The sequence below is a fragment of the Arcicella rigui genome (genome assembly GCF_034929435.1).
In the GTDB taxonomy this organism is placed as follows: domain Bacteria; phylum Bacteroidota; class Bacteroidia; order Cytophagales; family Spirosomataceae; genus Arcicella; species Arcicella rigui.
On the sequence record NZ_JAYFUM010000021.1, the window covers coordinates 1 to 57671 of the forward strand.

Annotated in this window: 50 protein-coding genes (1 of these 50 running past the window's edge); 22 read left to right on the forward strand and 28 right to left on the reverse strand. The window is 36.4% G+C overall.

Annotated features, from left to right (window positions below):
• Positions 1-84: 84 nt before the first annotated feature.
• The 3 genes from VB248_RS16680 to VB248_RS16690 all read right to left on the reverse strand — a co-directional run bounded on the left by VB248_RS16680 (position 85) and on the right by VB248_RS16690 (position 1834).
• Positions 85-576 carry a hypothetical protein gene (locus VB248_RS16680; RefSeq protein WP_323297944.1) on the reverse strand — a complete coding sequence of 164 codons (492 nt, stop codon included), beginning with the start codon at positions 574-576 and terminating at the stop codon, positions 85-87.
• 65 nt (positions 577-641) lie between these two features.
• The gene (locus tag VB248_RS16685; protein WP_323297945.1) at positions 642-1541 is read right to left on the reverse strand and encodes an AbaSI family restriction endonuclease; all 900 of its coding nucleotides are present in this window, start codon (positions 1539-1541) and stop codon (positions 642-644) included.
• An 80-nt stretch (positions 1542-1621) separates the two neighbouring features.
• Positions 1622-1834 carry a hypothetical protein gene (locus VB248_RS16690; protein ID WP_323297946.1) on the reverse strand — a complete coding sequence of 71 codons (213 nt, stop codon included), beginning with the start codon at positions 1832-1834 and terminating at the stop codon, positions 1622-1624.
• A gap of 45 nt (positions 1835-1879) precedes the next feature.
• Between VB248_RS16690 and VB248_RS16695 the strand changes: the two genes are divergently transcribed.
• Complete coding sequence (locus tag VB248_RS16695; RefSeq protein ID WP_323297947.1) at positions 1880-2446, forward strand: hypothetical protein; 567 nt, start codon at positions 1880-1882, stop codon at positions 2444-2446.
• Between the two features lie 132 nt (positions 2447-2578).
• Here the strand turns inward: VB248_RS16695 and VB248_RS16700 are convergent, their stop codons facing one another.
• Together VB248_RS16700 and nudK are read right to left on the reverse strand one after the other, a co-directional pair.
• The gene (locus VB248_RS16700) at positions 2579-2953 is read right to left on the reverse strand and encodes a DUF4406 domain-containing protein (RefSeq protein WP_323297948.1); all 375 of its coding nucleotides are present in this window, start codon (positions 2951-2953) and stop codon (positions 2579-2581) included.
• Positions 2953-3531, reverse strand: a complete 579-nt coding sequence (nudK, locus tag VB248_RS16705) for a GDP-mannose pyrophosphatase NudK (RefSeq protein ID WP_323297949.1) — start codon at positions 3529-3531, stop codon at positions 2953-2955. The genes VB248_RS16700 and nudK overlap by 1 nt, the downstream gene beginning before the upstream one ends.
• Positions 3532-3587: 56 nt before the next feature.
• Between nudK and VB248_RS16710 the strand changes: the two genes are divergently transcribed.
• From VB248_RS16710 to VB248_RS16735, 6 genes are all read left to right on the forward strand, one after another.
• On the forward strand, positions 3588-4334 hold the full coding sequence (locus tag VB248_RS16710) for a DeoR/GlpR family DNA-binding transcription regulator (protein WP_323297950.1): 747 nt from the start codon (positions 3588-3590) through the stop codon (positions 4332-4334).
• 403 nt (positions 4335-4737) lie between these two features.
• A complete protein-coding gene (locus VB248_RS16715) occupies positions 4738-5346 on the forward strand; it encodes an IMPACT family protein (protein WP_323297951.1) in 609 nt (202 codons plus the stop codon).
• 129 nt (positions 5347-5475) lie between these two features.
• Complete coding sequence (locus VB248_RS16720; RefSeq protein ID WP_323297952.1) at positions 5476-6354, forward strand: DUF1684 domain-containing protein; 879 nt, start codon at positions 5476-5478, stop codon at positions 6352-6354.
• Between the two features lie 15 nt (positions 6355-6369).
• The gene (locus VB248_RS16725) at positions 6370-6807 is read left to right on the forward strand and encodes a DUF4395 domain-containing protein (RefSeq protein ID WP_323297953.1); all 438 of its coding nucleotides are present in this window, start codon (positions 6370-6372) and stop codon (positions 6805-6807) included.
• Positions 6808-6955: 148 nt separating this feature from the next.
• Positions 6956-7300 (forward strand): RNA recognition motif domain-containing protein, encoded by a 345-nt coding sequence (locus VB248_RS16730; RefSeq protein WP_323297954.1) that lies wholly within the window; start codon positions 6956-6958, stop codon positions 7298-7300.
• Positions 7301-7573: 273 nt separating this feature from the next.
• The gene (locus VB248_RS16735; RefSeq protein ID WP_323297955.1) at positions 7574-8587 is read left to right on the forward strand and encodes a dipeptide epimerase; all 1014 of its coding nucleotides are present in this window, start codon (positions 7574-7576) and stop codon (positions 8585-8587) included.
• A 75-nt stretch (positions 8588-8662) separates the two neighbouring features.
• On the opposite strand, the gene VB248_RS16740 is transcribed toward VB248_RS16735, so the two are convergent.
• From VB248_RS16740 to queA, 11 genes are all read right to left on the reverse strand, one after another.
• Positions 8663-9313, reverse strand: coding sequence for an SCO family protein (locus VB248_RS16740; RefSeq protein ID WP_323297956.1), 651 nt, complete (start codon positions 9311-9313; stop codon positions 8663-8665).
• On the reverse strand, positions 9282-9863 hold the full coding sequence (locus tag VB248_RS16745) for a toxin-antitoxin system YwqK family antitoxin (protein ID WP_323297957.1): 582 nt from the start codon (positions 9861-9863) through the stop codon (positions 9282-9284). The genes VB248_RS16740 and VB248_RS16745 overlap by 32 nt, the downstream gene beginning before the upstream one ends.
• A complete protein-coding gene (locus tag VB248_RS16750; RefSeq protein ID WP_323297958.1) occupies positions 9864-10643 on the reverse strand; it encodes a YHYH protein in 780 nt (259 codons plus the stop codon).
• Positions 10644-10743: 100 nt separating this feature from the next.
• A complete protein-coding gene (locus tag VB248_RS16755; RefSeq protein ID WP_323297959.1) occupies positions 10744-11412 on the reverse strand; it encodes a hypothetical protein in 669 nt (222 codons plus the stop codon).
• Positions 11402-12376, reverse strand: a complete 975-nt coding sequence (locus VB248_RS16760) for a YHYH protein (protein ID WP_323297960.1) — start codon at positions 12374-12376, stop codon at positions 11402-11404. Before VB248_RS16760 ends, VB248_RS16755 begins: the two co-directional genes overlap by 11 nt.
• Before the next feature lie 247 nt (positions 12377-12623).
• On the reverse strand, positions 12624-14249 hold the full coding sequence (locus VB248_RS16765; protein WP_323297961.1) for an NADP-dependent glyceraldehyde-3-phosphate dehydrogenase: 1626 nt from the start codon (positions 14247-14249) through the stop codon (positions 12624-12626).
• A 423-nt stretch (positions 14250-14672) separates the two neighbouring features.
• Positions 14673-15860: an MFS transporter gene (locus tag VB248_RS16770; protein ID WP_323297962.1), complete on the reverse strand. Its 1188-nt coding sequence runs from the start codon at positions 15858-15860 to the stop codon at positions 14673-14675.
• Positions 15861-15976: 116 nt separating this feature from the next.
• Positions 15977-18340, reverse strand: coding sequence for an efflux RND transporter permease subunit (locus VB248_RS16775; protein WP_323297963.1), 2364 nt, complete (start codon positions 18338-18340; stop codon positions 15977-15979).
• A 1-nt stretch (position 18341) separates the two neighbouring features.
• Positions 18342-19328: a methylmalonyl Co-A mutase-associated GTPase MeaB gene (gene meaB / locus VB248_RS16780; protein WP_323297964.1), complete on the reverse strand. Its 987-nt coding sequence runs from the start codon at positions 19326-19328 to the stop codon at positions 18342-18344.
• A complete protein-coding gene (locus VB248_RS16785) occupies positions 19321-19980 on the reverse strand; it encodes a 2-C-methyl-D-erythritol 4-phosphate cytidylyltransferase (RefSeq protein ID WP_323297965.1) in 660 nt (219 codons plus the stop codon). The genes meaB and VB248_RS16785 overlap by 8 nt, the downstream gene beginning before the upstream one ends.
• 311 nt (positions 19981-20291) lie before the next feature.
• Complete coding sequence (gene queA, locus VB248_RS16790; RefSeq protein WP_323297966.1) at positions 20292-21344, reverse strand: tRNA preQ1(34) S-adenosylmethionine ribosyltransferase-isomerase QueA; 1053 nt, start codon at positions 21342-21344, stop codon at positions 20292-20294.
• 541 nt (positions 21345-21885) lie between these two features.
• Between queA and VB248_RS16795 the strand changes: the two genes are divergently transcribed.
• The gene (locus VB248_RS16795; RefSeq protein WP_323297967.1) at positions 21886-23193 is read left to right on the forward strand and encodes a cryptochrome/photolyase family protein; all 1308 of its coding nucleotides are present in this window, start codon (positions 21886-21888) and stop codon (positions 23191-23193) included.
• A 174-nt stretch (positions 23194-23367) separates the two neighbouring features.
• On the opposite strand, the gene cdaA is transcribed toward VB248_RS16795, so the two are convergent.
• From cdaA to VB248_RS16810, 3 genes are all read right to left on the reverse strand, one after another.
• Entirely contained in the window at positions 23368-24153 is a 786-nt protein-coding gene (gene cdaA, locus VB248_RS16800) for a diadenylate cyclase CdaA (protein WP_323297968.1), read from the reverse strand.
• A gap of 136 nt (positions 24154-24289) precedes the next feature.
• Positions 24290-24955 carry a peptidoglycan DD-metalloendopeptidase family protein gene (locus tag VB248_RS16805; RefSeq protein ID WP_323297969.1) on the reverse strand — a complete coding sequence of 222 codons (666 nt, stop codon included), beginning with the start codon at positions 24953-24955 and terminating at the stop codon, positions 24290-24292.
• Between the two features lie 193 nt (positions 24956-25148).
• A complete protein-coding gene (locus tag VB248_RS16810) occupies positions 25149-26522 on the reverse strand; it encodes a nicotinate phosphoribosyltransferase (protein WP_323297970.1) in 1374 nt (457 codons plus the stop codon).
• Positions 26523-26771: 249 nt separating this feature from the next.
• Here VB248_RS16810 and VB248_RS16815 point away from each other — a divergent pair, with 249 nt between their 5' ends.
• The 6 genes from VB248_RS16815 to VB248_RS16840 all read left to right on the forward strand — a co-directional run bounded on the left by VB248_RS16815 (position 26772) and on the right by VB248_RS16840 (position 31683).
• Entirely contained in the window at positions 26772-27539 is a 768-nt protein-coding gene (locus VB248_RS16815; protein ID WP_323297971.1) for a PASTA domain-containing protein, read from the forward strand.
• 19 nt (positions 27540-27558) lie between these two features.
• A complete protein-coding gene (locus tag VB248_RS16820; protein WP_323297972.1) occupies positions 27559-29526 on the forward strand; it encodes a T9SS type A sorting domain-containing protein in 1968 nt (655 codons plus the stop codon).
• Between the two features lie 27 nt (positions 29527-29553).
• Positions 29554-29850, forward strand: coding sequence for a rhodanese-like domain-containing protein (locus VB248_RS16825; RefSeq protein ID WP_323297973.1), 297 nt, complete (start codon positions 29554-29556; stop codon positions 29848-29850).
• A 59-nt stretch (positions 29851-29909) separates the two neighbouring features.
• A complete protein-coding gene (locus tag VB248_RS16830) occupies positions 29910-30203 on the forward strand; it encodes a rhodanese-like domain-containing protein (RefSeq protein WP_323297974.1) in 294 nt (97 codons plus the stop codon).
• Positions 30204-30380: 177 nt separating this feature from the next.
• Positions 30381-31208 carry a prolipoprotein diacylglyceryl transferase gene (gene lgt / locus VB248_RS16835; RefSeq protein WP_323297975.1) on the forward strand — a complete coding sequence of 276 codons (828 nt, stop codon included), beginning with the start codon at positions 30381-30383 and terminating at the stop codon, positions 31206-31208.
• Positions 31209-31293: 85 nt separating this feature from the next.
• Positions 31294-31683, forward strand: coding sequence for a hypothetical protein (locus tag VB248_RS16840; protein WP_323297976.1), 390 nt, complete (start codon positions 31294-31296; stop codon positions 31681-31683).
• 85 nt (positions 31684-31768) lie between these two features.
• On the opposite strand, the gene VB248_RS16845 is transcribed toward VB248_RS16840, so the two are convergent.
• The gene (locus VB248_RS16845; protein ID WP_323297977.1) at positions 31769-32977 is read right to left on the reverse strand and encodes a C40 family peptidase; all 1209 of its coding nucleotides are present in this window, start codon (positions 32975-32977) and stop codon (positions 31769-31771) included.
• A gap of 179 nt (positions 32978-33156) precedes the next feature.
• The gene (locus VB248_RS16850; protein WP_323297978.1) at positions 33157-34422 is read right to left on the reverse strand and encodes a serine hydrolase; all 1266 of its coding nucleotides are present in this window, start codon (positions 34420-34422) and stop codon (positions 33157-33159) included.
• 270 nt (positions 34423-34692) lie between these two features.
• On the opposite strand from VB248_RS16850, the gene VB248_RS16855 reads away from it, so the two are divergent.
• Entirely contained in the window at positions 34693-36072 is a 1380-nt protein-coding gene (locus VB248_RS16855; RefSeq protein WP_323297979.1) for a Gfo/Idh/MocA family protein, read from the forward strand.
• Positions 36073-36482: 410 nt separating this feature from the next.
• Here the strand turns inward: VB248_RS16855 and VB248_RS16860 are convergent, their stop codons facing one another.
• The 3 genes from VB248_RS16860 to rpoN form a co-directional block, all read right to left on the reverse strand.
• On the reverse strand, positions 36483-37262 hold the full coding sequence (locus VB248_RS16860; RefSeq protein ID WP_323297980.1) for an enoyl-CoA hydratase/isomerase family protein: 780 nt from the start codon (positions 37260-37262) through the stop codon (positions 36483-36485).
• A 62-nt stretch (positions 37263-37324) separates the two neighbouring features.
• The gene (locus VB248_RS16865; RefSeq protein WP_323297981.1) at positions 37325-37975 is read right to left on the reverse strand and encodes a hypothetical protein; all 651 of its coding nucleotides are present in this window, start codon (positions 37973-37975) and stop codon (positions 37325-37327) included.
• A gap of 104 nt (positions 37976-38079) precedes the next feature.
• Entirely contained in the window at positions 38080-39537 is a 1458-nt protein-coding gene (rpoN, locus tag VB248_RS16870; protein ID WP_323297982.1) for an RNA polymerase factor sigma-54, read from the reverse strand.
• Positions 39538-39988: 451 nt separating this feature from the next.
• Between rpoN and asnS the strand changes: the two genes are divergently transcribed.
• Positions 39989-41419: an asparagine--tRNA ligase gene (asnS, locus tag VB248_RS16875; RefSeq protein ID WP_323297983.1), complete on the forward strand. Its 1431-nt coding sequence runs from the start codon at positions 39989-39991 to the stop codon at positions 41417-41419.
• A 127-nt stretch (positions 41420-41546) separates the two neighbouring features.
• Here the strand turns inward: asnS and VB248_RS16880 are convergent, their stop codons facing one another.
• From VB248_RS16880 to VB248_RS16895, 4 genes are all read right to left on the reverse strand, one after another.
• On the reverse strand, positions 41547-43262 hold the full coding sequence (locus VB248_RS16880) for a CRTAC1 family protein (RefSeq protein WP_323297984.1): 1716 nt from the start codon (positions 43260-43262) through the stop codon (positions 41547-41549).
• A 27-nt stretch (positions 43263-43289) separates the two neighbouring features.
• A complete protein-coding gene (locus tag VB248_RS16885; RefSeq protein WP_323297985.1) occupies positions 43290-44633 on the reverse strand; it encodes a vanadium-dependent haloperoxidase in 1344 nt (447 codons plus the stop codon).
• Between the two features lie 181 nt (positions 44634-44814).
• Positions 44815-46698, reverse strand: coding sequence for a RagB/SusD family nutrient uptake outer membrane protein (locus VB248_RS16890; protein WP_323297986.1), 1884 nt, complete (start codon positions 46696-46698; stop codon positions 44815-44817).
• 14 nt (positions 46699-46712) lie between these two features.
• The gene (locus VB248_RS16895) at positions 46713-49904 is read right to left on the reverse strand and encodes a SusC/RagA family TonB-linked outer membrane protein (protein WP_323297987.1); all 3192 of its coding nucleotides are present in this window, start codon (positions 49902-49904) and stop codon (positions 46713-46715) included.
• Positions 49905-50631: 727 nt separating this feature from the next.
• Between VB248_RS16895 and VB248_RS16900 the strand changes: the two genes are divergently transcribed.
• From VB248_RS16900 to VB248_RS16925, 6 genes are all read left to right on the forward strand, one after another.
• Positions 50632-53943 carry a VCBS repeat-containing protein gene (locus VB248_RS16900; RefSeq protein WP_323297988.1) on the forward strand — a complete coding sequence of 1104 codons (3312 nt, stop codon included), beginning with the start codon at positions 50632-50634 and terminating at the stop codon, positions 53941-53943.
• Between the two features lie 159 nt (positions 53944-54102).
• A complete protein-coding gene (locus VB248_RS16905) occupies positions 54103-54564 on the forward strand; it encodes a nuclear transport factor 2 family protein (protein WP_323297989.1) in 462 nt (153 codons plus the stop codon).
• Positions 54565-54646: 82 nt separating this feature from the next.
• The gene (locus VB248_RS16910) at positions 54647-56017 is read left to right on the forward strand and encodes an ATP-binding protein (protein ID WP_323297990.1); all 1371 of its coding nucleotides are present in this window, start codon (positions 54647-54649) and stop codon (positions 56015-56017) included.
• Between the two features lies 1 nt (position 56018).
• The gene (locus VB248_RS16915) at positions 56019-56663 is read left to right on the forward strand and encodes a hypothetical protein (protein WP_323297991.1); all 645 of its coding nucleotides are present in this window, start codon (positions 56019-56021) and stop codon (positions 56661-56663) included.
• A 71-nt stretch (positions 56664-56734) separates the two neighbouring features.
• Positions 56735-57346: a hypothetical protein gene (locus VB248_RS16920; RefSeq protein WP_323297992.1), complete on the forward strand. Its 612-nt coding sequence runs from the start codon at positions 56735-56737 to the stop codon at positions 57344-57346.
• 50 nt (positions 57347-57396) lie between these two features.
• Positions 57397-57671, forward strand: partial view of a winged helix-turn-helix domain-containing protein gene (locus VB248_RS16925; RefSeq protein WP_323297993.1) — the 5' portion only. Its footprint extends 25 nt past the window's final position; 275 of the gene's 300 nt are visible here — the first part of the coding sequence; the start codon lies at positions 57397-57399; its stop codon lies beyond the right edge, outside the window.

Consider the following 57671-nt stretch of genomic DNA (forward strand, 5'->3'; position numbering starts at 1 on the left):
ATTATATCTTTGCTGAGTACGTAGTACATAAAAAGGTTGCTTTGGTATGGTTCGCAAAACAAATATCAGCAACCTTTTTTATTTTTAAGCAATACTGTCAAAAAAGTCAAGATGACTTCCATAATAACTTACTAAAATACCATGTTTAGCATGTAAAATTAAAACTTCATCTACATTGTATTTTGTTTTTAAACTTCTATAGTCTAATTCTGAGTACTTTTTGTCTGCATCTTCTTTATCAAACTTTTCTAAAGACGTTACATTTTCTTCAATAATTTCAAATTGTTTATTTTTCGAATTTAAAATAGCTACTATTTCTTCTTTAACCTTCAATTTAAAATCTAATTTAGGTTCAACCGTTTTAAGTGGCTCTTTGTATTTGTGTCCAGGCGTTAAAGCCATGTCTAAAAGACCTTGTGAACCTGCTTTTGATATCCCTATTTCATCAACTTGTAAGATTACACCAACTTTTTTTGAGCTGTAAAATTGTTGATTTAAGGGCATTGTTGAAACACAACTGTTTAGTGTTAATAAAGCAACAAAAAAGATAAATAGACTTAATTTTAATGATTTCATTTGTTCTAATTTTTAATTATATTAAACATTTACTTGACACTTGCACTACTTGGGGAGACTGCATTTTATTTTTTGTTCCAAGTTTTTAAACTTGGAACAGCGAGGGTATCAGATAATATTACATTATTATAAGTTTTAACTCTTGTGCTAACACGTTTTAATACTCTTTTATTCCTTTCCTTAATTGCATCTGAAACGACTTCATATTCGCCTTTAAAACGATACATGGTGTCGCCTAACGAACTTTTTACTCTCGCAAAAACAATATGTTTTGTACCAGAGATTTTAAGCTCTGGATACGTACTTTCCTTACTTTTATCTAAGCAAACTTCTGTGATTATATTTTCGTCATTAGAAATTGAATTGTCCCACCCTTCGTTTTTATATAGTTTGGGAAACCAAATATACTTCCCATCTTCTCTCGGATGTTTCACTACTCCTTTCCAAATTGCATTTGGCTTATAACTATGACCAAAGCAATTTGCCGCATCAACCATTGTTTTAAAAGATACATCGTCTTTCAAATCAATATAACCACGTGAAATATATGTTAAAGGATTTTGCTCTGCTTCAAAATCCCAAGGCTTAAAATCTGATTTCATTTTTTTAGCGACTTTAAGTTTATTCACAATGTTGTCAACGATTGAGTTGATTACTTCAAGGCTTTTTGTTACATCAACTCTCAATACTTCATGCCCTGTTACATTTATAATATCAGCTTCACGAATTTTATCAGACAGAACTTGTTTTTTGTGGTGTCCCTCGTCAATTTCAATATGTATGTTTAATTGAGGAAAATACATATCTGTCAATGCTCTACCTTCGGGTCTTACCACATATTGCTGAGTTATTAATTTTATGTCTGTGTCATTAAGTAAATGCCAAATTCTTGTTATTACATAATGTTCAAATATTTTATTCTCCGCTTTTGAAAGTTGTCTGCAAATAAATTCAAGTTTGTCCATTATTTTAGTCTTATTTAAAAAAACCTATCCTCGCCTTGCTGTTCTAAGTTTAAAAACTTGAAACGCTCTATAAAAAACAGTCACCAACTGCCCAATAATTTCAAACCCCAATCTACCAATTCAAAAAACCAATCAAAAACATTCCATCCACTAATTACAAAAAACTTATTATACGGTAAGTTTTCTGGGTATAATACAATTTGTTTAAAACGACTCTTAGCAAAGTGAACATAAGCGGTTGACAATCGAAAACTTCTCATGGTAATTAAAACAAGAGGTGATGTCTTAATCATAAAAAGAATATCTTTATAAATTCTTTTAAAAACCTTTTTTAACACATGAAAAATTTTCCATACTCATTACGCATCATCAAAGTATGCTTTATTGCCTTTATTTCACTTTTGGCTTGTAAAGAAACGACTAAAATAAATACCAAAAAGTTTGATAGTAAGGATACCAAAGTACAAATGGATATTCCTTCTATTTGGGATTTTCAATCAAATATTGGCTCAAAAGATAGCTCTACCCAATATCATGAGCAATACAAAAGAATAGATAATGGGGGCTTTATTGATATAGAAACCAAATTTAATCAATCTGATAGCTCTGAAACAGCAACGCCTGCACCGAGTGCTAAAATAATGGTAGGGCTTATTCAATCCATGAAAAAAGAAGCTAATTTGTACAAAAACCTTAGCATTTTAGAAGAACGTAAAGATTCTGTTAGTAGCATTGTCATCTGTAAGTATATCTGGGGCAAAAAGAATGAACTAACCTACTCCTTGTTGGCGGTATCTCAAAACAAAGAAATCACTAAAATTATCAAAGTCGAAACATGGGATCAATTGAAAGAGGAAAAACAATTAAACATTTTGACTACAATAAAAAATAGTCTTAAAATGTAGAAGAAAGGATTACTTAGTAGATGTCTGCTTTCTTTTTAGGGTTTTAACTAATCAATACATCTTCGCTGTTCAGAGTTTAATTACTCAGAGCAGCGAGATAATTGTTAGTATATCCTGTTGTTGTTACGATTCTTATTCAATTATAGCTATTTCGGTTTTATCATAAAATATCTTTTTCCCCATCGCTTTGCCTGTTGCTACCATTTCATCTGCTCCTGCTGATGCTCCGCCTATTCGTAATACGGCATCGCAATGGTTGATTAGTTTGATGGCAATAGGATGAAAAATTTCATTAAAGATACTGTCTCCCACTTGTTTAGAACCCGCTGCTTCAATTAAAGGCAAGGCAAACCATTCTCCTAATACAGGTATATGCCCCATTTTGTACAGGGCTAAAGCGGTATCGGTCATGGCTTTTACATTGGCTTCTATTAAAATTGGATTATCATTCGTTCCTGAACGATAAGGGCCAGCCACTAATATCATCATTGCTTGTTGATTTTCCATTAGAGTATGTTTTTAAGTCTTAAATACTGCAAAAGCATAATTGTTTTAGCGTCTCTTATTTCGCCTGTTTCTATCATGTCGAGGGCTTTTTCAAAAGGTAATTCTAATACTTCAATGTTTTCGTGTTCGCCTTCTACTCCGCCGCCTTCGCTTACTTGTTGGCTTTTGTCGTACTCGGCTACAAAGAAATACAATATTTCTGTCACCGAACCGGGCGACATATACGCTTCATAAATTTTCTTTACTTCGGTAATTCTAAAGCCTGTTTCTTCTTCGGTTTCTCTTTTGATACAATCTTCTGGGTTGTCCTCATCTAACAAACCTGCACAAGCTTCAATCATCATGCCTGTCGGATTTCCGTTATGATAGGTCGGCATTCTAAATTGCTCGGTCAGTATCACGGTTTTGTTGGCAACATTATACAATAAAATTACCGCACCATTGCCACGGTCGTAGGCTTCACGTGATTGGGTAATCCAAGAACCATCTTTTTGTTGGATGTCGAAAGTGATTTTTCGTAAAGTGTACCAATTGTTAGAAAGTACTTCGGTTTTGTTAATTTTGATGCTTGGCGTCATTTTATGATTATATTTGATAATTATTGATTATTTTTGAACAAATTAATCATGTTTTTATGAGTTTTCAAAATAGAAAGCAGATAATTCTAAAAATTTTAGAAGAAAAGGGAGAAGCCGAAGTAAAAGATTTTGCCCAAGCTTTAGATATTTCAGAGATTACCATCCGCAGAGATTTGCAACAAATGGCGACGGATGGCTTGTTGTTTCGCACTCATGGCGGAGCGATGAAATTGTCTTTGGCACAAATGCCTTTTACTTTTGCTAATAAAACGGCAATCAATGCCAAAGAGAAAGATAAGATTTGTCAGTTGGCGGCACAGCAGATACAAGAGGGCGATATTATTTTGATGGACTGTGGCAGTACGGTATTTAGGATGTGCCAGTTTATCAAAAACAAACGGATAAAAGTAATTACGAATTCTTTGCCCGTGGTCTATGAATTGATGAACAGCCAAGTTTCTATCAACCTAATTGGGGGAGAAATTGACCAAGAACGCCAAGCAGTACACGGCAGAATTGCGGAGGAACATATCGCTCGATACAAAGTTGATAAGGCTTTTTTGGGTGTAGATGGCATTTCGCCCGAAAATGGACTAAGTGCTTTTGGCGAAGACGAAGCCAGTATTACGTTGGCAATGGCAAATGCTTCGGCAAAAAAATATTTCCTTTGCGATGCCTCAAAATTAGGGAAGGACAAGTACTTAACTTTCGCACCGATTACTTTGGTAGATGTGTTGGTGACGAATGCTTTGGAGGAAGATGTGGCAGTTTATCGGGAGAAGGGGATTGAGGTTTTGATTTGAAGATTAAAACCTCATCCCCCAGCCCCTTCTCCTGTTGAGAAGGGGAGCAGTTGGCGTGGACTTGGTTCTGATTATCAAATACTTAAAGGCTTATTGATAAGTCGCAGATTCTAATAGAAGTGGAGCAGGTCTTGGGATATTCAAAATATTTTTTCCTTACAATAAATACTTTACTGTAAGAATATAAGCTATTGAAAAATAAATTCGTCGTAGCCTCACCTTCTCAACAGGAGCTACGGTTTATACATAAGTTTGTAAGTGTCTGATAACTAATGACATGTTCTCTCCAACGGCTCCCCTTCTCAACAGGAGAAGGGGCTGGGGGATGAGGTTTTAATTTTCAAATCAAGAGTAAGCCATTTTCAAATTTCCAAATCTTCAAATTTTTAAATTAAAAATTAAGTTGGAAGATACATACAAAACCATAAAAACACCCTCAGAAGGGCTATTTAAAGACCGAGGGAGTAAATTTTTTGCTTTTGCTTATCCGATAGAACAAGAATCGGAAGTGAAGGCTTTGATAGAACCGCTTCGTAAAGAACATTTCAAGGCGGTACATTTTTGTTATGCTTTTCGTTTGGGTTTGGATAGAACTAATTTCAGAGTAAACGACGACGGCGAGCCTTCTGGTTCGGCTGGTCGCCCGATATTGAATGTGCTTTTATCGAAAGACATTACTAATATTTTGGTGGTAGTCGTGCGTTATTGGGGCGGTACTTTATTGGGCGTTCCCGGTTTAATCAATGCTTATAAATCCGCTACGGAAGAAGCCTTGACGGTGGCTGAGGTAATCGAAAAAACGGTAAATGAAGTCTATCAAGTACAGTTTGAATACGTTCAGATGAATGATGTGATGAAAGTAGTGAAGGATTTTGATTTGAAGATTAAGAATCAACAATTTGATAATCAATGTACTATTGAAATAGATTTTCGTAAATCGCTGGCGAATCAGATTTTGGGGAAATTAGAAAAAATAGAAGGTATTTCGGTAGAATATTTGCGAACGGTTTAGTGTATATTTTAAAAAAATCACTTTGAATTTCTGATGAAAAATTGCGTTTAATCATTTTTAGATTTACTTTTGAAAAATAAACTATATAAAAGATAGACTTTATAGGAATTAATTTCAGCAACAAAAAATATGAAACATACAAGCCTTATTTTATCAATTGTGGTATCGGTATTTGCCTTTGCTTTCAAAGCAGATGATAATTACGAAACAGAAATCAAAAACTGGCATTTGAAAAGGGCCGAAAATCTAAAAAAAGAAGACGGCTGGTTGAATTTGGCAGGCTTAATCTGGCTTCAAGAAGGCGAAAATACAATTGGTGGCGACGCTTCCAACAGCATTATTTTCCCAAGTAATCATAGCGATGCCAAATTAGGAAAAGTGATTTTAAAAAATGGAAAAGTAAGTTTTGTCTCTGCCGAAAAAGCTACGGTTTTCTTGGGTCAAGAACCCGTAAAAGAGGCTGAACTATTTCCCTACACCGACAAACCTGTGGTATTGAAACATCAATCTTTGCGTTGGTTTATCATCCAAAGAGGCGACAAGTTTGCTATTCGTTTGCGTGATTTAGAAAGTCCTTACTTGAAAGAATTTAAAGGAATTGAAACTTTTCCGATTGATAAAAATTGGCGTATCAAAGCCAAATTCGTTCCGACCGTTGGCAAAAAAATAAAAATTACAGACATCACGGGTCGTACTTATGAACAAGAATCGCCCGGCAAATTGGTTTTCAGTATCAACAACAAAGAGTACAGTTTAGAAGCTACCAGTGCTGGCAAAGATTTGAGTTTGGTCTTCGGCGACCTCACTAACAAACATGAAAGTTATGGCGGTGGCAGATTTTTAGAAGTACCCGCACCTGATGCAGAAGGCATTACTTATATAGATTTTAACAAAGCCTACAATCCACCTTGTGCTTTTACGCCTTATGCTACTTGCCCATTGCCAACACCAGAAAACAAACTGAGTGTGGCGATTCCAGCAGGCGAAAAACGCTATGGTAACCATTAATTTTTAGAAAAAATCATGAGTTTTGAATTAGAATGTCCCATTGATTTTAAGAAAGTCAACGAGAATAAAGTACGCCTAACGGCTCTTTGGGTGCTGTTGGTGGTAGTACTTTTTGTTTATACCCGTTGGAATGTACTCATTGCTTTATTGGTTGTTGATTTTACTTACAGAGCCTTTGAATTTGATGCATACAGTTTGTTGAATAAATTGAGTGATGTCGTTATTTTTTTAGTAAAAATTCCTGCAAAACCCATTGACCAAGCTCCTAAACTTTTTGCGGCAAAAATTGGCTTATTGTTTACTATTGCCATTCTGGCAAGTACTTATACAAGCTACCAAACCACAACAATTGTACTGAGTGGCATTTTGATATTCTTTGCTTTTCTGGAATCCTTTTTAGGTTTTTGTGCAGGATGCTATGTTTATACTTTTTTTCAAAAAATACTGAAGTAAGCAAAAGTATTTATCCGTAAACACTCATAATCAGCCATTTACACTTGAAATATTATTTCTTTTTACTTAAAGGATTGATGAGAAAGGCAAATTTTGTTTAGACTTGTGGGATATTGTTTACCTTTGTACTGAAATAAAATAATAAACAATGGATATTTACGTAGGAAGTATTCCTTTCAAGTGGAAGGAATCAAGACTTAGAGAGATTTTTGAACAATATGGCGAAGTAGCTTCTGCCAAAATTATTATAGATAAAATTACCCGTCAGAACAAAGGTTTTGCTTTTGTGCAAATGCCAAACGATGCCGAAGCTAAATTGGCAATTGAGTCTTTGAACGGTGCTGAAATAGACGAGAGAAAAATTGTCGTAAACGAATCTATGCCCAATAATGCTGGCAGTTTGGATAAAAACAAGAAGAAAAAACCTTTTGTAAAACCTGAAAATAAAGAATGGAAACCATTCAGAGGGAATAATAAAGGAAGAAGAGACTAAAGAATTAGGAGTTGTGAATTATGAGTGTTGATTTTGGATTTCAGATTTATTAAATAATTCTTTGTGATGTATTTTTCTTAATAAATTCATTTTATCCGATTTCCGAAATCAGAAACCCTAAATTTTCAATCCACTTTAATACTATTTTACAATAGGGAAAAGCTAAATTAAATGCTTTTCCCTATTTTTTTGAAAAGGCATTTTCTACGCAGAACCTTCAATAAATCTACTATTTTTTATTAACTTGATGATTCAATTAATCTGTAATCATCAATGCAACTAATCCTTCACTCTTTTAAATTACAATTACGTCATACTTTTACCATTACTCACGAATCACGTGATGTACAGCCAACTTTGATTGTTGAATTGCGTGATGGGGAATTTAGTGGTTTTGGCGAAGCTACCGAAACGCCTTATTATGGTGTAACGATGGCAAAAATGACTGCTCAATTAGAAAGCGTTCGCTCGCTGATTGAAAACTACGATTTACAAAGTCCAGAACAATTTTGGATTGATTTATATCCTCATCTAAAAGACGAACATCCTTTTGCTTTATGTGCTTTAGACATTGCCGCCAACGACCTTTGGGCAAAGAAAAAAGGACAACCTTTATACAAATTATGGGGCTTAGATACTGCTAAAAATCCAATTACAGATTATACTATCGGCATTGATACCATTGAAAAAATGGTTGAAAAAATGCAAGAAGTACCTTTTCCTTTGTATAAAATTAAACTCGGTACAAAAGATGATATAAAAATTGTACAAGAACTCAGAAAACATACTGATGCGGTGTTCAGAGTAGATGCCAATACAGCTTGGGATGTTGAGGAGACAATTAAAAACTCTTTTGCTTTAAAAGCATTGGGCGTTGAGTTCATCGAACAACCGATGAAAGCTGACAATTGGGAAGGGATGAAAAAAGTATTTGCCGAATCGGCTTTACCCATCATTGCCGATGAAAGTTGTATTGTAGAAGAAGATGTAGCACGCTGTTTTGGTTTTTTTCATGGTGTAAATGTAAAATTGATGAAATGCGGAGGACTTACGCCTGCCCGAAGAATGATTGCACAAGCACATACTTTAGGTTTGAAAGTAATGGTTGGTTGTATGACAGAATCTAATGTGGGCTGTTCGGCTATTGCTCAACTTTTACCGCTTTTGGATTATGTGGATATGGATGGCATTTTGTTGGTAGATGATAAAATTTCAACTGGAGTAACCATTGATTACGGAAAAGTAATTTATGCCAACGAAAACGGAACGGGTGCTAAATTGATTTAGTGTTACATTTCTTTTTCAATAGAGGCGGACTTAAGTCCGCCTCTATTGAAAAAGAAATGTAACATTATACTTTAATCAGAACTTTTCATTTTCACTCAAAGTTCTGATGTCTTGAATAAGTTGTTGCATTTCTAAAGTCAAAGTACCATTATAAATTCCTCGAATTCGTTTGTTTTTGTCCACCAAAATAAAGTGTTCAGTATGCAAAAATTCGGTACTGTCTTTACTAAAACCGAGGTCTTCTTCTGCAAAGTAAGACTGTCTGGCTAATTGATAAATACTTGATTTACTACCCGTTAGGAAGTGCCAATTTTTATTTTGTATCTGATTTTTTTCTTTGAATTTCTTTAACACGCTTGGTTTGTCTATCCATGGCGTTACGGAATAAGATAAAAAACTAAGTGACTTTTCATTTTTCAGACTGTCACTTACGATTTTCATATTTCGGGTCATGGTTGGACAAATACTTCCACACGAAGTAAAAATAAAATTGGCGACGTGTATTTTTCCTTCAATATTTTTTTCAGTAATCAAAGTACTGTCTTGATTCAAAAAAGCAAAATTGGCTATTTGATGTGAAATTTTATCCGCTATCTCTTTTTTGTTTTTAACAAAAATTGGCGTAAAATCAGCCTCGTTGTAATAAGGTAATTGTGGCGATTTCGTATCACTACAAGCCATCAGCATACAACAACTATTGAACAACAAAAATACTATCCGATACATTTTTACAGTTTTTAGTGCCTAACAATCCAAATCTTCTTCCTTTGATAATCACATAATTGGCTCGTACTTTTCCATTATCGTACCACATTTTCTGCGTGCCTTCTTCATGTCCGTTTTCATAATTTGCCAAATGAAAAAGCTTTCCATTTGAACTCCATTCTTTTAATTCGCCTTCATACTCTCCGTTTTTGGCAAAAAACTCAAAGCGTTTTTTGCCATTTTCCCAATAAGCGATTTGCTTACCCTCTTTTTTGCCTGCTTTGTACTGCCGTACTTCTTGTAGTTGACGATTGGGATACCATTTTTTACAAGTACCGTTCAAGCGTCCAGCTACATAAGTTTCCAACAAAATGGTGTCTTTATTGGCATTCAGTTCAATCAGAAAACCTGAGTACTTTTTCTGATTGAACCAAAGGACATCGTTTTTCATAACAAGGTTTTCAGAAGATTTCATCTCATAGTGTTGAGGAACAAAATCATCCGCTTTGTCTTGTTGTTGCTGACAAGCACTCAGCAAAAGAGAAAAAATTATTAAAATTTGTGTTTTCATTTACTGCGTAACTGTGCCGGGTTTTCCATAAAATCCACTTCCATTCAAGTACGGAGCTTCGGCGGTGAAATGATAGTGATAAATGCCATTGGGGTAATCGGCGGTCGTGTGCGTATGTCCATGATAGACATCTAACATACTGTTTGTGACGACTGTACCATTTTCTTCTTGTGGGCCATACACAGGAAACCCATCCAATAAAAAGCCCATTAAACCCGATTTTGAAAATTTAACGGTAGTTAAATAAAGTGGTTCTACGTGATAATGATACACCCCAGAATTTTGTGGATGACCATAATATTTATCAAAACTAACAATTTCGCCCGCTAAAGCTTGGTTGTTTGGTCCAGCATACTGATTGAAAAAAGCAACGCCATTTACTGCAATACCAATAACACCCAAAGGAGTAGCCGAGTGCGAAGCATCTACTTGTGGATTAAGCGGAATTTTAATCGTAGCCGATTGTTCTACAATAGAATTGGGATTTTTCGAGAAAGTATAACCCCCAAAAGTTGTCCCAGAATAAGCTTCATACAAAGCATTTGAACTGGGATAATAAGCACTTTTATGGTCGGGCAAATTTTTACTTTTAATATAAATATAAGTTCCGTCGCTGGTGATACTGGTAGCTCCGTAAATTTTTTTGTAAACCGCTGGTACTTCTGCGTCGGTGGTCGTACTTGTGATGCTTTCTTCTTCATCTTTGCTACAATTACTGAAAACAGCAAGACTCAAAACTGAAAACAACAATAAGGGGATTCTTTTTATCTGAAAATTCATGGCTAAAAATAGTTTAAGTTTGAATAGCGATTTGATACACTAATCGCTATTCATCAATTGTTTATAATAAATCAAAGTGTTAATGAAAGTTTATTGATTTCTAATTTAGGGATGCCATGAAATTTCTTTCTTTTTGCCATTTCCGAAAACCTAAGACAGAAAGGAATACAAAAACAATAGCAATCGCCACAATGATTACAGACTGATTTAGCGAGCTTTTTTGCAAAGTATCTTGATGCCACTTTCCATTTTCCATCATTAAATAGATTTCATTTTGATTTTCTTTATTCAAAATATATTGCTGATTGGGCAAACCTTTTTTAAGCATCATCACAATACTTTGATGATTGGGCGTATCGGCAAAAGCTTTGTTACTTAGGTAAAGTGTTTGAATATTTTTAGGAAAACCTGATACTTCAAGCAATAATTTGGTTTCATGCCCCAATATCACTTGCGGATTACTCAACTTCAAAGTGTCTTGTTGGTTGAGTATGATTAAAGTATTATTTAGAAAATGTTTGCCCACTAATGCTTTAAATTCTTCGGCAGTTTTATAGCTATTTTTTGAAAATTTATAGTCTATCTCTCCTTCAAAAGCCGCTAAAGAGCTATAAATCTGCAAGTAACATTTTCCATCTTCTTTCTCATAAAGCATAAAAGTTGATAAATCTGGCTGGTGTGCCAAAGTACTACCAACCCGAATGAAGAGTAATAAAAGAATAACAATGGTTCGTTGCATCATGGTTTTTAGGTGTTGTTTAGTTGGCATAAGCTCCTTTTATACAATTAATAAAATTATTTGCTCCAGCTTTATCTACATGATAATGATAACCACGGATTCCATCAGAATGCCCACGACATTCGTCTAAATCTGTGTATTCTTTGCCGTTAGCATCTAATCTTTCATACAAACCGTGACCATCCATGGCATAGCCAATCATAGCAGCGTGTCCGTCGCTTTGCGTAATTTTTTTGGATAAACCTGTTGCGGCATGATAGTGGTAACCTGCTCCTAAATTGATATGACCGCCTGCGTCATCAAATGGAGCTAAAGTATAAGCCGCTAAAATGATACTGACAGGTGCTGGGGCATCAAAGCGAACACCATTGAATGCTAATCCTCTGACAGATGGGCCAGTTGACCCCGGCCCCATCCCAAAAGAAACCGATGAACTCAACTTGACGGGATAGACGGGGATATAATAAGTTTGTGTCAAACTTGATACATAAGAAGGCAGGCATTCAACACAAAAGTTTTTATACTCTGCTCCTACATTCGGATTGGCAGCCGCTTGGCATTCTGCCAGTGTCTTGGTTTTGGTGATATTTCCAGTACTGCTGTTGTACATCATCCATGTTTTATCTGAATAAAAAGTAGATAAATTTTTAATGAAAGCTCCATCAACATCATATACTTTTCCATTGTCTAACCAAATACCACCAGCCTCAGCACCGTCACTAATGTTTGAAGGACACCATGGCCCCATATTGTGGTCGGTCGGTGTACTCTTCGATACAATTTTGTAGCAGTCGGCTGTCTGCCCCGTAGAAAGTGTGCGACTAACAATAGTAATAGGTTCGGCTAAACCTGCTGAAAGAAAATTGGTAGATTCGACCTTTATGACTGTGGCAACAGCCTCGACAGAAATCTCATCTTTGCTACAAGCCATAAAGAAAATAGGCGTGAATAATAATAAAGCTACTTGGCTACTGAATGATGTTCTTTTCGTCATTTGTTTTATAATTTTAAAGATTTACTCTTTTGACGACATCATTTTTTATTTCCTTCGGTACTTGAGTGTTTTTTTTTGATTTATTTTTTTCAAGACTGAATTTGAAGTATAAAAAGAAGGTTTTGAGATGGGCTTGCAATAAAAAAACCTTGCTGTTTGAAAAACAACAAGGTTTTTAATTCAGAAAATGAATATGAGTATTAATTAGTTTTAATACCAATCACCATTAACTTATCACTACATCATCTTAGAAAATAAAACGAGTAGAAAGGAATGTTGATTCTTGATTTTCTACAATTTGATTCACAATCGCTTTATTTTCAGCCGTTTCTTTTGTTGCTACTACTGTTCTGATTGAGAACGAACGTAAAGCAGCCGTTACTGAAAGTGTTCCTTCTGCTGAATCTTTACGACCTGTGAAAGGGAAACCATCTGGTCCACGCTGACATTGTGAGTTGATATTCACACGAGAAACTTGGTGAACTGCCACATCCATTAATTCAGAAATTTGATGAACATCTTTACTGAAAATAGATACTTGCTGTCCGTGCGACGATTCAATTAAATAATTGATTGGCTCTTGAATATCGCTGAAAGCAACTACTGGCACAACTGGACCAAACTGTTCTTCATGCCAAACTTTCATTTCTCTGCTTACTGGATAAAGTAAAGCAGGGAATACAAGCGATTTGAAAGATTCGCCTCCGCCTTCGTTGACAACTTTTGCCCCGTGAGCGATAGCATCATCAATCAATTCTTTTAAATATGCTGGTTTGTTGGGTTCTGGTAGTGGCGTAATGTTTACTCCTTTGTCCCACATCATACCCAATTTTAATTTTGCAATTTCCTCCGACATACGTTTGTTGAAAGCATCAACCAACGATTCGTGAACCCACATCATTTTCAAAGCAGTACAACGCTGACCGTTGAACGACAATGAACCTAACATACATTCTTTTACGGCTAATTCTAAATCTGCACTTTCCGTAACGATGGCAGCATTTTTGGCGTCAAGTCCTAAAATTGCTCTCAAACGGTTTACTTTCGGGTGCATTTTTTTCAATTTATCCGCCACTTTTGAAGAACCGATTAGCGTCAAAGCATCAATTCTTCCCGACTCCATCAATTGTGGAATTACTGAATTTCCACGACCATAAATCGTATTAATTACCCCCGCAGGGAACGAAGAACGGAAAGCTTCCAACAATGGATAATGCAATAAAGTACCATGTTTTGGTGGCTTAAACATCACTACGTTTCCCATAATCAAAGCAGGAATCAATGTAGTGAAAGTTTCATTCAATGGATAGTTGAATGGCCCCATACACAAAACAATTCCTAATGGCGAACGACGAACCTGTCCGATAATTCCTTCTTCAATCATAAATCTTGAAGAACTACGGTCAATGTCTTTTAAAGCTCCGATAGTATCATAAATGTATTGAACGGTACGGTCGAATTCTTTTTGTGAATCGCCCAAAGATTTACCAATTTCCCACATCAATAATTTCACTACTTCATCACGCTTGGCAATCATCTTTTGTGTAAAATGTTCAACGCACTCGATACGATGAGCAACCGACATCGAAGGCCACTCGCCACGTCCATAATCAAAGGCTTTGGCAGCAGCAGATAAGATTTCCATCGCATCACTTGGGTCAGTGATAGGATACGAACCTATTCTTTTCTGCTCTAATCCATTCTCTGTTTTAACATAAATCGGCGACCAAACATCTTGGGTTTTTCCTTCCCACTGACGCATTTCTCCGTTTACCAAATACTCACGTTGCTCTATAGGCTCAGTGAGGTTATATTCCGCTGGAATCTGAGCTTCGGTTGGGAATAAAGACTCTAAGTTTTTTACAGATGACATTAAGTTTAATTCTTTAAAAAGTACAATGATTTAGATTTTTGTCTTGGTAAAGTTTAAAAGAATGTTCTTTGTCAGCGAGAAGCAGGATTGTTTTATTTTTATAGTTATACTATAACTATAAAAAATCATATTTATTGTTTTGTAGTCGAAGTGTTGACTCTAAGGTATTTTTTTTAGAAAAGAAAAAATTAGAAGCTTTTTAACTGGTATTTTCTACGAAGTTTATTGATTAAAAACTTCTTTTGAGCCGTAAAACTCTCTGGATTTACCTGATTAAATACGACTTTTAAAGCTTGAAAATTCTCAGGATTATCCCAGAGAAATTTTTCAGCATCTATATTTTTTTGTTCGAGATATTGTTCAAAAACCATCGGTCAAATAAGTAAAATTTAATCATCAATCTGCCACAAAAACCTAAGAAAATTAGGCTTGGTTTAGTACTTGTCGATGATTTTTTTGTTGGTAAAATAAATAGATAAAAGCTCCAAAAGATAATACTGCGGCTAAAATATATGGAATAATAATATTTTCCATATTGCCTTGATAAATAAATCCAGCAAATAATGCCCCGAATCCGATACCTGCTTCAAGAGCGATATACGTAGTAGCAACGGCTCTTCCACGATAATTTTCATCTGACAAATCGACCGTCCAAGCCATCAAAGTAGGCATATTGAAACCATTTGAAAAACCAAAAAGTATTGCTACCACAACAAGTAACCACAGCGAATTTGTAAAGGCACATATTACCATCGAAACCCCTAAAATAACGGATGAAATCATTAAAACGGGAATTCTTCCATACTTGTCAGAAGATTTTGAAAAAAACATCCGAATCACTAATGACGAAATGGTGTAAATCGTAAAGAAAAGCCCTTTGTTGCTGATACCTACAAATTTGGTTTGGTCTGGCACAAGGGTTATCGTTACGCCTGAACCAAATGAAAGTAACAAACAAACCAAAAAGGCAGCGAATACTCTCGGCTCAAAAACATCGTCCCAACCAATTTTTAATAATTTAAACGAAAATGGCTGTTTGTGTTCTTTGGGTAAGGTTTCTTTCATACTTATTAAAATCAGTATAGAAAGTAAGGCAAAAACAGAAGAAGTAAAAAACATTACTTTCAAAGAGCTAATAACGACCAAATAGCTACCAATCGTTGGCCCGATAGACATCCCTGTTGCGGTAAAAATACCCAACATTCCTTGAGCTTCGCCACGGCGGTCTTCGGGAATAATGTCGGCAACATAAGCAGAAGTAGCCGTTGGTTTTGTTCCCGTGGAAAAACCATGAATAAAACGCAAAAACAAAAAGCCCATGACTGTGTGCATAAATGGATAAAGTCCACTACAAACAAAACAAACGATTGAGCCTAAAGCCATAATGGGTACACGCCCAATGGTATCTGTTAGTTTTCCAGAAAAAGGGCGAGCAAAACCTGCTGTAAGTGTAAACAAAGCAATGATATAACCAATGTACTCTTTTCCGCCCATAGAACCCAAGTAATCGGGTAATTCGGGAATCATCATTTGAAAACTTGCTGTAAAAAGGAAATTACTCAAACAAAGTAACCAGAATTGATAAGTATATATGGAAGCTTTTTTTGTCATAAATGCGTGTGTGAAAGTTGAGTTTTTAATTATGAATTATGAAATCTGACTTTATATCAAAAATGATATATAGCCAGATTTCATAATTTCTATCTCATAATTAAAAAACTCTTTTTCTATAAAAGTTTTTTAGTCTCTCGCTTGTTCAGCGTCATCAAGAAAGCAGGTAATAAAATTAAGTTACAAATCATCGCCATTAAAAGCGTGATTGAAACCAAAATACCCAGCGACTGCGTGCCTTTGAAACTTGAAGCCGTAAAAATGAAGAAACCAATAAATAAGACAATCGCTGTATAAAACATCGAAACCCCTGTATTCAAAATAGTGGCGTTGATGGCTTGTTTGGCGGTTTTGTTTTTATTCAAAAGTTCGTCTTTATAGCGAGTTAAAAAATAAATTGTTCCATCTGAAGAAATCCCGAAGGCAATTGAGAAAATCAGAATTGTTGAGTATTTTAAGTTAATATCAAAGAATCCCATCAAACCAGCCGTAATCAGCAAAGGAATCAAACTCGGTAAAGTAGAGATTAATACCATTTTCCAAGAACGGAACAAAAGAGCCATAATGATACAAATCAAAACGATGGCTTGGAAAGTACTTTCAATCAAATTGCCTTGTAAAAATTCATTTTGCCAAGCAAAAATCACACTATTTCCTGTAATTTCGGCATCATAGCCTTGTTTGTCGCCCTTTTTATACAATTCGTTGGTTTCGGCATTGTAGTTGAAAATGGTATCAATTTTTGGCTGTAATTCTTTGATTAATTCATTGGTTCGCACCGTTCCGCAGTCAGCAATCTGAAAACTTACACGAGTATAGCGTTTGGTAGAATCAATAAAACCTTTGGCTAAATTCTGTTTTCCACCTGATAAACTTGAATTATAATCTTTCAATTTTGAAAGTTCGTCGATACCCGGCAATACAAAGTATTTTGGGTCGCCACCACGATAAGCTTGGTAAATAAATTTGGCTGCCGTTACCAAAGAAACAGGTTTTGTAAACTCCGGATACTTGGCAAATTCTTTTTCCATTCGCTTGATTTTGGTGAATAACTCTGGCGAACTCATCACTCTTCCTGCTTCATAAGTATCAATGGCTACTTCAAAAGGCATAATACCTTTGAAGTTTTTCTCTACAAATTTTAAATCTAAATAAATCGGATTATCGTTTGCCAAACCATCTACGATATAGCCATTTGATTTGATTTTCGACATTCCATAAACTGAAACAGAAACGATAGCAATAATAATCAAGTAAATATATACTCGGCGGTAATTGACCCATTTGTCGATACCAATCAATATTTTAGAAATCCTTCCAGACTCTAAACGAGAAGTTTGTTTGCTTGATGGCGGAGCTAAATAACTGAACATCACAGGAATAAGTATCAGCGAAACTACATAAGTAAGCATTACGTTGATAGCCGCTACAATTCCGAATTCAATCAAAAAAGTACTTCCTGTAAAAGCAAACACGCCAAAACCGATTGAAGTAGTAAGGTTTGAAAGAATAAGTGTTTGTCCAATTTTTTCAATGGTTACTTTCAATGCCTGTTCTTTATCGCCATGCAAAGCGTATTCTTCGAGGTACTTATTCACTAAAAATATCGCATTTGGTACGCCAATCACAACTACCAAAGGCGGAATCAAGCCTGAAATAATAGTGATTTTAAAACCAAACAAAACGATAATTCCCAAAGCAGAAACAATTCCGACCAGAACGACCACCAAAGAAACTAACATTACTTTGAGGTTTCTAAAAAATACCAAAAGTATTAAGGAAGTAACCAAAATTGCCAAACCCAAGAAAATACCTAATTCAGTAGAAATCTGAGCCGTCATTTCTGTTCGGATAAAGGGCATTCCAGAAAGATGTAAATCTACTTTTTGAGCTTCTTCAAATTTTTGTACCAAAGCTTTGATTTCCTTTACCGCCGTTACTCTACTTTTATCGTTAATAGCTTTTTGGTCGAAAGTAATCATCATCAAATGCACATTGCCTGCTTCGTTGATGATAAAACCTTTGTAAAACGGTAATTTATCTAATCGAGCTTTTACGGTATCTACTTCCGCTTGTGAAATGGCTCTTTGTGCAATCAAAGGTTTGGTTTCAAAGCGTTTTACAGAATCATTTTTGATTACTCTCGGAATATTTCCTGCATATACAACATCTTTGATTGCCTTGATGCCTTTGATTTCTTTTACCAAATCTTGCCATTGTTGGAAAAAGGCTAAATCAAACATTTTATCAGTTTCAATGCCGATAACCATGACAGAACCATCTTCACCAAAACGTTTTTTGAAAGATTCATACAACTGAAAACGTTCGTCTGATTTGGGAAGAATCTTTGGTAATTCACTTGAAATTTGCGTTTTTGATGCCATGAAAGTCATAAAAACCGTTAGAGCGATTACGACCGATAAGTAGGCAATCCGATTTTTAAGAATTGATAAGGCTAAGTGATGCCAGAAGTTTTTCATTTTATTTTTGATAAAATAGATTCAGTAATTCCATAGCAGCGTTTACGGGCAGTTTTTTGCCTTCGCTGACTTCTTGCTGAACTGTATGAATATGAGTACTAATGCTTGGATGTTGATAAAAATGTTCTTCTAAGGATTGCTTGATAAAATCGTGCATCCATTCCAAATTCTGTTGGCTACGTATTTTGTCAAAATTACCATTTTCTGAAAGTACCGAACGGTGTTTTTCGACCGAAGCCCAAATTTCTGAGATACCTTTCTGCGTAAGTGCCGAGCAAGTAATTACTTGGGGAAACCAGCCTGTTGGGTTTGGGGGAGACAAATGTAGGGCATTTTGATATTCTACTTTTGCCAAATCAGCAAAATGTTCATTGCCAGAATCGGCTTTGGTGATGGCAACCAAATCTGCCATTTCCATAATTCCTTTTTTAATTCCTTGAAGTTCATCGCCAGCACCTGCCAGCATCAGCAATAAGAAGAAATCTACCATTCCTTTCACCAAGGTTTCGGACTGCCCTACGCCTACGGTTTCGATGATGATTACTTCAAAGCCTGCGGCTTCGCAAAGGAGCATGGCTTCACGGGTTTTCTGAGTAACGCCACCCAAATCGCCACTGGTGGGCGAAGGGCGAATATATGCCAAAGGTTCTTGTGAAAGTTCCTCCATGCGAGTTTTATCACCCAAAATACTGCCTTTGCTAATCGGCGAACTGGGGTCGATGGCTAAAACGGCTATTTTCTTTCCCTGCTTGGTCAAATACTTTCCGAAAGATTCAATAAAAGTACTTTTCCCAACGCCCGGCACACCCGTAATGCCGATTCTCACGGCTTTACCAGTGTATGGCAAAACAGCCTCCAATACTTCACGAGCCAAAGCTCTATCAGAGAGTAAACTGCTTTCAGTAAGGGTGATAGCTCTGCTGAGAATCATTCGATTACCCGCCAGAATGCCATCAACATATTGCGTTTTTGTTAAACGTCTAAGCATTTCGCTTCAAAATAATTTCTGCCCATTCCAAGTCTTCTGGCGTGGTGATTTTAATATTTTCGTAAGAACCTTCAATCAAATTTATTTCAAAACCTGCGTGTTCGGCAACACTGGCATCGTCGGTAAAAGTACTTAACTCTGGGCTTTGAAAAGCCTTTTTGATAATAGAAACCTGAAAAGTTTGTGGCGTTTGAATCAAACGGACGCTCTCACGGTCGATAGCATGCCCATCCACACGCACAGAATCTTTTGACGGAACACTCACTACTGCTGTTCCTTTTGCGGCGGCTACAACAAAACTTTCACGGATAATTTCTGGAGAAACAAAAGGACGCACACCGTCGTGTATGGCTACGATTCCGTCTTTGCGGATAGCCGCTAAACCATTTTTACCAGACTGAAAACGAGTCTTCCCTCCTTTTACTAATTGATGTGCCACGGCAAAGTCGTGTTTTTCACAAAGGTCTTCCCAAAATTTTATTTGTATTTCTGGTAAAACTAAAATTAATTCAATACTTGGGTCTGCCTCTTTAAAACGAATTAATGTGTGCATCAAAACTGGATAACCTCCTATTTCGATAAACTGTTTAGGCAAATCACTTTTCATTCTGCTACCACTTCCACCCGCAACGATAATGGCATACTTATTCATAAAATAACTTAGGGTTAGTGATTAGGGCTTGTACGAAGCATTCTGAAAATTCTTGCTTTCGGATTTCAGATGTCGGATTTCGGATTTATCAAATGCTTTTTTTATAAATATTTTACGAAAAATGTCATCTTATTCCATCTCCGAAATCAGAAATCCTAAATCCAAAATAGCCTCTAAACTTTCGTACAGTACCAGTTGATAATTGTAAGTTAGCGTTTTACGATAATAACTCGTAAAACAAATAAGCGAAAGACCTAAGCCATAAAACTATGCCTTATGTCTTTCGCCTAAGTATTTTGGTTGAAAAAATCTTAGATAATCAACATCGCATCGCCATAACTAAAGAATTTGTATTTTTCTTTAATAGCAATTTGATACGCTTCTTTGATTAAATCATATCCACCAAAAGCCGAAGTCATCATTAATAAAATTGATTCTGGCAAGTGAATATTAGTCAATAATGCGTTTGGAATTCTGAAATCATAGGGAGGGAAGATAAATTTATCTGTCCAGCCTTCGATTGGTTTCAAGTGTCCATCTGCCGAAACCGAAGATTCTAATGCTTTCAAAACCGTAGTTCCGATAGCACAAATTCTCTTTTTCTTATCAATTCCTTCATTTACCACATCGCAAGTACTTGCCGTGATATTGAAGTTTTCTGAATCTGTTTTATGCTTTGTTAAGTCTTCAACGTCCACCTGACGGAAAGTTCCTAAGCCCACATGAAGCGTAAGCGGTGTGAAATTGATACCTTTCAATTCCAGACGTTTCATAATGATTTTAGAAAAGTGTAAACCAGCCGTTGGGGCAGCAACCGCTCCGACGTGTTCAGCATAAATCGTTTGATAACGCTCTTCGTCGGCTGCTTCTACTTTACGTTTAAAACGGATTTCATCTGGTAGTGGCGTTTCGCCTAATTGATGAATCGCTTTCATTAAAGCTTTATGGTCGCCATCGTACAAGAAACGAATGGTACGTCCACGAGATGTAGTATTGTCAATGACCTCTGCCACTAAGTCGCTATCACCAAAATACAATTTATTTCCTACTCTTATTTTACGAGCCGGGTCAACCAAAACATCCCAAAGGCGGTGTTCACGGTTTAATTCACGAAGTAGAAAAACTTCAATCTTAGCACCTGTTTTCTCTTTCTGACCGAATAAACGAGCTGGAAAAACTTTGGTATCATTGGTTACCATCACATCTCCATCATCAAAATAGTCCAAAATATCAGAGAACATTCTGTGTTCGATAGTTTTTGTTTTTCTATTCACGACCATCAATCGTGAGTCACCTCTGTTCTCTGGTGGATACAAGGCAATAAGGTTATTAGGGAGGTCGAATCTGAATTCAGATAGTTTCATTCTAATAATGTTTGCGGTTTTTTCGCCTGGAGTCATTTCTTGCGGTTTTAAAACTTGGTTTTGTTTGATATAAATGGTTGGTATAAAGGGTTTCTCGCATCAATATCAAAACAATAATCTTGATTAAAAATCTTGATTTTATACCAAAGTCCCTTGCCCTAAAGCTAATGACTTCATTACGATTCTTACAAATATACAATTTCAAGATAGGGCTTGTCAATACACAGAACGAATTAATTCAAGTTTATTACCTTAAAAAAGTTATATTTTGAGGAAATATTCAACTCCATTTCTCATATAAGCACTTTTCCTTAGTTTTTTCAAATTTGAAAAAAAATTAAAAAAATTACTTTTTTGGTCATTTCTATCCCAAAAATATGCTTTTCAAGCCTTTTAGGTACAAGTTCCCTTTTTCCCGACCGAAGGCTTCAATGGGCAATATTATAAAATCTCTGAACAAATACTTATGATTTTTGTTAGCAATAGGTAATTTAAAAATGTTGCTAAAATCTTTTAGCTATAAACATATTCAATTCTCGAAATGACTAAAATTTCTATTTTTTGGTTTCGCCGTGACCTCCGCTTGCACGATAACGCTGGGCTTTATCATGCCTTAAAATCGGGCAATAAAGTATTGCCTATCTTTATTTTTGATAAAAATATTTTAGATAGATTGGATGATAAACGTGACCGACGAGTAGAGTTCATTCACCAAGCATTAAGCGATTTGCAGCAAGAATTAGTGGCTTTGGGTTCATCGCTTTGGGTGCAGTATAGTACGCCCGAAGAGGTTTTTCCTGCATTACTCAATCAATTTGATATTGAAAGTATTTATACCAATCACGATTACGAAAAGTATGCACAAGAAAGAGACGATGCCGTTCGTGAATTTGTCAATAGCGAAAATGTAGCTTTTCATACTTTTAAAGACCAAGTAATTTTTGAAAAAAATGAAGTACTTTCTGGTGCAGGTACACCCTACACCGTTTTTACGCCATACAGCCGAAAATGGAAAGAAAAAGTGAATGATTTTTACTTGAAACCATATCCTACCGAAAAGTATTTTCATCAATTTTTGAATACTGAGCCTTTTGCTATGCCCACTTTGGCATCAATGGGTTTTGAGGCTGTGGGTGCTTCTTTTCCAAGCAAAGAAGTGCGAGAAAGTATCGTAAAAAACTATGCTGAAAAAAGAGATTTCCCAGCAGTGGTGGGTACTTCAAGGCTTTCGGTGCATTTACGTTTTGGGACGGTGAGTATCCGTGAGTTGGCAAGAAAGGCTCAGGCTTTGTCTGAAACTTGGCTGAATGAATTGATTTGGCGAGATTTTTATTTCAATATTACTTATCATTTTCCACATATCGGGCAGGGTTTTGCTTTTAGAAAAGAGTACGATAAAATTCGCTGGAGAAATAATGAGGCGGAATTTAAGCTTTGGTGTGAAGGGAAAACGGGTTATCCAATCGTGGATGCTGGAATGCGTGAATTGAACGCTACGGGTTTTATGCACAATCGTGTGAGGATGATTGTGGCGAGTTTCTTGACAAAACATTTGTTGATTGACTGGCGTTGGGGCGAGAAGTACTTTGCTAAAAAACTCTTGGATTTTGATTTTGCAGCAAATAACGGGGGCTGGCAATGGGCTTCGGGAAGTGGCTGCGACGCTGCTCCGTACTTTAGGGTATTTAATCCGACTTTACAGACACAAAAATTTGATAAAGATTTGGCTTACATCAAAAAATGGGTACCCGAACTCAATAGTTTCAATTACCCACAGCCTATCGTAAACCATGACTTTGCCAGAAAAAGAGTTGTGCCTGTTTATCAGGAGGCGTTAAAGGCTAAGTAAGACTTTAGGACTTCAGGACTTTAAGATTTTAGGATTTTTAGACTTTAAGATTTGGTAACTTTAGAGTTAAAACATCCCAATAGTCTCAAAACTTTAAAATCACTCAAGTATTCTAATCGAATATCTCTTAAAATCATAAAGTCCTAAAGTCATCAAGTCTTAAAGTCTCCAAAACTAATCATTCAAAATATAATCCTTCAATTTAGCCTCTAAATCTTGGATAGACATATTTCTGAAAATTCCTCCGTGGTTTACGAAAGAGATTTCTGCTTTTTCTTCTGAAACTACGATAATGGCTGCGTCGGTCTGTTCGCTCATGCCAAAAGCAGCTCTGTGTCTGAATCCTAAAGTAGGTGAAATTGTACCACTTTCTGAAACGGGTAACATACAACGTGCCGCCGCTAATCTTCCATCTTTGATAATAACCGCACCATCGTGTAAGGGACTATTTTTATGAAAAATCGTGAGGATAAGTCTTTTTGATACTTCTGCATCCAACACATCTCCTGACTCTATGAATTTCTTTAAATCATCTTCTTTTTCAATCACAATCAATGCACCCGTATAACTCAAAGACATCACTTTTACGGCTTCTACAATCGACTGTAAAGTATTGATATTTTCTTTGGCAACTTTTGGCGTATAAAACTTTTTGAGCAAAGTATTTTCACGAATTGAAGTAGAGCGACCAAGCATCATCAAGAAGCGTCTGATTTCTTGTTGGAAAATAATCAACAGTGCCAATACGCCCATGTTCATAAATTGTCCCAAAATTGAAGACAAAAATTCCATTCCTAATGCTTTAGACACCAAGTAAACGCCATAAACCATTAAGTACCCAAAAAAGATTTTATTAGCGATACTTCCCTGAATCAGTTTATAAATCTGATACAGCATGAAAGCCACCAATAAAATATCTAAAACATCAATCCAATCAATTGTTAAAAAGCCTATTTGCATCTTATTTTTTTAAAAGGTTTTTATTAAGTTCAAAAGTATATTTAGTGTAAAAGTATTCTATACTATCGGCTCTCTGATTTCGGCTCTCGGCAAAAATGTATATTTTTATTATCATCCGAATGCTGAAAGCTCATTGCTATGCCGTTCCCAAAATGTACGCTCCATCCAAACAGATTTTTGCATACGCTTCCATTTTTGAAGGTTCACAAACGCCAATAAAATCACCTTTTTTGCCTTGCATATCCGTAATTACTTGAAAATGAAGATGTGGAGGCCAGTCTCCATTTACGGCAAATTCACCAAATTCTGCGATTTTCTCGCCTGCTTCAATGGATTTTCCTTCAAAAAGCGAATCCAGACATTCAAGATTCAAATGTCCGTAAAGCGTATAAAAAGTGTTTTCTTCTAAATAATGTTCTAAGATAATAGTTGGGCCGTAATCTCCAAAACCAGCATTATTCTGAAAACTATGTACTTTCCCTGCCAATGGAGCAAAAACTGGCGTGCCTGCTGCCGCCCAAATATCAATTCCTAAATGAATGGAACGAGGTTCTTCGTTTTGTTGGAAATGTTCACTTCTTCGATAAATATAACGATTTTCGAGATAACCTCCAATGGCACAAACCGCTTTTGCTTCATTAATTTTCTCATCTACGTACTTACTAAACAAAACGGTATCGGCTAAATTTAATTCCTTTAAATCGGGATTATTCTCTGTGAGGTCGATATGATAAATTGTTTCCTTTTGAAAATCAAAAGGAACAACGGGTTTGAATGAGTACTTTTTTAAGATTTCTATCATATTATTGATTTTGGATTTTGGATTTCGGATGTCGGATTTCGGATGTCGGATGTCAGATTTCAGATTTGGGATGTCAGATGTCGGATTTGGGATTTGTAAAATAAAATTGTTCTCTACAATTCCGAAATCCGACATCAGAAATCCAAAATCCCAAATAGCTCTAAACTCATAATTCCTAATTCATATTTCATAATTAAAGACTGTTTTCTTTCACCTCCGAAAAAGTAATTTCTTGAAGTATTTCACCATTTTCAAAAATGGTTTCTAATACATCGTCGCCACTTTCTTCAAGGTTTCGGGTTTGGTATTTTTGATTTTCATACACCAATTTCAGCCTTCCTTTTTTACTGATTTTTCCGTGGTCGGTAATAGGGTCTTTAAAAACTACTCTGTCTTCGCCATTTACCGTAGCACTGCTACATTTAAAGGCAAATTTCTGAGTGTCTCTGTTTACTTTTTGCAATAAAGCTCCGCCCATGCCAAAAGCCACATTGTCGGCACTCCAACCGTGATTTTTGAGATTTTCTAAAATATCACCGATGCTTTCATAATTTACGCCATCCCCTTGAATAATTCTGATGTTCGGATTGAGTACTTTATAGCCTTTTTCGTTGACGGTAAAACCAATTTTTTCGCCTAAAATTTCCGCTACTTTCAGCACTACATCTTTAGGCTCACCGCTATCTGGACGAACTACCAACGTTCCTTTTCTGCCTAAAATTTGATTCTTCAATACTTCTCCCCAAAGTTTTTCGCAGGCATTATAAATATCATAGCTATCGCTCACGACCGCCACCAAACCTTCTGGATATTGTTCCAACATATTTTGATAAGCGGCTACTTCTTGGCTTTGTCCCCAACTGGTAATAGTGCTGTGTTCAGCAGCAGGAATACTAAAACCAAACATATCGTCTTGGTTGCCATAATATTCTTGGATAAACGTAAGTGCCGCCACGGTATCTGTTCCCATAAAATTAATCAAGTGCGAAGCTCCGCCAATTCCTGCACTATCAACGCTACTGACACCCCGAAAACCAAAATCATGTAATTTGAAATCTATTGTTGAAGGGTCGCCAGTGGCAGATAAGTATTGTAAAATCACTTTTCGTACTTCTCGGCTAATAGTTGCCACTGTACACGGATACCATAATTGCAATAAAAGCGTTTCTAAAAAATTAGTAAGCCAAAAACAATTGGGGTCGGTATTTTCTACCGTCATCATTACGTTGTGAACAGGAATTACTTTTCCTTCGGGAACGGCTTTGATGCGAATGGGCAAGCGTCCTTGATGCTGATGTAAAATATATTCCCAGCCAGCTTTGTTGAAAAGTTTTTCATTGCCAAAATGAGCCGTGAAAAGTTTAGCCGCACGGTCTATTTTTGCTTGACTAACGACCTCGCCCGCTAAATATTCTTTGAGTAAAAACTGTAATCCAAAAAAGGTTACATCCTCAAATTTTCCACCTCGGCTTTCAAAATAGCTATAAATTTGGCTTGTGCCTTTCGGATATTGTTGGTAATGACTTACTTTGTAGCTGTCTGTAAGAAGTATGATATTATTTTCCATCGTAAAATCTTGAATGCTTAAATATCTTGCAATATGTTAAAATATTACGAAATCTATCCTTCCCAAATGAATATCTTGTAAATTGCGTCTTAAATATCCTTCATCTTTCGGGATAATTTAAAAAACAGAGCGATTAAGGCTGAATTTTTGAAACAAACTGTACAAAAAACAATAAAAAACCAATCCATAACCATTTTCGTCTTAAAGAAAAGAAAGGCTGACAAGCATTAATATTTCCCTAAAATAACAATGATAAAAATTTCCACCAACTCAAAAAAAGACGTTTACATTCACGCATCCATCATTACACTTTTGTTGATGGTACTTTTTTTTGGTTTTTTCTTCGTGTATTTGCCTTGGAGTACCAATCACGGTGATGCGATTACTGTTCCGAATTTGAAAGGTTTAACTATGGAAGAAGCTGAAGACCTTTTGGATGAAAGAAATCTTGATTTTGAAGTAACCGACAGTACTTTTACGCCCAACGTAAAACCACTAACGGTACTTTCTCAATATCCTTTAGAAAACTCTAAAGTAAAACAAGGACGAAAAATTTATTTGACGATTAATACCGAAACCGCACCGATGATTAAATTACCGAAATTGACAGAAATGTCGGTAAGAAGTGCGGAACAACAACTATTAGTGTCAGGTTTAATAAAACCTGATTTGGAGTATCAGAACGATAGCCGACAAAACGAAGTATTAGAAGTGAAATTCCAAGGTACGAAAATCGAGGCGGGTTCGTTAATTGCCAAAGGCTCTAAAGTTACGCTTGTAGTTGGAAACGGAACAGATAATGTAGAAATTGAAGTTCCTTGTGTAATCGGACAATTGTACGACGAAGCACAAATCGTTATCAAAGGCTCTGGTTTACAAGTAGGTACTGTTATTTACGACCCTACTTCAACCGAACCAGCAGGCACAATCATCAAACAAAATCCAGATTGTGATGGCGGAAAAATTCATTCAGGAGAAATGATAGACCTTTGGGTGGCTGGAAATCCTCCTAATTGATTTTTACTTTCAACGAATTATGGAAAAAATACCTACTGAATTTAATCAATCTTCAAAATTAGTGTTGCGTGGTTTCATGCAACACTTCTTTATTTTTACACTCTTACTTTTCTCGTCATTCGCTCAAGCTCAGTGGAATACTGTTCCTATTACTCGGAATTCTTCTATTAATATTAATCCGAAAACAAATGCTCAAAGCAAAGTTGAAGCTTTGACTTTGCCTTTTTTTGACGATTTTTCGACGGCAACAAACGGACAAGCCTTGCCTAATCTTTGGCAAAATGGTGGCGGTGTTTTTGTCAATAATACTTTAGCCACTGGGCAACCTTCGGTAAATGTGGCTACTTTTGATGGACTAAAAGCCAATGGTTTTCCGTATGATTTCACCAATCAGACGGCTCAAGGAGCAACCGATACGCTTACTTCGCAACCAATAGATTTGTCTCGCTACTCCCCTGCCGACTCTTTGTATTTTAGTTTTTACTGGGAAGCAAAAGGCTTAGGCGAACAGCCCGACAATAACGATTCGCTTTGTTTGCAGTTTTTGACCAATGGAAATATCTGGAAAAATATCTGGATTCAGAAAGGCGACAATATCGTCAACGCATTTCAACAAGTAATTCTACCAATTCGGGCGAGTTTGTACTTTCATTCAAATTTTCAATTTCGTTTTCAGAGTTTTGGTAGAAAATCTGGTCAGTTTGACGTCTGGCATTTAGATTATGTGTGTTTGGCAAAGAAAAGTGACAATGCCTTGAATGGCTATATTTTAGGAAATATTTACAATAATCAGACAAAGAAATTTGAAAATATTTCGTCACTGAAAGATCTTGCTTGTTCCGAAAATATTCAGCCCATACTTAAACGATACCGAGCAATGCCAATGACGCAGTTTTTGGCAGCCAAACCTTCATCAAATAGCGAAATCGCAGATTCGTCGGGCGTAAAAGTGAATAATTTATACTTGAATAATAATGACGTAAACTTGTATTTTTCAGTACAAAATATAAGTACAAAAGATACTATTTACAAAGACCAAAGAGTTGGGAAAGACGCTCTGACCTTGGGCGGTTCAAAAATATTTAAGTTTAAAAATAACTTTGCCAATAAAATTTCGGGCGATAAAGCTTATTTACGAGTAAAGTTTTTACTCGGTACGCAAGATGCCAGCAACAGTACTTTTAATAAAATTTTGGCTCAAAACGACACCATCAGTACCACATTGGCATTGGATAATTATTATGCCTACGACGACGGAACGGCAGAAGCAGGAGCGTATCTAAAAAAAGGTTTTGGCAGAGTAGCGGTACAATATGTAAATAATAAATCAGATGTGGTGAAGGCAATTAGAATCAATCTTCAACCTTCGCTGACGAATATTGCGGGCAATGCCATTACACTACAAATTATGGCAAATGACCGTGGAAAACCAGGAACAGTATTAAGAGGACTTTATACAAAAATTCAATATCCCGACCAACAAAATGGGTTTATAGAGTACGCCATCGACCCCGTAGTGGTTACCGATACTTTTTATGTGGGCTATTTACAATATACCGACGACGAACCTGTGATTGTTGGTTTAGATAAAAACTCCTCGCAGTTTACGGGTAAACACTTTTTTAATATCAGTAACGAATGGATAAATGCCTCATCAGCCGACACTACTTTGTACAAAGCCATGCGAGGAAGTTTGATGATTCGTCCTGTCATGGGCGGACAAGTATCGCCCGTAGTGTTGGAAACCGAAGACGAAATTCAAGATAAAAACTTGGTTGTGTCGCCAAATCCGAGTTCGGGAATTATCCGCTGGAATGATAGAAGTCTAAAAAAAGTAGAAGTTTTTGATATTTCGGGCAGAAGTGTTCATCAAGAAACAACTGATAATCAAAGTATTAATTTAGAATCCCTAAATTCAGGAATGTATCTTTTGCGACTTTCAAATGAACGTAATACATTTGTCAGAAAAATATGGATTAGTCATTAAATAAACAATTAAATAAATACCAATACCATGGATATTAGCGTAGAAGAACTTAAAGCGAAACTTGATAAAGGCGAAACTTTCAACTTCCTTGATGTAAGAGAAGAATACGAATATGAAGAGCAAAATTTAGGAGCGAAATTGATTCCTTTAGGCGAGTTACCAGACCGCTTGGATGAAATTGAGGCTTGGAAAGATGAGGAAGTAATTGTTCATTGCCGTTCAGGAGCTCGTTCTGGTAAAGCAAAAGCCTTTTTAACAGCACAAGGATTTAGCAATGTCCGCAATGTATTGGGTGGCATCTTAGCTTTTAATGAGTTAGACTAATAAAGGTTTCAATAATCTTAGCAAGTGGTCTGTCGAAAGGCAGACCACTTTTATTTACAATGAATATATCCAGTATTTCAGCCACTGAATTTAAAGAGCGTTATCCCCATCTTCATATTTTAGACATCCGAACGCCCTACGAAATTGAAGAATTTGATATTGGCGGACTACAAATTCCTTTGGATGAACTCTTACTTTCAACTGAAAAAATTTTACATCTTCAAGACCAAGAAACCATTGTTGTTTGTTATTCAGGCTTACAAAGTATCATTGCTTGTAAAATTTTAGAGAAAAAAGGTTTTCAACATTTACGAAATTTAGCAGGCGGATTAGAAGCCTATTTGAATTTATAGAAGCGATGAAAATGATTTTCACGGCATTTTAACAACACAAAAGAAAATCTTTCGATAGAAAAGCAGTATTTTTGAAGATGATTTTTAGTTAATAAAGTCATTTTATCAAATTTTCGAAATAGCTTTAGTACTAACTCATAATTCATATTTCACAATTCATAACTCTTACATACCCTAATGTTGACATATATTGACTGGCATACTTCTCCTGAAATTTTCAATTTATTTGGCTTCCCAATTCGTTGGTATGGATTAATGTTTGCTTCGGCGTTTTTAGCTGGCTATCAAGTACTTAGTTATATGTATAAAAAAGAAGGACGTTCGCTTGAAGAAGCCGACGAACTACTAATGTACGCTATGATTGCCACAGTAGTTGGTGCAAGAATGGGACATTACTTCTTTTACGAATTTCCTTTGTTACTTAGCGACCCCGTTCGTTTTTTTGTTTCAATGGTTACACCACCGTATGCAGGTTTGGCTTCGCATGGTGCAGGTATTGCATTGTTGTTTGCATTTTATCTCTATTCAAAAAAGAGAAACCTTCCTTATTTATACATTACAGACAGAGTAGTACCCACAGTAGCTTTGGGCGGAGCTTTCATTCGTTTTGGGAATTTGATGAATTCTGAAATCGTTGGAAAACAAACCGACGTACCTTGGGCTTTTATGTTTTATAACGACTCTTCTCTCGGACACGATTATATGACCGTTGTACCACGCCACCCTTCGCAATTGTACGAATGTCTTTCGTGTTTAGTACTTTTCGTAATTTTGATGTGGATTTGGAATCGTAAAAAAGAAAATACGCCTAATGGTTTTATGACAGGCTTTTTCCTTTTAGTACTTTTTATTCTTAGATTTTTATACGAATTCTTGAAAGAAAACCAAGTAGCTTTTGAAGATGGCATGAGCTTCAATATGGGACAATGGCTAAGTATTCCTGCTATTATTTTTGCCATAGGTGTATTGATTTATGCTTTTAAAAATAGTAAAAAAAGCATCTAATTGCCTGATAATTATCAGTCTTACAAATTAGTTTTTGCTATCTTTATTAACCATCTTTGTATATAAACATTAACAGACAACAAAAATGGACAATACAGAAAAAAAGCCTACTATCTCTGAGGCATTAGATAGCTTAGTAGCAGCAACAACCGATAAAGTAGCAGAATTAAAAGCTGAGGCTGACGTAAAAATAGCGGAAGCTAAAGTAGCAGCTACCGAACTTACAGCCGAAGCAACTGAAAAACTTGAGGAAGCAAAAACATTAGTAAGCGAAAAAATCACTGAACTAAAAAGTATAGATTATGCCGCCAAAGCTGAAACTTTGAAAGCAGAAGCTATCGAAGAATTGAAAGATTTGAAAGAAGACCTCAGTGAAGAAATCGAAGATTTGAAAGAAGTAGCTTCTGAAAAATTAGAAGAAGCCAAAGAAGCAACAAAAGGTGTTTTTGATAAAATCAAGGGGATTTTTGAATAGCAATTTAGATATAAATTTTGAGTTATGAATTATGAAATCTTTTAGCTTTAACGATTTCATAATTCATAACTCAAAATTTATAATTTCAATACACCTTATCCATCTTCAACCCACTCACGCCTTTCATTCCGTTGTTTAAAATTCTTTTAGCACGTAAGTATCTTTTGAAATTAAAAGCATCAAAATTCGGAGCAGACGCAATCATACTATTGATTCTTACTTTATCTGAAGCGTGAATAAACTCTCCGTTTCCTAACCACATCGCTACGTGAACTACTCTTTCAGAACCGTCTTCACGTTTTTCTCCAAAAAATAATAAATCTCCAGTTTTCAAGTTTGCCCAATTGCCCGTTTTATCAACCAACTCGCCAACCATTACTTGTTGCGAAGCATCACGAGGCAATAGTATGCCATTCAAGAAATAAACCGTTTTGGTAAAACCACTACAATCAACGCCCTTGAAAGAAGTACCGCCCCAGAGGTATGGAACGCCCATTAATCTTTTGGAAGTTTTATCTAAATTTTCCTCAGTAGTATTAACACCAGCCAACCATTTATTGTAAATATTAGCTTCATTTTTGGCAACAAACCCTCTTCTGTTATCAGGAAAAAGTACTTGATAAAAGCCATCTTTTTCGGCAACAACTTCCAAAATACAACCAGCCACCAAATCTGAAACAGTTGACGATTCAAGATTTGTTTCAGAATATGCCGAACCATAAGCACGAGTATAAATGATTTTGGGCGTATTCTGCCAATGCGAAAACTGTTCTTTATTCAAAGCAGTAATCGCTCCTCTATCCACCCAAGCAATGTATTGGTCGGGCGTTTGAATCAATAACCAACCATTATCTTCTTTCTCTAAAATCTTTACTGGAGTACCCAATAAAGCCTGCGAAGCCAACTCTCCGCTATGGCGTGGCGAGTAACGAATGTTACAAACAGACACTTCAACCAAACCATAGATTTTATCTTCTAATTCAGTTTCTGGCAAAGTTTTAATTTCATCAACTACGATGGAATTTGCTACTTTCAGCCGACTGATTAAAGCATTTTTAGCTTCAATCAAATTTGTTTTTCCTGTCAGAATCAATTGATTATCTTTTCGATAAGCATCAATTTGAAAAATAGCAGTACGTTTATCTGGAGCATACCGCTGGGTGAAACTATCAATGATTTGTGAAACAGAAGAGTCGGCAAGGCTTGCTCTGCTTGAATTTGACTTTAAAGGTTTCGTCGGATTAGCCAACGAAACTAAAGTATTTAGGAATAATAAAAGGAAATATTTTTTCATGGAATTTTTGTTAGCGATAAGTTGTGAGCTATGAGCCTTTAGCTTTGAGCTATGAGCTATGAGCTATGAGTAGTGAGTTTTGAAATTTGATTTTAAGCACTGAATCCTGAGTTAATTAAGCGTTCAAAATAACAACTCAAAGCTCACCGCTCATAGCTCAAGACTAATAGCTCAACAGCTTACTTATCATAATTCATCTTAAACTTACTCAAATCGGCTTTGTATTTTCTCGAACGAGTACTTTCGTAGTTGTAAATCAATTGCCCTAAATTCTTCATAAAGGGAAAACCAACGGTTTCGTAGTCATAGTGGTCGTCGTTGAAAACTTCGTCATTATTACAAAGCAAAACGGTCGTGAGCATAAACTCTACACCCGTTGAAAAATCAACGATGTAAGCATTATCCAACAAAAAACCATAGGCATCGCCCACTTTGTTAAAGATGCGAATATTCGGATTTACCACATCGTCTTTATGACTTCCATACATCAAAAATTTACAATAGGTTGGATAAAAATCGGGAGCTTCATACTTCGGATAAGTACTTTCAGTAGGCATTTGCGACATATACTTGTACAAAAACTGATAGTCAGAATCCGTCAATTGAAAGCGTTGTTTGGAAGGAACAGCTTCTGGGAAAAGTACAGATTTCAGAATACCTTGTTGCTCTAATAATGGAAAAAAGTTTTTGTCAGTAAAAGCATAAGGTTCTTTCACTAAAGAATCTCCTTTCATATAACCTTTACCTATTAAAATGGGCGTTGGCGAAGCATAGTTTTTCTCCGAAATTACCATAGGTTGTTCGTATAAAACCTTGTCGCCTTCTTTGAACTGAATAGGATTTGTTCTTCGGTTTTGTTCACGGTTCATACCCACTTGTAGGCGGTGATAAATACGACTATGTTCATAGCCTTTCTGATGAAGCGTCTCATTAAAAGCTTCTTGTCCTAAAAATTCATACAGCCGATTGAAAGCATCGTTATCCGAAACCATCAATATTTTTTTGATATAATGTGCTACCGAAGGCAAGCCATTTTCTGCCGTAGAGTCTTTCGTTACGGGCGTATGGCGTTCATACTCTGCACCCGTAAACATGGGCGTTTCTTTAGTTAAGCCTTTGATGTTGAGTTGATTAATTTTCTCCAAAGCCATCACACTGGCCGGAAACTTCACTGTACTGGCTGGATAAAAATACTCTGAATTGTTGATTCTGAAACCATAACTTTTAAAAGTCGGGCGGTTCTTTTTATCTCTATCAATCTGAGTATAAAGAATTTGCACCCGATACTTATCGGCATTATCCAAAATATCCTTGAACTCTTCGGGCTTAGTAGCCATTAATTTGGGGAGAAAATCAGTGTCAAGATTCTGAGCTTTGGTCATAGCAGAAGTCATCAGCAGAAAAGCAATTAGCTTTAAAGTTCTGTTTGTTTTTTGTTTATTCATTTGGCTATTTGTTGATGTATTTCAGTGGCCCGAGTTTCCAACTCGTAAAGCAACCATGATAAATGCAAAGCTTATAAAGTAAAATAAGATGAGCATCCTGTTCTATGGAAAAACTTAAAGCTAATATAGTTTCAGTAATACGAGTTTCCAAGTGCTAAAGCGTTTTACTTTATCAGGACAAACTAACATAGGCTTATGCAAATAAAGTAGTAATTTTTTATAAAATTCTTCTCTCAAAAATATTCAGTCTAACAAACATCCAATTTAACTATGTCAAATTCAAGACGAGATTTTATTAGAAAAATCGGTGGAACTTCTGCACTCCTTTTTGGTGGTGCGGCTCTTACTGATGCTTATGGAAAAACCTTTACCTTAGAACCAACCGCAAAAATCTCTGCCAATGACAAAGTACGCATTGCTCTGATTGGCTCAGGAATTATCGGACATTACGATGCTGATACAGCCCTACAAGTACCAGGCGTTGAAATCGTTGCTGTCTGTGACTTATACAAAGGTCGTTTGGAAAGAGCCAAAGAAAAATGGGGAAATGATATTTTTACGACCAGAGATTACCGTGAAATTCTGAGCAGAAAAGATATTGATGCCGTTTTGGTTTGTACTTCTGACCATTGGCACGATAAAATTTCAATTGATGCCATGAATGCTGGCAAGCATGTATATTGTGAAAAGCCAATGGTTCATCATATTGAAGAAGGACAAGCGGTAATTGATGCACAGAAAAAAACGGGCAAAGTATTTCAGGTTGGTTCGCAAGTGGCAAGTAGTAGCGTTACTTGGGAAGCCAAGAAAATCTATGAATCGGGTATTATTGGCGAATTGGTATATGTAGAAGCCACCAACGACCGTACTTCTGCCAACGGTGCTTGGCAATATACTATTCCGACGGATGCTTCTACCCAAACAGTCGATTGGGACACTTATATCGGCGACGCTCCGAAAGTACCTTTTGACGCAAAAAGATTTTTCCGCTGGAGAAATTACAAAGACTACGGAACAGGCGTAGCGGGCGATTTATTTGTGCATTTATTAACCAATTTACATACGATTACGGGTTCGACTGGACCAAATAAAATTTTTGCTTTGGGCGATTTAAACCTCTGGAAAGACGGTAGAGATGCTTACGACATCGTTACGGCTTTGATGAATTATCCAGCTACCAAAGCGAATCCTTCATTTCAGTTTTTTACCAGAGTAAACTTAGCTGACGGCGGAAGTGGTGGCTCGCCTACTCGTTTGATTGGGACAGAAGGCGTAATAGAATTATCGTGGGGAGGCTTAAAAGTGAAAAACTTCAAACGTCCAAAAGCTCCAGAAATTGGTGGATATGATTCTTTGGCTACTTTCTCAAAGGCAGAACAAGAAGCGTCGATGAAGGCATATAAAGCGATGTACTCTGATGAAGATACCAAATGGCAATATGGAAAAGAAATTACTTTTAAAACACCAGACGGTTACGATTCTCGACTCGACCATTTTATTAATTTCTTTGAATCAATCCGTACTGGAAAAAAAGTTTGGGAAGATGCTACTTTTGGACTAAGAGCCGCAGCACCTGCATTGGCTTGTAACAAAAGTGCCGAAACAGGTAAACCTGTACTTTGGAATCCTGAAACAATGAAACTGGCTTAATGACAAAAAAGTCCTTTTTAAGTAAAAAAATACTTTGAAAGGACTTTTTTGATATTTCTTTAAAAAAAATCAGGAAAACATTTTGAAAAAAATAAATTTAGGCACATATTGTGCTTAAATTCAATATCAGCAAAACATTCCGCCAAATGTGATGATGATATGAAATCAATAGTGCTATCGCAGTAGTACGTATTTTCTTCATATCCTAAGTTAAGCCTTTTTAGGCTTCAACTATCTCCTTTCGGCATTTTACTCAACGTTTTTCTGGTATCCTTTGATAAGTTGATTTTGTATCAATTATCTTTTCTTTTGAACATTCAAAACTGTTTTATATAGATTTTTTATGGGTTAGGGTTATTGAAAAAGTCGTTGGTAATACTAACGACTTTTTTTGATTTTACCCTAAAACCTCAAAATCCTTTAAATTGTGGCTTGCGTTTTTGTAAAAAAGCCATTACTCCTTCTCCAAAATCATGCGTTTTTCCTGCTATATCTTGGTGAATCGCTTCCAACTCCAGCATTTCTTCTAAAGAAGAATGATAAGACTGATTCAACACTTTCTTGAGTAAGCCAATCGCTAAAGTAGGGGCATTGGCGTATTGAGTTGCCATTTTGGCAACAGCCGTATCTAAATCTTCTTCTGCCACTACTGAATTCACTAAGCCCAGAGACAAACATTCTTGAGCTTCCACTACTCTACCCGTCGAACATAATTCAAAAGCTTTTTGCGAACCTACCAATTTGGGCAAGAAAAACGACGAACCTGCATCGACGATTAAACCAATACTGATAAAAATCTGAGACATTTTAGCCGTCTTGGAAGCGATAATCATATCACAAGCCAAAGCTAATGAACAGCCTGCTCCTGCGGCAATACCGTTTAATCGGCAAATCACAGGTTTGGGTAAATTCCGAATGGCTAAAATCATTGGATTGTAATTCTTGCGAAGCGATTCGCCCAAACTTGTTGAGCCATCTAAACCTTTTTTCAAATCTGCTCCAGAACTAAAAGCCTTGTCTCCTGCTCCCGTCAATACCACTACACGAATACTTTCGTCTCCTTTGGCTTGCTCGAAGGCCTGCGTAATTTCCTGAATGAGTGCTGGACTGAGGGCATTATACACCTCTGGGCGATTGAGTGTAATAGTACAAACGCCTGCTTGAACCTGATAAAGAAGATATTGATACATCTGATTGTTTGTTTCAAAACCCTAAGTTGAAACTTTTTTATTTATTATGCAAGCATAACATTTTAAATAAAAAATATCACTACGGAAAGACTGACGACTAAGCCTAAAATTGTTCCAGCAATGATTTGTGCAGGCGTATGGGCGTTGAGATGCAGTCTGGCAGACATCAGAAAACCAGCGATAAGAATGGCTACAAGTACAGGATAAAAAAGTGAAGCAAGGGCTAATTTGATTGCAATTCCCAATAATGCACCCACTGTTCCGCTAATACCAACGGCATGGGCTGAGATTTTCCAATACAAACTAATAAAAGCAACAGCAGAAATCGAAAAAGCAATACTGGTGAGAATTAATGAAACTTCTGGAAACTGACGAAGATTGAAAGTGAAAAATACCGCTACGAAAGTATAAATGGCTACGGAAACTAAATAAGGTACTCGTCGGTCGGCGAGGGTTTCCATTTTTAAATCACTAATAAATTTAAAACGATACAATGCGTAAATACAAAAAACAGGCAATACAAAAGTTTGTAGAAAAATAAGGAGTAACAAGCCCATTTTCAAGCTCATCATGCCTACTCTTGAAGTGGAATTGAAAAGTTCAAGATTTTGAATCGCCTCTGGAGCAATGTAAAAAAGAGTAGCAAAAATCAATGTTGGCATAAGCAAAGGATGCAAAGCCGCCGATAATATTTGAGCAAAACGAGTATTCAAGCGTTTTTGGGTTAAAATTGTTTTGTTGTAGCTTTTAAGCTTACAGCTTTGAGCTATGAGCTTTGAGCTTTTTATCTTTCTCAAAGCTCACAACTCAAAGCTCTCTAAAGCTGTTTCCTAAGCCGAGCCACAGGTATATTCAGTTGTTCACGGTATTTTGCTACCGTTCTTCTGGCAATATTATAGCCTCTTTCGTTCAAGAATTTCTCTAATTTATCATCAGAAAGTGGATTCTTTTTCGATTCATTATCAATCAATTCCTTCAAAATATTTTTTACTTCTCGGCTCGAAACATCTTCTCCCGAATCAGTAGAAATACCTTCTGAGAAAAAATACTTTAAAGGATACAAACCAAACTCTGTTTGGATAGATTTACTACTGGCTACTCTGGAAACAGTAGAAATATCCATTTCAATTTGCGTAGCTATATCTTTCAGAATCATGGGTTTAAGTTTTGTTTCATCACCCGTCAGAAAGAAATCGTACTGATAATCAAGAATGGCTTTCATGGTTCTCAACAAGGTATTTTGTCGTTGTTTGATAGCATCAATAAACCATTTGGCAGAATCTAATTTCTGTTTTATAAACGTAACCGTTTCTTTAATCTGTTTGTTATTTTTATCTCCCTTGTCATAAGTATCCAACATTTCGTGGAAAGAATGACTAATTTTTAATTCAGGAGCATTTTTGGAATTCAACGAAAGTTCTAATTTTCCATTATTATTCGTAAGAATATAATCAGGCATCAAGTACTGAATGATTCCTCCGTCCTCCTCCGCCGAACCGGGTTTTGGGTTCAGTTTCGTAATGAGTTTAATGGTTTGCTTGATAGTTTCGTCGTCGATATTGAGCCTTTTTTGAATCTTGTCGTAATGCTTTTTAGAAAATTCTTCAAAACTATCTTCAATAATCTTGATAGCAAATTGTACAATCGGGTCTGAAAGGTCTTTTCTGTCCAATTGTAAAAGTAAACATTCTTGTAAATCTCTTGCGGCAATTCCAGCAGGGTCGAAAGTTTGGATTTGTTTCAAAACCGCCTCCACTTCTTCTGAAGTAGTATAAACTCCTTGTGTAAAAGCTAAATCATTCACAACTGCCTGCAAAGGACGACGCATATAACCGTCTGATTCGATAGAGCCAATCAATTGTTTGCCAATGATTTCTTGATTTTCTTCCAACTTCAAAAAACCTAATTGAGAAATCAAGTGGTCGTTCAAAGTCGAAATCATTCCGATTGGCATTTCTTTGTCTTCGTCATCGCCGTTGCCATCGCCTTGCATTTTATAGCCGCTATAATCATCATTCAAGTACGACTCTATATCAAGGTCTCGGTCGTTATATTCTCCGAAATCTTCATCTCCGTAATCGTCATAGTCATCATCGTACTCATCTTTTTCTCTTACTTCAAAGTCTGTTCCTTCTTCCAAAGCAGGGTTTACCTCCAATTCTTCTTCGATACGAGCAGCCAGTTCAAAGGTAGGAATCTGCAACAGTTTTATAAACTGAATTTGTTGCGGAGATAACCTTTGCTGAAGACTTTGATTGAGAGTAAGTTTTTGCATAATTAAAAATGAAGATACTTAGAAATATAAAATTACTGATAAAGTAAGAAAATTTTAAATTTAGGCGAGCGATTCCGCTTCTCAACTATCTTGCCAAATTTATTGATTTTAATCTCAAATCCTTCAAAACCTTCGTAAAAATTTATAAGATTTTTTATGAATGACCATAATTAGGGAATAGTTCGCAGGATTTTCGCTGACAAATGGTTTTCTTTAAAATGATTTTTTTAGAAATATTTGTTCGACTAAAGAGCAATTTGAAGTATAAATTTTCTTAGAAAGTAGATTTCTGAAAAAAAAGATGCCTAACAACATTTAACATTGTGTGAAAAGTTTAATCCGATTCGGTAATTGTAAGAATTGTAAGTAATTTTGAAGTCTTGAATAAATTTAGCCAGTCTGAATTTACTTGTCGATAAACATTTGAAATCGAAAATCCGAAATTATAGCAATGCAAATCAAGCAAATTTTAGCCGAAGCCCTTGTTGGCGAAGAAATAACTGTAAAAGGTTGGGTAAGAACGAAACGTGTACAACCAAATGTAATTTTTATTAATATCAATGATGGTTCAGTAATTCATAATATTCAGGCAGTTGCAGAGCCGGGAGTAATTGATGAAGATACACTCAAATTAATTACTACGGGTTCGTGTGTTGCCATTACGGGTACGCTTATTGAATCAAAAGGTTCGGGACAAAGAGTAGAGGTTCAAGTGAAAACGGCTCAGGTGTATGGTACTGCCGACCCTGAGAAATATCCTTTGCAACCGAAAAAACACTCTTTGGAATTCTTACGTGAAATCGCTCACTTGCGTCCACGTACTAATACTTTTTCGGCAATTCTTCGTATTCGTCACTCGTTGGCTTATGCGATTCATAAATATTTCAACGACAACGGATTTTTCTATTTACATACGCCAATCATTACTGGTTCGGATGCCGAAGGTGCTGGTGAAATGTTTCGTGTAAGTACTTTAGACCCGAAAAATCCACCGTTGAACGAAGACGGTTCTATCAACTACAAAGAAGATTTCTTCGGAAAAGAAACGAATTTAACCGTTTCTGGACAATTAGAAGGTGAATTGGGAGCAATGGCTTTATCGAAAATTTATACTTTCGGGCCTACTTTCCGTGCAGAAAACTCAAACACGGCTCGCCACTTGGCGGAGTTCTGGATGATTGAGCCAGAAGTTGCTTTCTATGAATTAGAAGACAATATGCGTTTGGCAGAAGATTTTACTAAGTATGTAATCAACTATGCTTTAGAAAATTGTGCCGACGATTTAGCGTTCCTTGAAAATCGTTTGAAAGACGAAGAAAAAACGAAAAAAGCCGACGAACGTTCAGAATTAGCTTTGATTGAAAAATTGCGTTTTGTGGTTGATAACGAATACGTAAAATTAACTTATACAGAAGCGATTCAGATTTTGTTATCATCAAAACGCCACAAAGAGGGTAAATTCCAATATCCTGTGCAATGGGGCATTGATTTACAATCGGAACATGAGCGTTACTTGGTAGAAAAACATTTCAAAAAACCAGTGATTTTGACTAACTATCCAAAAGACATCAAAGCTTTCTACATGAAATTAGATGAGGATGGAAAGACTGTTCGTGCGATGGACGTATTATTCCCGGGCATTGGTGAAATCATCGGTGGTTCGCAGCGTGAAGATAATTACGAAAAATTATTACAACGTACTAAAGATGTGGGCATCCACGAAGATACGATTTGGTGGTATTTAGAAACTCGTCAGTTTGGTACAGCTCCACACTCTGGTTTCGGTATCGGTTTCGAGCGTTTGGTGATGTTTGTAACGGGTATGACTAACATCCGTGACGTAATTCCTTTCCCACGTACTCCAAAATCAGCGGAATTTTAAGTATTTGTGAGTGAGTGAATTAGTGATTGTTTTTATTAACATAACTAAAGTATTATTCGCTTACTCTACAAAAAAATGAGGTGATGAAAAGACTTTTTCATCACCTCATTTTTTTGTAAACAAATACCTATTTTTTCTTCTTTTTCAAATACCTATACACGCCCAAGCTAATAGTTGCTACTGCTAAAATCAGCAAAATGATTACTCCTTTTTGAATCCACTCCCAACGGTTGATGTGTTCCTCCTCCGTTACTACAAGCAATTGATTGGCTTTGACATTTGTTAATACTTGACGATAGCCACCTGTCCAATGCACAATTACTTCATCAATTTGCGTAGCACTGCCAATGCCAAAATGGGCATGACTGGCATTTTGTGATAAATGACTTGAGCCTCCACCATCAATTTCTCTAATTTGATGCTGTCCGTTCACCACAATTTCAACTTTAGAACCCAAACCATGTGATTCGGCTTGCGTACCTTTCAAGGCAATTTTGAGCCAATTGCCTTTTGCTCCGTCATTTCTGAATAAATGTGTTTCTGACTCCGTTGGATAGCCCGGTAAAACTGGTTTTTGGTTTACGACCAAAAGGTCTAAATCACCATCATTTTCTAAATCAAAAACGACAGAACCTCTGCCTATGCCGTAGTCGTTTAAGCCTATAAGTCCGCCTTTTTCTTCAAATTTCTTCCCTGTATTTTCAAAGTAAAAGTCACCAATTGGCGTACAATTGGGGTTTAAATCACCATTTGCCATGAACAAATCAAGGTCACCGTCGTGGTCGAAATCAGCAAAATTTGCTCCCCAAGTAATCGTAATGGTATTTACGCCCAATTCTAAAGACTTTTCTGAAAAAGGTTTTCCGACACCATTATTCACCATAAATTTATTAAAACGAATATTGGTGAAAAAATAGTCCATCAGACCGTCGTTGTTATAGTCGCCCACGGCTGTTCCCATCGAATTGATTTTCAAATCCATACCCGTTTGTGGGCCAATATCATTGAACCATTTAAAAGGAAATTGATTCTTCAAAAGTAAATTTGGTGTTTTTTTATAGCCAAAATCGTGATTTACTATCAAATCTTGGTCGCCATCGTTGTCAAAATCTGAGAAAACACCTCCAAAGCCAAAACCTTTGTGCGACAGTCCGTAATCTTTATAGACATTCTTGAATCCTTTTCCGCCTTGATTGAGCAACAAAAAGCCTTCGGCAATTTGGCTTGCACTTACAATTTGTGAATCGTTGATATTGATACTACTCAAATCACCCGGATAAGAAGTAAAGTAATTGCCTACATACAAATCTGGAAAACCATCGGCGTTGATGTCGCCAAAATTTGCTCCTGTACTGAAAGAATTTAATTCGCCCAAGCCATATTCTTTGGTCACATCTCTGAAAGTATTGTTTTTGTTATTCAGAAACAAAAGATTGATGGCCCGTGGAATGATATTTTTTGAGCCTTTTGAAGTAATGGTTGTGACGTACAAATCTACCCAACCATCTCGATTAACGTCGGCTGCCACTGCCCCTTGGGTCATGAATTTTTTGGTGAGTGCTAAACCCGATTTAGCATAAATATTTGTAAATGTACCGTTTCGGTTGTTCAAATAAAGTACATCGTCGGTCATGCCACCAGTTAGAAAAAGGTCGTCGAAACCATCATTATTGATGTCCAACACACAAGCACCGCCACCTAAAAAGCCTTCAAATACTTCATAGTGATGCTTGATACCAGCCTGTTGTGTAACGTCAGTAAAATGTTTTTGGGCTGAAATGGTAGCCAAAGGCAGTCCGCCAAAAACAATGAGAAGCCCATACTTTTGTAAAGTTTTAATCATAGTATAAATGGTTGGTTAGGTTAATTTTTATTGATGCCATTGCAAATGATTGATGTTTTTGGCTATTTCTTTACCTTTTGAAAGTCCAGCTTCGTTATCTTGTGGCGTATGAATTCCACCATAAAATCTCGACTTTGCCGTTTCTTCGGCCACTTGCCAAAAAGAAGTAAAATGTCGAGCTTTAAAATCGACTTTTCTGAGTTCATCGGGTTTTCGTCCAACGTGAGCGTTGTCCGTAAATTCAAATTTTTCTCCATATAAATCTGCCAAAATAGTAGCCGTAGTAGCCGCTTGTATAGCATGACCTGATGGAAAAGCGGGAAAAGGCGGGTCTGGCCAAAAAGATTCCCAATGTTTATCAATGTACTGTGGGATAAAAGTATTCGGACGCTCGGTAAAAAACTGATACTTCCATTTCCAGCAATTCGTAAAGGCATCTGCTACGCCCATGCCTACTTTGGCATAAGTTTCGGCACAAGTAATCAGAGAAGGTTTTCTTTTTTTAATGACCAAAGTTGCCAAATAATACGAATGTCCGGGAGGTGTAAAAGTTTCATCTGGGTCGTCGCCCCACCATATTGCGGCTTCTTTATTCGCTTGGCTGAGGGCTTTGTTTTGACGATAGACTGCCAAAAACTGTTGATAATAAGCTGATTGTGGCAAACTATCAAAAGGAATAGGACGTGGTGCTTCTACACGATGATTGATACTCAAAAAAGTTCTGTTCTCGCCCCAATGCGGATGTAATGGAAAATGACTAAACGATTGTCCGTAAAGTGGTGGTTTCCAAGCTCCAAGTCGATTTGGATGCACCATTTTTTTATCGAAGTTTTTCAAATAGCCTCGATGTCCGCCGTCTGTTTTCGACCAAGCAAAAATTTGTTGTGCCACTTGACGACCATATTTTTTTGACCTTGCAATAATACTGGTATCTTGAATTTCTACGATTCTCGACGCTTCGAGTACTTGTTCTAAAGAATCAATTTTTGCTTTGTTTTGGTCGGAAGTTTGTTGGTAAATGGAACGTAAAATTTCAGCTTGTGCGGCATTCAAAGATAAAATCCAATCGTATTTTACTCCTTTTTCGAGTAAAGGCAAAGACGACAAACTATCCAATTGTCCATTCATTGAAACATACTTTGGATTACTATGTACCACCGATTCGTACATGGTTAGTCCAATATAGCCCAAGCACCTTGAAGCATACGTAGGCGAATTGGCAGGAGTATTTTTGGTAATAAAAAGCGTCATTTCTGCCCAACGAGTGGCATAATCTTGCTCGTCCAGCTTTACAGTTTGCTTACAAGCAATACAAAAAAGAAGGGCAAAAAAAGTAATTTTTTTAGCCCTAAATAAGCATAATTGCTTCATTTAATCTTAGTTAAAAAGAGGTTTCGGTAATACAATTAGCGGAAATATAATCTGTTTTTTGTAATCATACAATGTAAACATTTGGGAGTTTCAATTGCAATGACCATAAAAACCGAGAATCTACCCTAAAAGGATAGATTCTCGGTAAAACTACTAAAAAAGAATATCCTAAATACAAAACTTATTGAGTAAATCCTGGGTTTTGTACAAGTTTTGGATTTCGTTTTACTTCATCACGGCTCAAAGCACGGTAGTACATCTTATCGTTCCACTGGCGAGTTTCGTTTGAAGTGTTATCTTCTACGGTATAAGTATAAGTATAACGATCCTTATCGTATTTATAAATAGATGGGGCAGTCTTTCCAGGTTTCAGCTTAGCTTCAACATTGATTGACTTAATACCTCTACCCACCGTAGTTTGTGGAATCATCCAGCGACGAGCATCATGGTAGCGATGTTCTTCATAAGATAATTCAATACGACGCTCATTGCGTAATCTTGCTTTCAAAGCAGCACCATTATCGTTGATAGCAGGCATACCCGAACGGAATCTGATTTTGTTAATCCAGTTTCTTGCTTCTGCTTCATCACCGGTTTCGATACAAGCTTCAGCATAACTCAACGCCATTTCTGTATAACGGATAAATGGCCAAGGAATCACCTGAGCAGACGATTGGTTATCAGCCAAAGCTGGGTTTGGATCAATAAACTTACGAGTATAATAGTGAGTACGGCTACCGTTCCAGTTTTCTACTGATGACTCACGAGTATCAATACCGTTGATTTTACCACCTTTTCCATCATCATAATAACCAGTTTGAATTTGGTTAGAAGGGTCAAGTGGAGCTACATCCGAAGGACGTGGTTTCCAAGGTGCTCCGTCATACAAAATAGAAGCATAGAAACGAGGGTCACGGTTCTCATAAGGAGCTGCTTTGTGAGCAGGGTTACTCCAATCAAATTTACTTCCGTCCATCATTTCATAATCATCCACAAGTTGTTGGATTGGCGTATTACCAGCCCAGTTGTGATAACCATTTGGTCCGTTGTTGATACCGTAGTGAATACCACCTAAAGGCCAGTTATCTTCTTGTGTGAAAAGAGCCGTATGAGTACGTTGGAAAATCAATTCAACAGCCGCAGCAGGGTCAGCCACAGCACTTTGTCCACCCATTGCGATAGCGTTGTAGTTGTTTTTACCTTCCTCAACCGATACTGGAGCTGTCAAGTTAAGTTTATAACCCGTAGTAGCATCCAACACCGCTTTAGCAGCAGCTTTTGCAGCAGCCCATCTTGTAGCACGCTCGCCCGAAGGATAAGCAACTAACTCGATGTTTGAGAAACTTGCCAACAAAGGTGATTTTGCTTTAGCAGTAGGGCCATCGTGCAAATCACTTGCAGCATTCAACAATACACGTGCTTTTAATGCCATTGCAGCAATTTTAGTAGCACGACCAGGCGTTGCAGGTTTACCTTCTAATAATTTTGACGCATTGTCGAGGTCACTGATGATAAACTTCACACATTCGTCATAAGTATTTCTGGCAATTGTGTAATCTTCATTCAAACCATACGATTTGCTAATCAAAGGTACACCACCATAATAACGCACTAATTGATGATAGTAATAAGCACGAAGGAAATAAGCCTCGCCCATTAATCTATCTTTCAAAGTAGCATCTGTAAAAGTTGATTTTGGTAAATTTTCTAAAGCTACGTTTGCTTCACGAATTGCCAAGTACATTCTGTCCCAACGGTAAGTATCACTTTGCCAACCAAGGTTACTTGGAGATTCAGAACCTTCGGTAAAAGTGTTGATGTTACGACCTGCGTGGGTAAACATTGCTTCATCGGTATAGGCCGCTAAAGCTTGTTCTTCAAAGCCACCGTATCCAAGGAACGAGTAAACATTAAAGATAAAAGCCTCAGACAATGCACCATCCGACCAAGTTGCAGCACTTGAAATTTTATCCAAGGGCTTTGTATTCAAAAAATCTTTGTCACAAGATAATGTAACGCCTATTAACGCTATAAATAAGCCGATTCTTAAAATTATTTTCTTCATATTCATTTTACGTTTTAAAAGGTTAGACTTAGACCTGTGTTAATCACACGAGATTGTGGATAATATACACCACTTTGTGAAGTTGCTTCTGGGTCGAAGATATTGTTTTTGTCAATCGTCAACAAGTTCAACGCATTCACATACACTCTTAAGCTTCCAAGTTTTAGTCTTTCTACGATATTGCTTGGAAGAGTATAACCAAGTTCAATATTTTTTAAACGAACGTAGTTTTTGCTAAACAAATAATAAGTGTTGTTACCATAGTTACCACCTGTAAAGTAAGTATCACCTCTACTTGCTAAACGAGGATGAACGCTACTTGGGTTATCAACAGACCATCTGTTGTCGTTGAAGTATTTCAAATAGTTACCGATGTCACCCGATTCTGTTTGGATACGGATTGAAGCACCTGTTGCTCCTTGGAACAAGATATTCAAATCGAAACCTTTGTAACGTAAATCGAACGTTGCACCAAAGTTGAAAGTTGGTGTAGCGTTTTGGTCTAATCTTACTTGGTCGTCAGCGTTGATTTTGCCATCTCCGTTTACATCTTTAAACTTCATATCACCAGGGATAAGTTTTGAAGTAACCGAAGTATAATCAAGTTTGTTTGCATCAATTTCAGCAACATCTTTGAATACGCCATCTGATTCATATACTAAATATCCACCAATTGGTTTACCTTCTTGTAACTGATAGCTTGGAGCTCCCGGAATTTCATCCATGAAGATTACTTTGTTTTTAGCATAACCACCATTCACCGCAGCTCTGATTGTCATGTCTTTGGTTGGTTTTGCATTATAACCCAAAGCAAACTCAAAACCTTTGTTTTCTACAATACCTGCGTTCACTGGAGGCAACAAAGCGTTGATACCTGATGAAGCTGGCGTTGAACCAGTCTTTTGAATCAAAATCTGGTCTCTTTTATTATAGAAATATTCAAAAGTTAAATCAACACGATTGTTCAAGAATGTTCCGTCTAAACCTACGTTGTAGTTGTTAGCTCTTTCCCAAGTAAAGTTAGGGTTAGCTAATACTGTTTCTTGTAAAGTTGTTACCACTTGGTTGTTGATTGGATATTGTCCGAAACCAAATGTTGACAAATAAGCGTACTCTTGTAATGCACCATTATAGAACACTTGGTCGTTACCCATTTGTCCATAAGAAGCACGAAGTTTCAAATTGTCGATACCTTTTACTTTGAAGAAATCTTCGTTAGAAATATTCCAACCTAACAATAAACCAGGGAAGAAACCAAAGCGATGCGATTCAGGGAAGATATATGAACCGTCATAACGCCAGATGTATTCTAATAAGTATTTCTCTTTATAGTTGTACTGCACACGACCATAATAACCTAAACGAGCTCTTTCATAAGCACTACCACCAGTGTTTTGCTGTAATGAACCACCCGCAAACAATTGGTCAACGGCTGATGAAATAAAGTTACGTCTGTAAGCAAAGAAACCTTCACCTGTGAATGTCTCACGAGTAACACCCGCTAATACGCTAAGGTTGTGGTCTTTACCAAATTTAGTATCATAGTTCAACATTGCCGTAAGGTTGGTATTCAATGTTGTACTGTACGATTGGCTCAAGCGTGGGTCTTTGAAGTTTGAACGAATTGCACCTACTAATAATGGTGTTACGCCGTCTGCTTCATACGTTTTCTTGTCCCACGAATACAAAGTCCAAGGCGTTTGCCAAACTTTGTTTGTACCTGAGTTTTTATCAATTGCACCTGATAAAGTCAATTTCAAACCATCTACCCATGGATTAGTAATTACTACCGAACCATTTGATTGCACATAGTCAACTGGGTTATCAATATAACCTGTTGCGTTAGTAGTAATTACATAAGGGTTCTGACCATTCTCAATATCTGGGCCTGGTAAACCGTTTGGCCAAACTTCTGGCTCAGTCGGACGACCACGCATTAACATACGGAAAATAGAACCAGCACTTTCAGTAGGGAATCTACGAAGTTCTCTACGAACCATGATACCCAAGTTTGTGCTGATGTACTTACTTACTTTAGCATCTAAATTTGTACGGAAGTTGTACTGATGATAGCTTGTTGCTGAGTTTTTGTAAAACGCATCTTGTGACACATAACCTAAAGATGCCATATATCTGAGTGATTCTGTACCACCTGATAATTGCAAGTTGTGACGAGTTTGTGGAGACCAAGTTTTGAAGGCATCTTTAAACCAGTCAGTGTTTGGATAACGCCAAGGGTCTGAACCATCAGCATATTTTTGTACTGCTTCTGGGCTATAATTAGCATTTACAGTTGCACCGCCTGGTGATTTGTATGAACCAGTTGACTGAATACTTGACCAAGCTGTACCCCATTCTGAAGCTGGAATGTTTTTATAAATACCAATTTCGTTCATGATTTTAGCGTACTCAACTGCATTTGCCATTGATGGAAGACGAGTTGGTTGAGCCATCCCTACGTTCATATCATAAGTAATGGTTGGTTTTCCAGTTTTACCTCTTTTGGTAGTTACAAGAATAGCACCATTCGCCGCACGAGCACCATAAATTGCCGCCGAAGCATCTTTCAATACTGAAATTGATTCAATATCTCTTGGGCTTAAACGACCCAAACCACCGTCACGGTCAGGAATACCGTCGATAACTACCAATGGGCTACTATTTCCTAAAGTGTTTGTACCACGGATAGAGATAGAAGCACCGTCATAACCTGGCTCACCACTGGTTTGGATTACCACCAAACCCGGCAAACGACCCGCAAGCGAGTTAGAAATATCAACTGCTGGAGATTTAAGGATTTTGTCGCCTTGTACAGCCACAACAGCACCCGTTACAGTTACTTTCTTTTGTGTACCATAACCCACAACTACTACTTCATCAAGTGATTTCACATCAGAAGCAAGGGTTACATCAACCGTTGAACGGTTTTCTACGGCTACTTCTTTAGTGATAAAACCTACTGACGAAATAATAAGGGTTGCATTTTTAGGAGCATTTACAGAATAAAAACCGTTTGCATCCGAAGTAGCCCCAGTACTGGTGCCTTTCACTAATATATTCGTCCCGGGTATTCCCTGTCCTTTATCATCGGTTACTTTACCTTTGACTTTCTGGGCGAATGTAGTAGCCATTGAAGTAATCATAAACATCAAAGCAAAAAAGAAAATTCTTTTACTTTGATGTTTCAACAGATAAAAAATTGTCATAATTTATTGCGTTATAGAGTTAACATAAAATTGGGAAAGATTGAATTTTTACTGGGAATTATCCAGTCATGAACAGACAGACCGTGTTGATTTTCATAGATTAGGTAGCGATAAAGTATGACAGTGATGCCATCATGAACAAGCGTTGTAAAGTTTAAGTAAAATTGGAATTTTTTAGTAGTTCCAGTCGCAATTTGCATTTATTGTATAAATAATACAATATCAAATTGTACTATTTACTTTTATAAAAATCAAGTTTATCACTTTTTATAGATTTTAACACAATATTTTATAAAATTTCTCTGTGCAAATGTTTGCACAAAGTCAATATTTTTTATAAATTTTTCATCTACACATTTGTGTATATCTATTCACGAATAGGCGTTAAAGCCCACAAACGGAGAAAACACCTTTTATCTAAATTTTCAAAGAAAAAATGCGATTCGGTTTCTTAAAAATTAGAAAAATAAAAAACTCAATAAAATACAGTAAAACTTACGATAAACAGCCTTTTATTGTGCTATTTGACTTTTTCAAGAAGAATTAGCATAAATTCTTTGACATTCCAGAGATTCTTCTTTAAATAGCGTCCTTGTTTTGGCTCAATTTTTTAATGCTCATTTTCAAAAACTTTACATTTTCAGTATCATATTTCAAAATTTTTTCTTTCAATTTGCCTTTGAAATATGCCAATACTTTTTCCCTTTTATCGCTTTTATCCCTGAACATGAAAATTAAACAGCTTACTTATTTAATACTTTCGGGCTTTGTCTTTGTGCAATGTGGGGGTTCGTCTTCTTCCAATACAGATGATGCTTCAACCGAAAACTTATTCACATTACTTAGCCCGGAACAAACTCATATCGACTTCCAGAATGTCATCGAAGAAGGACTCAATACGAATGTTTTGATGTATGAATACTTTTATAATGGTGGTGGTGTGGCAGTAGGCGACGTAAATGGCGATGGCTACGACGATTTGTACTTTACCAGTAATATGCAGGAAAATCGTTTGTACTTGAACAAAAAAAATATGCAGTTTGCCGACATTACAGCTCAGGCTGGCGTGGGCGGTCGTCCAGGCCCTTGGAAAACGGGTACAACAATGGTTGACATTAATGCCGACGGTAAATTAGATATTTATGTATGCCATTCTGGAAATTTAAGACCCGAAAAAAAGGTAAATGAGCTTTTTATTAATCAGGGAAATGATATTCAGGGAGTACCGATTTTTAAAGAAGAAGCCGCACTTTATGGACTCGATAGCCCTGCATCAAGTACAAATGCCTATTTCTTTGACGCTGATAAAGACGGTGACCTTGATGTATTTTTACTGAATCACAATATTAAATCGCTACCAGTTCTCAATTTGACTGATACAGAGGCTTCTTTGAAAATTGATGACCCTGTAAGTGGCTCACGCTTCTATATAAACGACAAAGGATATTTTAGAGATATTACCCGTGAAGCTGGCATCCAAAGTTCGGCTCTTTCGTATGGTTTAGGAGCTGGAATTGCCGACGTAAACCAAGACGGTTGGCCAGATATTTATGTAAGTAACGATTATGCCGTTCCCGACCGCCTTTATTTGAACAAACAAAACGGAAAATTTACCGAAGTAAGTTTAACACAGTTAGGACATACTTCTAATTTTTCAATGGGAAATGATGTAGCCGACATCAACAACGATTTGTTGCCTGATATTTTTACTTTAGATATGTTGCCCGAAGATAACCGCCGTCAGAAACTTTTGATGGCACCAGACAATTACTTCAAATTCGATTTGAGTGTACAATCTGGTTTTCATTATCAGTATATGCGAAATATGCTTCACCTCAATCAAGGCAATGGTACTTTTAGCGAAATCGGGCAATTAGCAGGTATTTCAAATACAGACTGGAGTTGGTCGGCTTTATTTGCGGACTATGATAACGACGGCTGGAAAGACCTTTACATCACCAACGGATACTTGCACGATTACACCAACCTCGACTTTTTGAAGTATATGGACGACTACATTAAACAAAGACAAGGAGGTTTTCAGCGAGAAGATGTATTGGAATTAGTGAAAAAAATGCCTTCTTCAAACGTTACAAATTATTTATTCCGCAACTCTGGTACTTTACAATTTACGAATCAAACCAAAAATTGGGGGCTTGCCCAAACCTCAAACAGTAGCGGAGCAGCTTATACCGACTTAGACAAAGACGGCGATTTGGATTTGGTGGTGAACAATATCAATTTGCCTGCTTTTATTTATCAAAACGAAAGTAATCAAAAACTTCAGCATCATTTTTTGAATGTACAACTGAGAGGTGAAAACCAAAATACCAAAGGAATCGGAGCAAAAGTAAGTATTTACAGTGCAGGCAAAACGCAGTACCAAGAACAAATGCCCACAAGAGGTTTTCAGTCGAATGTTGGTTTTGATTTGCACTTCGGACTCGGGAAACAAAATAAAATTGATTCATTGGTAATCGTTTGGAGTAGTGGAAAAAAAGAAGTCAGAAAAAATGTAGTAATCGACCAAACTTTACTCTTGGATGAACAAAAAGCGAGCCTCGCTCCTACCCAAGTAAAAATTCCTCAAACACTATTTACCGAAACGGCTTCGCCCATAAAACCCGAAGTAGCTTTAGCCACAACACAAAACGATTTCAAACGTCAGTCTTTACTGAACCATGCGATGTCCTTTGTAGGGCCAGTAATGCTCAAAGCCGATGTGAATAAAGATGGCTTAGAAGACCTATTTGTAGGAGGAAGCTTTGGCAATAGCAGTGAAGTATTTATTCAAAATAAGCAAAAAGCCTTCTCGAAACAGAAAATTGCCACAAAAATCAATGCCGATGTAAGTGCTGCCAATTTCTTTGATGCCAACGGCGACGGACATTTAGACTTGTATGTAGCTTACGGCGGATACCGACAATATGCACCCAACGACCCAGTTTTACAAGACCAATTATTCTTGAACGATGGCAAAGGTAATTTTACGCTCAACGCTGTTGCCTTGCCTGCTATGCCTATCAGTACTGGCTGTGTGAGTGTTGGCGACGTAAATCAGGACGGAAAACCAGATTTATTTGTGGGCGGTAGAGTAGTTCCCGGACGTTATCCCGAAAAACCTCGCAGTTATTTACTTATCAACAATGGCAAAGGAATTTTTAACGAACAAACACCAACAGAATTGCAATACGCAGGCATGGTAACTGATGCCGCTTTCGTTGACCTCAATCAAGATAAGCAAGCAGAATTAGTATTAGTTGGCGAATGGATGCCTATTTCAGTTTTTAATATTGCTAAAGGAAAAGCAGAAAACGTAAGCAAGCAGTACTTCGATAAAAATTATCAAGGTTGGTGGAATAAATTACTCATTGACGATTTCAATAAAGATGGTAAACCAGAATTGTTGGTCGGAAATCTTGGTTTGAATAGCCAATGCAAGGCATCAGCGGAAGAACCAGCGGAATTATATTACAAAGATTTCGACCAAAATGGTACAATCGACCCAATTCTTTGCCTTTACATTCAAGGGAAATCGTATCCATACCTTACCAGAGATGAACTTTTGGAGCAAATCACGGCAAAAAGGAAGAAATTTATTAATTACGAAAGTTATGCAGATGCTACGCTGAATGATATTTTTGATTCTTCTGAATTGGATGGAGCTGAAAAATTATTGGCAAATGATTTCAAAACAAGCTATTTCAGCATGGATGCTCAAGGAAAATTCATTGAAAAAAGCTTACCTTTAGAAGTACAATTTGCTCCGATTCACGCCATACAAGTAATGGATTTCAACAACGACGGCGTAAAAGACCTTATTTTAGCAGGCAATCAAAATATTACTCGTTTAAAAATGGGTAAATACGATGCTAACTATGGAGTAGTCTTACAAGGAAATGGGAAAGGCGAATTTACATACATACCACAAAAAAAATCAGGTTTACAATTAAAAGGCGATGTCCGCTCTGTGATACTGGTAAATCGTAATCTTATTTTTGGTATAAATCAATCAGTACTAAAAGTGTATCAGTTTTGAGAGAAATGAGGTATGAGATATGAAGTATGAATTATTAATTTTCAAAAAATATTATAGTGTTTTAAAGTACTTCATATCACATTTTATATTTCTCTGTGCAACTCATTATATTACTCTGTGTTTCTCTGTGTATTTTAAAAGATTCAGATAATTTCAATTATGAAAAAAATATTTTCCTTTTTGCTCCTTTTCTTAGGCATTAGCTTTGCCATTACAGCCCAAAATGCTGAAGAAAAAGCGGTTCAGTCGGTTATTGAACAATTATTTACGGGAATGCAAAAACATGATTCTACAATGATTCGTGCTACTTTTCATCCCACTGCCCGAATGCAATCTATCGGCATTAACCGTAAAACCAATGTTATGGCTCTGACAACCGAAGCAAACATCGACGGTTTTGTGAAGCAAATTGGTTCTTTAACTGCCAATGTACAAATTGAAGAAAGAGTATTAAGTTACGAAATCAGGGTTGATGGAAACATGGCTACCGCTTGGACTCCCTACGAATTGTTTGTAAACGGCAAAAGCCAACACTGCGGCGTGGACGCTTTTCAACTATACAAAACTGAAAACGGTTGGAAAATTATTGCTTTAGCAGACACTCGTCGGAAGTGTGAATAAGTATAAACCAAGATTTTTAGAGGTCAGCCCATAAAGCTGACCTTTTTTAATTATTTTGCATCAGAAATACAAAATAGACTCCATGAAAGTTACAGAATTATATATCCAAGAATACAATCAATTTAAAGACTTCCGTTTGGATTTAACTTATCCAGAAGGACATCCAAAAGCTGGACAAGCTTTGGAAAAAGTATGCTTTATTGGACAAAGTGGGACTGGAAAGACGAGTTTGATTGAGATTTTGAAAGAGACTCTATTAGTTATTGCTAACCAATCTTTTATTTCGTATTCTATCTTAGAAGATGTAACAATTCCAGCTACTACTAGTTTTGAAAATAGTAGAATTGATATAACTAATCATGAAACTCATATTAGTTTTGACAATAAACTTCAAGTGAAATTTTATGGATACGAAGAAGAAAATGAGGCTATTGATGGTGAAAAATCATTTTTCATGACATTTATAGGATTAGATTACAATATGGTTAATTTTCTAATAGATGAATTTAAAGTTTTATTTTATCCGTCTAATATTGAATTACTCAAAGCTGAAAAACTATCAAAAGATAAAAATAAAACATCTATAAATAAAAATTTATTAGATTTTAGTAAATATGATTTACAAAGTAGTTGGTCAACTATCAATGAAGCAATCATTAAAGACCGTGAATTAGAAATCAAAAAAAGTCTTGAGCTTTCTAAACTATTGCAAAATCCTAACATTTCACAAAAAGAAGTATTCAAAGCAAGAGATGAATTTTTGGCATGGCGTGAATTATCGCCTAATCCTATTATAGATTTGGCAAATAACTTTTTAAATAAAATTCTGAATCGTTTTAACCTAAAAGTAAAAACAGAATTGGATTTTGAGAAAACAGAAGATATTGAAACCATCAAAATTCAAACAAAACAAGGCAAAGACATTCCTTTTGAAGGACTAAGTACTGGTACAAAACAAGTGATTCTAACAGCTTTGCCATTGTACGGACTTAAACCTGAAAAATCTATCATTCTTTTCGACGAACCAGAGCGTTCTTTATACCCTGATATTCAAGCAGAAATTGTTAATTTTTATACAAGTATGGCAAAAGATTCACAATTTTTCTTTGCTACACATTCGCCTTTGGTAGCCTCGTCTTTTGAACCTTGGGAGATTGTTGAGTTGAAGTTCAATGACGAAGGCTATGTTTATCAAGAACTATATTATGACAAGAAAAAAGGAAGACACGTCGATAATTATACCATCAATCCGCAATACTTAACTTGGACAGGTATTTTACAAAAAGTATTTGACTTAGACCAAGAAGGGAATGATTTGAGAAACAAGCAGTTAGTTCGTATTGCTACTTTAGAAAGTCAGTTGAAACACAACCATCTGAGTTTGGAAGAAAAGAAAGTAAAATTTGAAGAATATAAAAAATTGGCTACACTTTTAAATTGGGAATTAAAGTAACATGAGAAAAATTGATAAATCTACAATTCTTTCTAAGGTTTATAAAGCATGGGAAGAAGCCTTAGAAAATAATCATCAAAATCATCCAAAGTATAATTCAAGTGCATTTGAGTTCTATAAAGATATTGTAATGAATCTTTACCATTGCCAAAATGGTCTCTGTGCTTATACTGAAAAAGCTATTTTACTCAATGGTTTTGAACAAGATAAATGGTCAGAGGAAGGGCGGTATATAAATTCAATACCTTTTCATTTTGGTGAATTAGAACATTTTGACGAAAGTCTAAAAGAGAATAAAGCATGGTTATGGGATAATTTATTGATGGTTGAAAGTAAAATCAACCGAAAGAAAAGTACGAAAACCGTAGATACTATTCTGAAACCAGACAGTCCAGAATATGACCCTTATAAATTATTAGCCTATAATCACGAAGAACATATTTTTTATCCAAATCCTACACTTGATGAAAATCAAATCAAACGGATAAAAGAGATGATTGATATTTTAGGCGTAAACTATGTGAAAGACTGGCGTAAACAATATATTTTAGAACGAACCAAAGCCATTGAGTTTGGCTTAGAGCCAGAACCAGTAAAAGAGTATGTCACAGCCTACGAAATGACGCTAAGAAATCTTAATCTTTAATAAAATTTCAAAAATATTTGGAATTTTATTTTTTCAGAATTTACTTTGCAATACAAAGTAATTTGAAAAACATGAATCAGCATCTACAAGACATCTCGGAAATTCGTTCAATGATGGAACGCTCAAGCCGATTTATTTCCTTTAGTGGTCTTGCAGGAGTATTTGCAGGCTCTTTTGCTTTGGTGGGTGCTTATTTGGCCTATCAAAGAATCCTTGCGGACTATCCTTCCAGTTATATTAATTTACAGGATAACATTCCTCTGCTAAAATATATTTTAATAGACGGAATCGTTGTCTTGCTACTTTCTCTTAGTTTTGCGAGCTATTTCAGCTTTAGAAGTGCTAAACGTAGAGGGCTAAGTGTCTGGACAAGTACTTCAAAAAGATTGCTAACCAGTATGGCTGTTCCTTTGGTGTCGGGTGGTTTGTTTAGTTTAATTTTATTGAAACATGCACCGCATTTAATAGATGCTACCACACTGATTTTCTACGGATTGGCTATCGTAAATGCTTCAAAATATACTTATGATGAACTTCGTTTTCTTGGCTATATCGAAATAGTTTTGGGCTTATTATGTGCTTTTTTAGACCAATGGAAGCTCGGTTTGTTATTTTGGGCAATTGGTTTTGGCGTTTTACATATTATTTATGGCATTGCGATGTACCGTAAATATGAATCTTGATTTGAAGATTTGGTAATTATTTTCTGAGTGAAATTATCAAATTGAATATTATGCAAACTATCATTTCAAACATAAATAAATCTTTTGAAAACCGTGTGAGGTTGGGCGTAATGTCTATCTTGATGGTAAACGATTGGGTGGATTTTAATGAATTCAAAGAGACACTCAACGTTACTGATGGGAATTTAGCCTCGCACATTACGGCATTGGAAAAAGAAAAATACATTCAAGTACGAAAGGCTTTTATTGGCAAAAAACCTAATACTTCATTTCAAGCAACACCCGAAGGGAAACAGGCTTTTCAAGAACACCTCAACGCCCTCGA

Excerpts from the sequence above, each read along its gene's own strand:
- VB248_RS16680 (WP_323297944.1), bottom strand. The coding sequence starts at position 576 with ATGAAATCATTAAAATTAAGTCTATTTATCTTTTTTGTTGCTTTATTA.
- VB248_RS16685 (WP_323297945.1), bottom strand. The coding sequence starts at position 1,541 with ATGGACAAACTTGAATTTATTTGCAGACAACTTTCAAAAGCGGAGAAT.
- VB248_RS16690 (WP_323297946.1), bottom strand. The coding sequence starts at position 1,834 with ATGATTAAGACATCACCTCTTGTTTTAATTACCATGAGAAGTTTTCGA.
- VB248_RS16695 (WP_323297947.1), top strand. The coding sequence starts at position 1,880 with ATGAAAAATTTTCCATACTCATTACGCATCATCAAAGTATGCTTTATT.
- VB248_RS16700 (WP_323297948.1), bottom strand. The coding sequence starts at position 2,953 with ATGGAAAATCAACAAGCAATGATGATATTAGTGGCTGGCCCTTATCGT.
- nudK (WP_323297949.1), bottom strand. The coding sequence starts at position 3,531 with ATGACGCCAAGCATCAAAATTAACAAAACCGAAGTACTTTCTAACAAT.
- VB248_RS16710 (WP_323297950.1), top strand. The coding sequence starts at position 3,588 with ATGAGTTTTCAAAATAGAAAGCAGATAATTCTAAAAATTTTAGAAGAA.
- VB248_RS16720 (WP_323297952.1), top strand. The coding sequence starts at position 5,476 with ATGAAACATACAAGCCTTATTTTATCAATTGTGGTATCGGTATTTGCC.
- VB248_RS16725 (WP_323297953.1), top strand. The coding sequence starts at position 6,370 with ATGAGTTTTGAATTAGAATGTCCCATTGATTTTAAGAAAGTCAACGAG.
- VB248_RS16730 (WP_323297954.1), top strand. The coding sequence starts at position 6,956 with ATGGATATTTACGTAGGAAGTATTCCTTTCAAGTGGAAGGAATCAAGA.
- VB248_RS16735 (WP_323297955.1), top strand. The coding sequence starts at position 7,574 with ATGCAACTAATCCTTCACTCTTTTAAATTACAATTACGTCATACTTTT.
- VB248_RS16740 (WP_323297956.1), bottom strand. The coding sequence starts at position 9,313 with ATGTATCGGATAGTATTTTTGTTGTTCAATAGTTGTTGTATGCTGATG.
- VB248_RS16745 (WP_323297957.1), bottom strand. The coding sequence starts at position 9,863 with ATGAAAACACAAATTTTAATAATTTTTTCTCTTTTGCTGAGTGCTTGT.
- VB248_RS16750 (WP_323297958.1), bottom strand. The coding sequence starts at position 10,643 with ATGAATTTTCAGATAAAAAGAATCCCCTTATTGTTGTTTTCAGTTTTG.
- VB248_RS16755 (WP_323297959.1), bottom strand. The coding sequence starts at position 11,412 with ATGCCAACTAAACAACACCTAAAAACCATGATGCAACGAACCATTGTT.
- VB248_RS16760 (WP_323297960.1), bottom strand. The coding sequence starts at position 12,376 with ATGACGAAAAGAACATCATTCAGTAGCCAAGTAGCTTTATTATTATTC.
- VB248_RS16765 (WP_323297961.1), bottom strand. The coding sequence starts at position 14,249 with ATGTCATCTGTAAAAAACTTAGAGTCTTTATTCCCAACCGAAGCTCAG.
- VB248_RS16770 (WP_323297962.1), bottom strand. The coding sequence starts at position 15,860 with ATGACAAAAAAAGCTTCCATATATACTTATCAATTCTGGTTACTTTGT.
- VB248_RS16775 (WP_323297963.1), bottom strand. The coding sequence starts at position 18,340 with ATGAAAAACTTCTGGCATCACTTAGCCTTATCAATTCTTAAAAATCGG.
- meaB (WP_323297964.1), bottom strand. The coding sequence starts at position 19,328 with ATGCTTAGACGTTTAACAAAAACGCAATATGTTGATGGCATTCTGGCG.
- VB248_RS16785 (WP_323297965.1), bottom strand. The coding sequence starts at position 19,980 with ATGAATAAGTATGCCATTATCGTTGCGGGTGGAAGTGGTAGCAGAATG.
- queA (WP_323297966.1), bottom strand. The coding sequence starts at position 21,344 with ATGAAACTATCTGAATTCAGATTCGACCTCCCTAATAACCTTATTGCC.
- VB248_RS16795 (WP_323297967.1), top strand. The coding sequence starts at position 21,886 with ATGACTAAAATTTCTATTTTTTGGTTTCGCCGTGACCTCCGCTTGCAC.
- cdaA (WP_323297968.1), bottom strand. The coding sequence starts at position 24,153 with ATGCAAATAGGCTTTTTAACAATTGATTGGATTGATGTTTTAGATATT.
- VB248_RS16805 (WP_323297969.1), bottom strand. The coding sequence starts at position 24,955 with ATGATAGAAATCTTAAAAAAGTACTCATTCAAACCCGTTGTTCCTTTT.
- VB248_RS16810 (WP_323297970.1), bottom strand. The coding sequence starts at position 26,522 with ATGGAAAATAATATCATACTTCTTACAGACAGCTACAAAGTAAGTCAT.
- VB248_RS16815 (WP_323297971.1), top strand. The coding sequence starts at position 26,772 with ATGATAAAAATTTCCACCAACTCAAAAAAAGACGTTTACATTCACGCA.
- VB248_RS16820 (WP_323297972.1), top strand. The coding sequence starts at position 27,559 with ATGGAAAAAATACCTACTGAATTTAATCAATCTTCAAAATTAGTGTTG.
- VB248_RS16825 (WP_323297973.1), top strand. The coding sequence starts at position 29,554 with ATGGATATTAGCGTAGAAGAACTTAAAGCGAAACTTGATAAAGGCGAA.
- VB248_RS16830 (WP_323297974.1), top strand. The coding sequence starts at position 29,910 with ATGAATATATCCAGTATTTCAGCCACTGAATTTAAAGAGCGTTATCCC.
- lgt (WP_323297975.1), top strand. The coding sequence starts at position 30,381 with ATGTTGACATATATTGACTGGCATACTTCTCCTGAAATTTTCAATTTA.
- VB248_RS16840 (WP_323297976.1), top strand. The coding sequence starts at position 31,294 with ATGGACAATACAGAAAAAAAGCCTACTATCTCTGAGGCATTAGATAGC.
- VB248_RS16845 (WP_323297977.1), bottom strand. The coding sequence starts at position 32,977 with ATGAAAAAATATTTCCTTTTATTATTCCTAAATACTTTAGTTTCGTTG.
- VB248_RS16850 (WP_323297978.1), bottom strand. The coding sequence starts at position 34,422 with ATGAATAAACAAAAAACAAACAGAACTTTAAAGCTAATTGCTTTTCTG.
- VB248_RS16855 (WP_323297979.1), top strand. The coding sequence starts at position 34,693 with ATGTCAAATTCAAGACGAGATTTTATTAGAAAAATCGGTGGAACTTCT.
- VB248_RS16860 (WP_323297980.1), bottom strand. The coding sequence starts at position 37,262 with ATGTATCAATATCTTCTTTATCAGGTTCAAGCAGGCGTTTGTACTATT.
- rpoN (WP_323297982.1), bottom strand. The coding sequence starts at position 39,537 with ATGCAAAAACTTACTCTCAATCAAAGTCTTCAGCAAAGGTTATCTCCG.
- asnS (WP_323297983.1), top strand. The coding sequence starts at position 39,989 with ATGCAAATCAAGCAAATTTTAGCCGAAGCCCTTGTTGGCGAAGAAATA.
- VB248_RS16880 (WP_323297984.1), bottom strand. The coding sequence starts at position 43,262 with ATGATTAAAACTTTACAAAAGTATGGGCTTCTCATTGTTTTTGGCGGA.
- VB248_RS16885 (WP_323297985.1), bottom strand. The coding sequence starts at position 44,633 with ATGAAGCAATTATGCTTATTTAGGGCTAAAAAAATTACTTTTTTTGCC.
- VB248_RS16890 (WP_323297986.1), bottom strand. The coding sequence starts at position 46,698 with ATGAAGAAAATAATTTTAAGAATCGGCTTATTTATAGCGTTAATAGGC.
- VB248_RS16895 (WP_323297987.1), bottom strand. The coding sequence starts at position 49,904 with ATGACAATTTTTTATCTGTTGAAACATCAAAGTAAAAGAATTTTCTTT.
- VB248_RS16900 (WP_323297988.1), top strand. The coding sequence starts at position 50,632 with ATGAAAATTAAACAGCTTACTTATTTAATACTTTCGGGCTTTGTCTTT.
- VB248_RS16905 (WP_323297989.1), top strand. The coding sequence starts at position 54,103 with ATGAAAAAAATATTTTCCTTTTTGCTCCTTTTCTTAGGCATTAGCTTT.
- VB248_RS16910 (WP_323297990.1), top strand. The coding sequence starts at position 54,647 with ATGAAAGTTACAGAATTATATATCCAAGAATACAATCAATTTAAAGAC.
- VB248_RS16915 (WP_323297991.1), top strand. The coding sequence starts at position 56,019 with ATGAGAAAAATTGATAAATCTACAATTCTTTCTAAGGTTTATAAAGCA.
- VB248_RS16920 (WP_323297992.1), top strand. The coding sequence starts at position 56,735 with ATGAATCAGCATCTACAAGACATCTCGGAAATTCGTTCAATGATGGAA.